Source organism: Kitasatospora papulosa (assembly GCF_000717245.1).
GTDB lineage: Bacteria > Actinomycetota > Actinomycetes > Streptomycetales > Streptomycetaceae > Streptomyces > Streptomyces papulosus.
Map to the genome: position 1 here is coordinate 1 of NZ_JNYQ01000021.1, position 56,558 is coordinate 56,558.

The following is a 56,558-nucleotide window of genomic DNA, read 5'->3' on the forward strand; positions in this document are numbered from 1 at the left end:
GGGCGTGTCGATCGTTCGGTGGGTGGGGTGGAGATCGATGCGGGGGAGGGGCTGACGGAGTCGTCGTCGGTGTTCTTCTCCAGTTGGTCGATCGACGCGTTGGCCAGGACGTTGTCGGCGGACGACCGCCTGATGGCCTGGATACCCCCACGCCGCATTCCCTACATCCGGGCCGACTCCGACGACGGACCGGTCCGCATTCCCGGCCGCACCCCGCAACAGGCGCTCTCGAGCGGGTGGGTGATCCGGAGCTGCGGCGGGGCGCGCTGGAGCCGTTGGAGGTTTTGGAGCGGGGCCGTGAGCGGGTGGAGGCGGCCGGCCGTGATGCCTCTGCTCTGTGCGAGGCGCTCGCCGCGCTGGAGGAGGACTTCACCCGCATCACCGACACCGCGTCCCAGCGCGCCAAGGGCACCCATACCGCGCCCAACCGCTCGCTGGTCTACTCCGACACCCGGCGCTCCGCCACCGCCCGCGTCGGCAGCGAGGTCCTGGACGCCATGGCACCCCTGGACCCGTTGATGACCAGTGCCGCCTGGCTGATGGCCCGGCTCGGCGCCCGGGTGGAGGAGCGGGCCACCGAGGTCTACGAGAAGCTGGCCGCCGCCTCCGGCGGGGACCGGGTCAATCTCGCCGACTTCTGGTTCGGCTGCATGCCGATCCTGCACGGGGCCGCCGTCACGGACGCCCAGGAGGTGCTGGAGGAGTTCCAGCGCCGCTGGGCGCGGATCATCCCCGTCCCGGACGGCGCGCGTCAGGTCCGGACGACGCACGCCGCGATCGCTTCCCAGGTGGCCGAGGCGTTCCCCCCGGCCCCCGCGGCCTGGACCGCCGCCCGCTATCTCAGCCCCGATGTGCTGATCGTCGCCCGCGACACCGAATCGGTCGGAAGGGGCGACTTCGAACTGGTCCTGGGCGAGCTGCATCTGGCCTCCAACACCGTGGGCGCCTCGCTCTTCGTCAGCCAGCACCCGGAGCCGGCGGAACTCCTGCGGATCACCGGGCAGGACCACCCCGGCCCCCGGCTGCTGCCGCTCCTGCCCAAGGAACACAAGTCGCGGCTGTCCGTCAGGGTGCGCAATGTGCTGGTACGGCCGGAGGACTACTACATAGCCCTGCTGGAACTCACCGCCGACCCGCACCGGGACCGCACCGTGCTCAGCGCCGACGCCCATGTCACCCGACGCGGGGACCGGCTGGTCGCACTGCTCCCGGACGGCGGCGAGTTCGCCGTCACCGACGTGTTCGGCCATGTGCTCACCACCCTGGCCATGGACATGTTCCGGCTGTTCCCCGACGCGGATCATGTGCCTCGGGTGGCGGTGGACAAGCTGGTGGTGAGCCGGGAGTCGTGGCGGTTCACGGGTGGGGATCTGGAGTTCGCGGAGGAGAACCACTGACAGCGCGACACCCTTCGACGGGGTGTCCGGCCGTACCGGCCGGGCACCCCGTCGTCGTCGTGCCCGCCCCGGCCCGCCTCGACGGCCGGTCCGGCCGGCCCCGGGTTCGTACGACGTGCGTGCTCCTCGCCGGACCGGCACGAGGTCCCCCGGCTCCTGCCCGCGGACAGCGCGAAGCCCGGCCGGAAGGGTCCGGCCGGGCTCCTGACTGTCCTTCCGCCCCGTTCAGTCCAGCAGTGCGGCCAAGGTCGCGGCCAGGGACGTCACATGGGGGAGACGCATGACTCCGAAGTGGTCGCCGGGGACCCGGTGGGCCTCGACGTCGGCGTTCAGCTCCCGCCAGCGGTTCAGATACTCCTCGTAGGTCTGGCCGAGAGCCACCTCGTGCTCACCACGCGCGAGTTCGTCGCTGATGATCAGATGCAACGTGCCGGGGAAGTAGCGGTGCCGGTAGGTGAGGGTCATCTCCATCACCTCGCGCCAGATCCGGGCCGACGGGAGCCAGACACCGGCCCCGTTCCGCTCGGGCAGCACGATCCCGGTCTCCGGGTCGGCGTCGTCCACCAGATGGTTCAGCAGGCGCAGGATCTCGTCGCGCAGCGCACCCGTGTCCTCCTCCGGACCCGCCGCGGCCAGCTCCTCCAGCTTGGCTGTGCAGCTCTCGATCAGCCTGAACTCCTCCCACAGCCCTTGCCGTTCGTGGCTGTCCAGACCCGGGTCGAGCAGGATGAACGTCACCTCCTCGCCGTCCCCCCGCAGCCGGTCCGCCATCTCGGCGGTGATCCCGCTGCCGCCGCACCACCCGAGCAGCCGGTAGGGGCCGTGCGGGCGGGCCCGGCGGATCTCGGTGACGTACCGCTGCGCCATCTCCGAGGCCGTGGGCACCGGCCGGCCGGGACCGGACTGGAGGCCGGGCCACTCGAGGGCGGCGACCGGCAGATCCTCCGCCAGGTGGGGGACCAGCCGCTGGTACCAGTGGGCGCTGCCGCCACCGGGGTGGACACAGAAGAGCGGTGCCTGGCCGCCCTCCTTGCGCAGCCACATCAGGGCGCTGCGCGAGGCGTCCCCGGTCTCGCCGCGTTCGGCCGCGGCCGCGATGGCGTCCAGGGTGTGGTGCTCCACGAAGGCCCGCACCGTCAGCTCCAGGCCGTGGCGTTCACGGAGCAGCGCGATGGCCCGCAGAATCAGCAGGGAGTGCCCGCCGAGCAGGAAGAAGTCGTCGTGCGCACCGACCTGCTCGAGGTTCAGGACCTCCGCCCACACCTCGGCCATGGCGCGTTCGGCGGCGGTGCGCGGAGCCACCGTCTCACCGCCGGTGTCGACGCCACCCGGCTCCGGGAGCGCGGTGCGCTCCAGTTTGCCGTTGGCGTTCAGCGGCAGCTCGTCCAGCCGGACCCAGGCGCTGGGCACGAGGAACCCCGGCACCCGCTGACGGAGGGCGGCCCGCAGCGCCGAAGGGTCGAAGGCGGTGTGCTCCGCCGGGACGACATAACCGACCAGCTGCTTGTCACCGTCCGGGCCCGGACGTACGGCCGCCGCGGCCTCGTGCACGCCGGGAAGACGGTTCAGCCCGGCCTCCACCTCGCCCAGCTCGATGCGGTGGCCACGGACCTTGACCTGGTGGTCGCGACGGCCCAGGAAGTGCAGGACTCCGTCCGGGTCCTGGCGGACCAGGTCGCCGGTCCGGTAGAGGCGTCCGCCGGGCCGGGCGCCGGTGGGGTCGGGTACGAAACGGTCGGCCGTCAGATCCGGCCGGCCCAGGTAGCCGCGGGCCACCCCCGGTCCGCCGAGCAGTAGTTCGCCGGTGACCCCGTACGGAACGGGGTTGAGGTCCTCGTCGGTGACCAGCGTGGTGGTGTGCGCGATCGGCGTGCCGATGGGGAGGGGCCGGTCCGTCTGCTCCACGGTGAGAGCGTGCTGCCCGGTGGCGAAGGTGGTGCACTCGGTCGGCCCGTACATGTTGCTCACCCGCAACCCGTGACCGAGCGCGGTCCGCACCCGGTCCGGGGAGAGCACGTCCCCGCCGGCCAGCAGCGCGCGCAGACCGGTCAGCGCCTCCGGGCAGCTCTCCACCATGAGGTGGAAGAGGCTGGTCGTCAGGAACGCCACGGTCACGCGTCGTTCCCGCAGCACCTCGGCGATGCCCGCCGTGGTGGGCGTGCCGGGCGGGGCGAACGCCAGCCGGCCGCCGTTGGCCAGCGTGCCCCACAACTCGAAGGCGGAGGCGTCGAAGGCCAGCGGGGAGACCACCAGGACGGTGTCCCTCGGCCCGATCTCCGCGTGGTTCTCGCCGTGCACCAGGCGTACGACGTTGCGGTGGGTGATCTGGACGCCCTTGGGGCGCCCGGTGGATCCCGAGGTGTAGATGAGGTATGCGGTGTTGTCCGGGGAGGTGCCCGCTTCCGGAGCGGTGTGCGGGTGCGTCTCCAGCTCGCCTCGTCCGGCGTCCAGCAGTACGGTCCGGATGCCGCCCGTGAGCAGGCCGGAGAGACGGTCGGCCAGCGCGGCATGGGTGACCAGCAGCCCGGCGCCGGAATCGGCGAGCATGTAGCCGATCCGCTCCTCGGGATACTCCGGGTCGACCGGTACGTAGCAGCCGCCCGCCTTGACCACGCCGAGCAGGGCGATCACCGTCTCCGGGCCGCGCTCCAGGCAGACCGCGACGGGGTCCTCGGCGCGCACCCCACGGGCCCGCAGCAGGTGGGCGAACTGATTCGCCCGGGCCTCCAGTTCGCCGTAGGTCACGGTCGAGTCGCCGTCGATCAGCGCCACGTCCCCGGGCCGGGAGTGGCGGGCGATCAGCTCCGCCAGGGTCACCTCGGGCGGCGGCGGAACGTGCGCGGGGGCGACGGTGGGCCTGGCCAGCGCAGCGGCGCTGAAGGCGCCGGGGGCGGACTCCGGCCGCTCGGCCATGGCCCGCAGCACCTCCACGAAAGCGGTGGCCATCGCCTCCAGCCGGTCCCGGCCGGCCCAGCCCGGACGGCAGGTCATCCGCAGTTCGCCCGGGAAGGTCCACACGTCGAAGGTGAACTCGTTGGGGCTGCTGTCGGTGACTGCCTCCGGGGCGGAGCCGGACTGGTCCAGCACGTGGAAGTCGAGATAGCCGAAGACCACGTCGACCAGCGGGGTCCCCGTACCCCACTCGCGCTGCATGGCGGGCAGCGGATAGCGGCGGTGCGGCCAGACGGCGGCCTCCTCGGCGAAGACCGCGCGCAGCAGTTCCTCCCAGCTGGGTGCGTCCAGGTCCACCGCGAACGGCACGGTGTTGAGGTACATGCCGCGCACCTCGTCGCCGTCCGGCAGCTCGGGGCGGCCGTTGCAGACGGCGCCCGCGAAGAAGCGGCGCTGCCCTGAGATCAGCCCCAGCAGGGTCAGATGGGCGGTGTAGAGCACCGTCTTCAGCGAGGTGCCGGTACGGGCGGCGAGTCCGCGCAGCGCCGGGTCCAGCCCGGCCCAGGAGACCCGGACCTCGTGGGCGGGTCCGCCGGATTCCGCGAGCGCGGTGGGCGCGGGCAGCTCCAGGCGGGGGAAACCGCTGATCCTGCCCTGCCAGAACGCCCGGTCCTCCGCCGAGCCGAGCGCCTGCCGCTCCAGCGCGATGAAGTCGGCGTACCGGGCTTGCGGCGGCGGGGTGACGGCGCAGTCGGCGTCCTCACGGATGCGGTCGTAGTCCGCGCGGATCTCCTGGATCACCGAATGGTGGCTCCAGCCGTCCAGGATGGCGTGACACTCCGTGTGTGTGAGGGTCCAGGTGCCCTCGCCGGTCCGGTGCACGTGGTAGCGCAGCAGGGGGGCGCGTTCCAGATCGAACGGTTCGCGCTGTTCGGCGGTACGGAACTTCGCCATCGCGGCGCGCTGTTCGGCGGGAGCCAGCCCTCGCAGATCGGTGAACCCGACCTCCGCCTCGGCCTGCCGGTGCACCAGCTGGAGCGGTGCGGAGAAGCCGGAGAGCCGAAAGGAGGTGCGCAGGATCTCGTGCCGGTCGACGAGCCGCCGGATCGACTCGCGCAACGCGGGCAGGGAGAACGGCCCGTCGTCGGTGAAGTGGAAACTGCTGACGTTCTGGTAGGTGTTGGCCTCCGGGTCGGCCAGCAGCTCGTAGACCATCCCCGCCTGGACCTCGCCCAGCGGATAGGCGTCGGCCAGCCCGTCCGGCAGCCGCTCCCGGTCGGCCGGGTCCAGCTGGACGAAGGGTGCGACCAGCTGGTGGCCCTGCCCGGTGCCGGCGGTCTCGGTGGCGACGGTGGCCAGTCCGGCGACGGTGGGGTGGGTGAACAGATGCTGCACGGACAGCTCCAGGCCCCGGCCCCGGAGAGCGCCCACCGCACGGATCGCCCGGATGGAGTCGCCGCCGAGGTCGAAGAACCGGTCGTGGACACCGACCTGGTCGAGGTCCAGTGCGACGGCCAGCTCCTCGGCTATCGCCCGTTCCACCGGACCACGGGGAGCCGTGTACTCCCCGGCCCGGCTGTCGCGGCTGCGGTCCGGGGCGGGCAGTGCCTTGCGGTCGGTCTTGCCGCTGGCGGTCAGCGGCAGGGCGTCCAGAACCATCCAGTGTCCGGGCACCATGGCGTCCGGCAGCCGCTCGCGCAGCCAGACCCGGATCGCGCCGGAGTCGGGCGAGGCCTCTCCGGGGCGGCCGGTGAGATAGGCCACCAGGCTCTGCTCGTGCACCGTGACGGCTGCGGCGGCCACCGCGGGATGCTCGTGGAGCACCTCCTCGATCTCGCCCAGCTCGACGCGCTGGCCACGGACCTTGACCTGGTGGTCCAGGCGGCCCAGATAGTCGATGGAGCCGTCCGGCAGGTAGCGGGCCAGATCCCCGGTGCGGTACAGCCGTCCGCCCTCCGCCCCGCCGAAGGGGTCGGGGACGAAACGGTCGGCGGTCAGCGCCGCCCTGCTCAGATAGCCGCGAGCCAACTGGACCCCTCCGAGCAGCAGTTCACCCGGGACCCCGACCGGAACCGGCCGCAGCGCCGCGTCCACGATGTAGGCACGTGTGTTGGCGATCGGCTTGCCGATGGTGACCCGCTGCCCGGGGACGCACGGGGTGCTGGTGACGTCCACGGCGGCCTCGGTCGGGCCGTAGAGGTTGTGCGGGGCGATCCCGAGACGGTTCACGGACGCGGTGACGAGGTCCCCCGGCAGTGCCTCCCCGCTGCACACGACACGCCGGAGCGACGGCAGAGCGGGGACCGGGCCGGCGAGGAAGGCCCGGAGCATCGACGGCACGAAGTGCAGGGTGGTGACGGACTCCTCGGCGATGGTCCGCGCCAGATAGACCGGGTCCCGATGGCCGCCGGGGCGGGCCATGACCAGGGTGGCGCCGGTGGCCACCGGCCAGAAGAACTCCCAGACCGAGACGTCGAAGCCCATCGGGGTCTTCTGGAGCACCCGGTCGGTGGCGTCGAGGCCGAACTCCCTCTGCATCCAGTGCAGGCGGTTGACGATCGCCCGGTGCTCGACCAGGACCCCCTTGGGGCGGCCCGTGGAGCCGGAGGTGTAGATCACGTACGCGGCGTCGCCCGGTCCGGGAGCGGCCCCGTCCCGGCCGGGAACCCCCTCGGGCAGGAGCCCGCCGCGTGCCAGCGGCAGGACCGTGACGTCTTCCGGTACGCCGGCGGGTCCGGCCCCGGTGTCGGTGAGCAGGATCCGGGCCCCCGAGTCCGCCAGCATGTACTGCCGTCGCTCCAGGGGGAGTTCCGGTTCCAGGGGCAGATAGGCGCTGCCCGCCTTGAGTACGCCGAGGAGCGCCACCAAGAGGCCCCGGGAGCGTTCCAGGCACACCCCGGTGACCGTGCCGGGCCCCGCGCCGCGGGCCCGGAGCGCGGCGGCCACGGCGTCCGCGCGGTGGTTCAGCTCCGCGTAACCGAGCGTGCCGTCCTCGTCGGTGACGGCGACGGCGTCCGGGGTGGCCGCCGCCTGGGCCTCGAACAGCCCGTGCAGCGTTCCGGCGGGGAACGGGACGGCGGTGTCGTTCCAGCGGTGCACCACCTCGTGCAGCTCCGGTCCGGACATCAGCTCCAGCCCGCCCACCGGGGCCTCCGGGTCGGCGACCGCGGCGTCCAGCAGCCGGGTGAAGTGGCCGGCCATGCGGGCCGCCGTGGCCGCGTCGAACAGGGCGGTGGCGTAGTTGAGCCCGCCGGAGAGCGAGCCGTCGGGCTGCTCGGTGACGCTGAGCGTCAGATCGAACTTGGCGGTCCTCTCGCCGACCGCGAGCCGCTCCACCGCCAGCCTCCCCGCACCACCGCCGTCGGTCTCCCGGGAGTCCTGTCCGTCGGCACCCTCCCAGAGGAACATCGCGCTGAAGAGCGGTGTGCGGGAGGGGTCGCGCTCCGGGGCGAGGGCGTTCACCAGCCGCTCGAAGGGCACCTCCTGGTGGCCGTAGTCGTCGAGCGCGCCTTCCCGCAGCCGGGTCAGCACCTCGCCGAAGCCGGGGTCACCGGAGAGATCGGTGCGCAGGACCAGGGTGTTCAGGAAGAGCCCGAGCATCTGCTGCGCCTCGGCCCTGTCCCGGCCGGAGACCGGGGTGCCCACCGCGATGTCGGTGCTGCCGGTGTACCGGCTCAGCAGCACCTTGAACGCGGCGAGCGTGGCCATGAACGGCGTGGCGCCCCGCTCACGCGCCAGCCGGGAGAGACGGGCGGCGACCTCGGCGGGCACGGTGAACGGGGCGACCGCCCCGGTGTCGTCCCGGACCGCCGGACGCGGCCGGTCGGTGGGCAGTTCCAGCGGTGCGACCCCCGCCAGCCGTCGGCGCCAGTAGCCGAGGCCGTCCTCCAGCCGATCCTCGCCGAGGCGTGCGCGCTGCCAGACGGCGAAGTCCGCGTACTGGAGGGCCGGCGCCGAGGGCTCCGGGCCGGCCGGCTGCCGCAGCCGTTCGGTCAGCTCGCGCACCAGCAGGTCTTCCGACCAGCCGTCCGCCGCGATGTGGTGCACGGTCACGAAGAGCGTGTGCTCCTCGGCCGCGCACCGGGCCAGTACCGCACGGACCACGGGCCCGTCGGCCAGGTCCACCGGCTGCCGCCCCGAGGTGCCCAGAGCGGCCAGGCGGCCGGCGCGGTCCTGAGGGTCCAGCCCGGTCAGGTCCTCCTCCGCGAGGTCCACCGGCGCGGGCGCGTCGATGACCTGGACCGGGTCGCCCCCGACGACCGGGTAGCGGGTACGCAGCACCTCGTGCCGCGCGACCAGCGCGTCCAGCGCGCCACGCAGCGCCCCGGTGTCGAGGGGACCGCTCAGCCGCAGCGCGGCCGTCATGAGATAGGCGGTGGAGCCCGGGCTCAGCTGGTCCAGCACCCACAGCCGCTGCTGTGCGAAGGAGAGCGGCAGCGGGCCGCCGCGCGGCGCGCGGGTGATGCCGTCGGACGGGGCGGTGGCGGCCGCCCCGCGCAGCCGCTGCCTGAGCAGCCGTGCGCGGAGTGCCGCGGGGTCGAGCGTCTGGTGCGTCATCGTGCGCCTTCCGGGCTCAGCAGTTCTGCGACCTCTGCGTCGGAGAGCTGGGCGATAGCGGCCTCGACGGCCTCGGTGACGGCCGCCGCGAGGGTGGCGACGGTGGTGTATTCGAAGAGCCGGCGCAGCGGGATGTCCACCGCGAAGGACTCCTGGATCCGGGCGAGCACCCGGGTGGCCAGCAGGGAGTGGCCGCCCAGGGCGAAGAAGTCGTCCTCGGCCCCGACCTGTTCGAGGCCGAGGGCCTCCGCCCATATCGCGGCGACCGTCTCCTCGGCCGGGTCCCGGGGCGACACGAAGGCGCGTTCGGTGCGGGTGGCCGGTGCGGGCAGCGACTTGCGGTCGATCTTCTGGCTCGACGTCATCGGCAGGGTGTCCAGGGCGGTCCACAGGGCGGGGACCATGTAGTCGGGCAGCCGCTCGCGCAGATATTCGCGCAGGACATCCGGATCCGGGGCGGGGGAGTCGTCCCGGCCGGTCACATAGGCGGCCAGCTGCCGATCGCCCGGCGTGATCTCGGGTGCGGTCACGGCCGCCGCGCCGACGCCGGGATGTCCGGTCAGGGCGGCCTCGATCTCGCCGAGCTCGATGCGCAGCCCGCGGACCTTCACCTGCTGGTCGATCCGGCCCAGGAACTCCAGGGTGCCGTCCGGCCGGTACCGCACCAGGTCGCCGGTCCGGTACAGCCGCTCGCCCGCCCCGCCGAACGGGTCGGGCACGAACTGTTCGGCGGTCAGCTCGGGGCGCCCGTGGTAACCGCGGGCCAGCCGGACGCCGCCGACGCAGAGTTCGCCGGGGACGCCGACCGGGACGGGACGCAGACGGGCGTCCAGGACGTAGGCCCCGGTGCCGGCGAACGGGCGGCCCAGCGGCATGGACGCGGTGCCCCGCTCCCCGTCGTGACCGGCCGCCCCGGTGTGCAGCAGGCAGGTGACAGTGGCCTCGGTGGGGCCGTAGCAGCAGACGAACCGGCCGGGCAGCCCGCTCGCGGACCACTGCCGCGCGTCGGCGACGGTGACCACGTCGCTGCTGAGGTTGATCAGTTTCAGCCCGGTGAGCACGCTCGTGTCGTAGGCCATCACCTCCCGGTAGTAGGCCGGGGTGGTCTCCATGACCGTGACGCCGTGTTCGGCGAGGCGGGCGGGGAGTTCGGCCGGGCTCCAGAAGAGCGGATCGGCGATCACCACGGCGGCACCGGTCAGCAACGGAGCCGCGATCTGCTCCATCGAGACGTCGAAGGTCAGCGAGGAGAGCTGCACCACCCGTTCGCCGGGGCCGATGCCGTAGGCGTCGGCAGCGATCCGGCAGTGGTGGGCGTAGGCGCGGTGGTCGATCATCACGCCCTTGGGGCGCCCGGTGGAGCCCGAGGTGTAGATCATGTAGGCCAGGTTGTCCGGGGCCGCCGGGACGTCCGGCAGCGCTTCCGCGGTGTCCGCGGCGCCGTCGAGGCCGTCCACCGTGAGCACCTGGTGGCCGTCGCCGGTGAGGGAGTCCGCGTGCTCGGTGGTGGTGACCACGAACCGCGCTCCGGAGTCCTCGACGGTCCGGGAGAGACGCCGTCGCGGATGCCGGGGGTCGAGCGGTACGTAGACGGCGCCCGCCCGCAGCACACCGAGCAGGGTCACCACGGCGTCGATGCCGCGTTCCTGGCACGAGGCGACCACGGTTTCGGGACCGGCGCCCAGCGCCCGCAGCCGCCGGGCGAACCGTGCGGACCGCGCCTCCAGAGCGGCGTAGTCCAGCTGCTCCGCACCGAAGACGAGGGCGGTGGCGTCCGGGGTGCGGGCGGCCTGCCGGACGAACAGCTCCGGCACGGTCAGGTCGCGTTCGGCCTCAGGGACGATCTCCGGCAGCCGGGCGGCGTACGGGTCGGGCCAGCTGCCGAGCAGCTGCCTCCGTTCGGCTTCGGGCATCAGCTCCAGAGCCGCCACAGCGGTGTCCGGCGCGGCTGTCACGGACTCCAGCAGCCGCAGGTAGTGGGCGGACATCCGCTCCACCGTGGCACGGTCGAACAGCGCGCTGGCGTACTCGAACCAGCAGTGCATCCGCCCGTCCGGGCGCTCCTTCACGGTCAAGGTGAGGTCGAACTTGGCCGTCTGGGGGCCCGCCTTGAGCGGCTCGGCACGCAGTCCGCCCAGGGTGGTGGTCAGCCCGCCCATGTGCTGGTGTTCGAACATCACCTGGAACAGCGGGTTGCGCGAGAGATCGCGTTCCGTTCCCAGCTCTTCCACGAGCTGCTCGAACGGCACGTCCTGGTGCGCGAACGCCTCCAGGCAGACCTCCTTCACCCGCGCCAGCAGCCCGGAGAAGGCGGGGTCGCCGCCCAGATCGGTGCGGATCACCAGGCTGTTGACGAAGAGGCCGAGCAGCCCCTCCGTCTCCTCCCGGGTACGGGCGGCCACCGGGACGCCCACCGCGATGTCGGTGCGCCCGGTGTAGCGGTGCAGCAGCATCTGGAACGCGCCGAGCAGGGTCATGAACGGGGTCGCGCCGTGCCGGTTGGCCAGCTCGGTGACCGCCCGGGCGACGGACTCGGGCACATCGACGACGACGGTGTCACCGGCGGCGTCGCGGGTCGCTGTGCGGGGCCGGTCGGAGGGCAGCTCGACCGGGGTGAGACCGCCCAGGCGCTCCAGCCAGTGCTCGAGGTGGCGGCCGTTCTCCGGGCCGTCCTCCCGGCCCCGCTGCCAGGCGGCGAAGTCCGCGTACTGGACCGGGCCGGGGCGCAGCGGCGTCGGCCGGCCGGCGGCGAGGGCGGTGTAGGCGGTGTCCAGGTCACGCAGGAACACCTTGGTGGACCAGGCGTCGAAGGCGATGTGATGGGCGGCCAGCGCCACCCAGTGGTCCTCGGGGGCGGCGCGGATCACGCTGACCCGCAACGGGTGTTCGGCCGAGAGGTCGAAGGGGGCGCACAGCGCCTCCTCCAGCAGCTCCCGAGCGCGGGCGGCCAGGTCCTTCGTACCGTCGCCCGTGCCGGTGAGGTCCACCAGCCGGAACGCCACCGGCCCCGGCGGGTCGACGAGCTGCACCGGGTCGCCGTCCCGGTCGGCGTACCGGGTGCGCAGCACCTCGTGCACCCGGGCCACCTCGTCCAGCGCGCCTCTGAGGGCGGCGGTGTCCAGCGGCCCGCGCAGCCGCAGTGCCAGCGGGATCAGGTACTCCTCGCTGCCCGGCTCCAGCCGGTCCAGGAACCACATGCGCCGCTGGCCGAAGGAGAGCGGCAGCTCGCCGTCCCGGGACACGGGGACGATGCCGGCGCCGTCACGGTCCTGAGCGGCCTCCGCCGCCCCGACGGCCCGGTCGATGCGGGCGGCGAGGGCGGCGGGGGTGCGGTCGGCGAAGAGCTCGGCCACCGTCATCTCGATGCCGAAGGCACGGCGCAGCCCGAGGACCAGCCGGATGGCGAGCAGCGAGTGGCCGCCGAGCGCGAAGAAGTCGTCGTCCGGTCCCGGCTCGGGGACCTCCAGGACCGCGGCCATGGCCTCGGTGACGGCACGCTCGGTCGCCGTACGCGGTGCGGTACGGTCCGTCGCCGTCGCGGCCGGCGGCTGCGCGGCCTCCTCGGGCCCGGGCAGCGCACGCCGGTCCACCTTGCCGCTCGCGGTCAGCGGCAGGGCGTCCAGGAGCACCAGCCGGGACGGCACGACCGCGGCGGGCAGCCGTGCGGCGAGGTGCGCCAGCAGTTCCGCCCGCAACCGCGCGTCGGCGCCCCCGGGGGCGGAGGGGACCGCGTAGGCGGTCAGCTCCCGTTCACCGTGGGCACCGACCCGGGCGACGACCGCTGACGCGGCGGCCCCGGGGTGCGTCAGCAGCAGGGCTTCGATCTCGGCCGGTTCGACCCGGACACCATGGATCTTCACCTGGTCGTCGGTCCGGCCCAGGAACTCCAGGGTGCCGTCGGTCCGCCAGCGCGCCAGGTCACCCGTGCGGTACCAGCGTCCGCCGGGAACGGCGGCGTACGGATCCACGCCGAAACGCTCGGCGGTCTGTCCGGGGCGGCCCCGGTAGCCGCGTGCCAGCCCCGCACCCCGTACGCACAGCTCCCCCGGCACACCGACCGGTACCAGCACGTCGGCCCGGTCCACCACGGAGACGCCGACGCCGGGCAGCGGAGCGCCGATGGACACCGTGCCGGAACCGGGCAGTCCCTCGCCCGTCCAGCGGTGGGCGGTCGAGTCTATGGAGCACTCGGTGGGGCCGTAGGTGTTGGAGATCTCCACCCCGGGCACCACGGCCCGCAGCCGCTCGCACAGTTCGGTGGTCAGCGGCTCGCCGGCCGAACTGACCAGCCGCAGCGCCGTGCAATCGGAGAGTGCCGGCTCCTGGACCAGCAGGCGCAGCACGGAGGGCACCAACTGGAGCAGGGTGACGCGGTGGCGGGCCATGGCGGCGGCCATCACGGACGGGTCCCGGTGCGCGTCCGCCGGGGCCATCACCACGGTGCCGCCGGAGACCAACGGGGAGAGGAACTCCCACAGGGACGCATCGAAGCCGATGGTCGTCTTCTGAAGCAGCCGGTCGGCGGCGGTCATCGCGTACGCCTCCACCGACCACAGCACCCGGTTGCGCAGCCCGCCGTGCGTGACCACCACTCCCTTGGGGGTGCCGGTGGAACCGGAGGTGTACACGAGGCAGGCCGCGTCGTCCGGGCCCGCCGGGTAGGGGAGGGTTTCCGGCGGCCCGCCCGGGGCCGTCCTGGCGGCGGACCACTCACCGTCCAGCGCCCGTACCCGGGGGCTGTCCCGGAAGAGGTCGCGCAGCGCCTCCTCCGTGAGCACCAGTTCCGCCCCGGAGTCCGTCAGGAGGAAGTCCCGCCGGACGTCCGGGAGATCCGGCGCCAGCGGTACATGGACGCCGCCGACGGCCAGCACGGCCAGGATCGCGGTCACCAGCTCAGGGCCGCGGTGCAGGCTGACCGCGACAGGGTCGCCGGGGCGTACGCCCTCGGTGTGCAGCCGTCCTGCCAGCTGTGTCACGCGCTCGGCCAGCCCGGCGTAGTCCAGGTGGCCGCCGTCGTCGGCGACGGCCGTCGCCCGAGGAGTGGCGGCCGCCCGGTCGAGCACCAGCCGGACCAGGCCGTGGCCGGATCTGTCCTCCCCGGCCGGGCGGGGCGTGCCCTGACCCCACGTGGTGAGCGTGGCGCGCTCCGCCGGGGCCGTGAGCTCCAGCCGCTCCACCGGGGTGCCGGGCGTGGTGACCGCCTGATCGAGCAGATACAGGAAGTTCTCCGCCATCCGCTCGATCCGGTCCCGGTCGAAGAGCGCGGTGGGGTAGATGAACTCCCCTCCCATGGAACCGTCCGGACGCTCCGTCAGATGCAGGGAGAGGTCGAAGGCGGAGCTGCGCGTTCCGCCGTCCACCCGGGTGACCCGCATGCCCGGCAGTGCGAACGGGCGGCGGTGCGCGTTGTGCAGGGCGAACCCCGCCTGGAAGACCGGGTTGCGGCCCGCGTCCCGTTCGGGGGCGAGGGCCGCGACCACCCGCTCGAAGGGCACCTCCTGATGGCTGTAGGCGTCCAGGGTGGTGTGCTTCACCCGGGACAGCAGCTCCCGGAAGTCCGGTGCGCCACCCAGATCCGTACGCAGCACGACCGTGTTCAGGAACAGACCGATCAGCCGCTCGAGCCGGGCGTCGTCCCGGTTGGCGAGGGAGACCCCGACCGCGATGTCCTCCGCGCCGGAATAGCGGGCGAGAAGCAGCTGGTAGGCGGCCAGCCCGGCCATGAAGACGGTGGTTCCCTGCTCCTTGGCGAGCGCGGAGAAACGGGTCGCCAGCGATGCCGGCACGGTGAACGCCACCGTGTCCCCCGAGGCGTCCCAACGCGGCGGACGCGGACGGTCGGTGGGCAGCTCCAGAGGCACCGCTCCCGACAGCTGCTGCCTCCAGTAACGGAGTTGTTGATCCATCAGTTCCGGCTGCGCCGACCACCACTCGCGCTGCCATTCCGCGTAGTCGGCGTACTGGAGCTCCACGGGCTCCAGGGGTTCCGGCGTCGGATCGCGGTCGGAGGCGAACACGCCGTACAGCTCGCGCAGTTCGTCGGCGAGAAGGCCCCAGGACCAGCCGTCGAAGGCGATGTGGTGAAAGGTGAGCAGCAGGGCCCAGTCCTCCGGTGCCAGACGGACCACGGCCACCCGCCAGGAATGGTCCCGGCGCAGGTCGATCGGCGTGCCGGCCCAGCTCGCGCCGAACTCCCGCAGGCTCTGCTCGCGCCGGTCGGCGGGGACATCACCGAGATCGGCGAACTCAGGTTTCACCGGCTCGGGTTCGTCGATGACCTGGACGGCGACGCCGTCCTCGTCGGCGTACCGGGTGCGCAGTACCTCGTGCCGGGCGGCTGTCTCCGTGAGCGCGGCGGTCAGCGCCCCCGTGTCCAGCGGTCCCCGGATTCTGAAGGTCTCGTGCATCAGGTACTCGGCGGCGTCACCCGACCTGAGCTGGTCGAGCAACCAGAGCTGTTCCTGTGCGAAGGACAGCGGATATCCGCCGTCGACGGGTGCCATCGGTCGTGTCTCCCTGGGCATGTGGTGATGGGGCGGTAGGTATACGGGAACGGACGGAGGGTCAGCCCCGCTCGACCGGTCCGCTGGAGGGCTCGGCCATGGCGACGGCGATCTTCCGAGGGCCGGTGAACGGCTCCCGGGCGTGCGCGGCGAGCATGTTGTCCACGACCAGCACGTCTCCCTGCTGCCAGTCGAAGCGCCGCTGTTCGGCGCGGTAGCAGTCCCTCAGATGGCTCACCACCTCGTCCGGGACCGGGGCGCCGTCGCCGTAGTACGTGTTGGTCGGCAGGTCCGGCTCGTCGTACATCTCCCGCAGCGCGGCGCAGAGATCGGGCCCCAGCGTGGTGACATGGAAGAACGTCAGGTGGTTGAACCACACCCGCTCCCCGGTCACCGGGTGGTGATGCACCGCCTCGCGGCGGGCGCGCGTCCGCAGGCCTCCGGCGGTCCACTCGGCGACGACCCCGTTGCGCGCGCAGTAGGCCTCCACCTGGGCCCGGTCCTCGGTGTTGAAGGCGTGCTGCCACGGGACGCCGAATCCGTCCGTGAAGTTGCGCACCACCATCCAGCCGCGGGCGGCGAACTCCTCCCGGACCTCCGGGGCGATGGCGGCCAGCACCCGCCGGGTGTCGGCGAGCGGGGTGGAGCCGAGAGTGTCGGGCGGGGTCACGCAGGAGAAGAACAGGGTCAGCGGCCAGGTGGCCTGGTAGGAGTTCTCGTTGTGCAGGAAGATCTCCTCCGAAGGCGGATAGTCGGTCGAGGTGTACACCTGGCCCTTGATGGTGGACCGGGGAGAGGAGCGCTCGGCGTACGTCAGCGGCTCGCCACCGATGGTGCGGACCGTCTGCTCGAAGCCGTCCACCCCGTCGTGGCCGAAGCCGCGCAGCAGGACGGCGCCGTGCTCGCGCAGCCGGGCGCGGATCTCCTGGCGGGCGGCGGTCAGCTGGTCGGCCGGGGAGTCCTTGCCGGTTGCGGCGGTCATCAGATGGGGCAGCGTCTGTCCGGACGCCCGAGGCCCGCCGGCCGCCGGCGCGAACAGCGCTGAAGGGTTCGCAGTCATACCCGTCAGGGTCGGCGCACCACTCCCCGTCGGGCAGAGAACATCCGGCGGAGTCGTCGGCACGGCAGGTGCGCGCCTTTCTGCGCGTCCTTCCCTGGGCCGCCCGTCGCTCGCCGGGCACGCTGGCGGCACCGTGCGCTCGGCCGTCCAACCGGTGTGCCGGGCATCGTGTGCGGTTGTCGAAAGGATTCCCCATGTCTGAGTGGAGAGCATGTCCATGAGCAGGGTCGCCGAGGACGCGGGTGTCGTTCCCGCGCCGCCGCCACTGCGGCGCAACCGGGATTTCATGTTGTTGTGGAGCGGTTCGGCGGTGGCGATCATCGGCTCCACGGCCTCCACGGTGGCCTATCCGCTGCTGGTGCTCGCGGTGACGGGCTCGCCTTCCGCCGCCGGGGTGGTCGGCTTCGTCGTCCTGCTGCCCGCCCTGCTCTTCCAGCTTCCGGCCGGGGTCCTGGTCGACAGCTGGAACCGCAGACGGGTGATGATCTGGTGCGACGGGCTGCGGGCGGCCGGCGCGGCCACGGTGGTGCTGGCGCTGCTCGCCGGTGAACTGCGGCTGGCGCACGTGATGGTGGTCGGCTTCGTGGAGGGCACCCTCACGGTGCTCAACGGCCTCGCCTCCACCGCGGCGGTGCCCAACGTGGTGCACCGCAGCCAGCTGTCGGCGGCACTCGCGGGGAACGAGGCGCGCGGCCGGGCCGCCACCATGATCGGGACCCCGTTGGGCGGCATCCTGTTCGGCCTCGGCCGGGCGGTGCCGTTCGTGCTGGAGACCTTGGCCTATCTGGTGTCGCTGGCGACGCTGCTGGGCATCCGGAAGGAATTCCAGGCGGCACGTCCCGGCGAACCCGCGCCGGCCGGGAACGGCCCGGGCGGCGACGCCGCGACGGGCAGCCGTCGTGACCGCGCCCTGCGGCAGGCGGGCCGGATGGCCGAAGGGCTCACCTGGCTGTGGCGGCGGCCCCTGCTGCGGACCACCGCGCTCCTGGTGGCCGGCAGCAACCTGCTCTTCCGCGCCCTCTTCCTGGTGATGATCGTGCTGCTCGCCGAGGAGGGCGCCGGCCCGGCCGCGATCGGCCTGCTCATCGGCGTGGCCGGCGGCTGCGGCATGCTCGGTTCCCTGGTCGCAGGCTGGTTCGGACGCACCCTGAGGCTGAACGCCCTGGTCATCGGCGCCAACTGGGTCTGGGCGCTGCTGATGTGCGTGCTGGCCTTCAGCGGCGGGCTCTGGCCTGCAGCGATCGCCTACACCGCCATGTGGTTCGTCGGACCCATCTGGAACGTGGCGGTGGGCAGCTACCAGCTGACCGTCACCCCCGACGATCTGCGAGGCCGGGTGCTCAGCGCATCCAGCCTGCTGGCCAACGGCGCCCTGCCGCTGGGCGCCCTCGTCGGCGGCCTGCTCCTGGACGCCTTCGGGGTACGGGCCGCGGCGACGGTCCTGGCCGGGTGGATGGTGCTGATGGCGCTGGCCGCCACCCTTGCCCGCCCGGTACGCCGGGCGACCATGACCGCGATCAACGACCCGGCAGGTCCGGCCCCCGCCGAGTCCCGGGCGGTCCCCACGACCGCCGCCGACTCACACTGAGACGACCGCCCCCATCCCCGCCCCCGCCCGACACACGCAGGAGACCACGCCATGTTCCGCACCATGTTCAAGTCCAAGATCCACCGTGCCACCGTCACCCAGGCCGATCTGCACTACGTCGGATCGCTGACGATCGACGAGGACCTGATGGACGCCGCCGACCTGCTCCCCGGCGAGCAGGTCCAGATCGTCGACATCACGAACGGCGCCCGGCTGGAGACCTATGTGATCTCCGGGGAACGCGGCAGCGGCGTCATCGGGATCAACGGAGCGGCGGCCCGCCTGGTGCAGCCGGGCGATCTCGTCATCATCATCTCGTACGCCTCCGTGGCGGACGCCGAGGCCAAGGCGCTCGTGCCCTGCGTGGTCCATGTGGACCAGCACAACCGGCAGGTGTCGCTGACCGGTTCGGACCTTGCCGAGCCGGTACCGGGCAGCGGCACCGTCCGGGGCGACCTCCTCCGTCCCGGGAACTGAGAACCGGCCCGAGGACCCGGGAAGGGCGCCGGCCCGGCGCCCTTCCTCAGGCCACCGGGCGGAGGCGCGGGCCGGTCAGATGAGACCGGCCCGCACGGCGCGTGCCACCGCGTGAGCGCGGTTGCGCACCTGGAGCCGGGCCATCAGCTCGTAGATGACGTTCTTGACGGTGTGCTCCGAGCAGGACAGCGCTCGGGCGATCACCGCGTTGCCATGGCCCTCGGCGACCAGGGTGAGTACCACGGTCTGGCGCGGCGTGAGCGGAGCAACCGCCTGCTGCGCACGGGGGACGCCGGGGGCCGGCGCCACGGGCCGCTGTGCGGTGCCCAGCAGACGTACCAGGACGCCGTAGGGCACCCGGCCGTCACCGTGGTGCGCGGAGTGCACGGCGGCCACCAGCTGCTCCGGGTGGGCGTCGGCGGTGCGCAGGATGGTCCGGGCCCCCACCCGCACGGCGCGCAGCACGCTGTCGGGGGAGACCAACTGGGCTGCCACCAGAAACCCTCGGCGGTCCGGGTCGTCCGGAGGCGAGCAGGAATCCACCGCCTCGTCCACGGTGCGGCCGGCGGCCAGCAGCACGACCCCGGGGCCCGGCTGCGAGTCCTCCGCGAGCGGGATACCGGCCCTGGTGAGCCGCTGGTGCCAGGACCGGCGCAGGCCGTCGTTGGCGGCGCGCACATGGACGCGTACCGGTGCGGGGCCGTAGGACGCGGGGATCCCCGGGACGTGGTGGCCGGGCAGTCTCGCGGGGCTCACAGCAGACCCGCCCGCAGCACGTAGGCGACCGCGTGGGCGCGGTTCTTCAGCCGGAACCGCTGCGTCACGTTGTGCAGGACCGTGGTCACCGTCCGCACCGAATAGCAGAGTTCGTCCGCTATCGCGCTGGTCTCATGTCCGTCGGCGACCAGCCGCAACACCGCGCGCTCCCTTTCGCTGAGCCCCGCGGCACCCCAGGAGTCGGCGACGCCCGGGTCGGCGCCCTCCGCGCGCTGCTCCAGGAGCCCGTCCAGCAGATCGGGCGGCACCGCGCAGTCACCGCCGGCCGCGGCCAGGACGGCGTGGGCCAGGCGCGGACCACTGGTCTCACGGCGGCGCAGCAGGCCCCGGGCCCCTGTGGCGATGGCGTGCAGTGCCTCCACCGGGCCCAGTTCGGTGGCGACCAGGACGACCTCCGGACGGTGCTCGGCGGCCCGGGTGCGACGCAGCAGGTCCAAGACCGGTTCGGCCACCCGGTCGACCACGACCACCGTCACATCGGGCCGTTGCTCCCCGACGACAGGCCGTACCTCCGCGAAGCCGTCCAGCGCGCTCAGAGTGCCGGCCTCCAGCACCGGGTCCAGAGCGATGACGCTCACCCGCACCGGATTCCTCATGGATCCTCCTCGGTTCGTGCCGGCTCTCGCCGGCACCACCGAGCATCGTGGCCGCGGCCACGCGGGACATCGGTGCGCGGCACCCAGATTTGTGCCGTACCCCGCCCCCTGCCCGTCCACCGGAGTCTTCGCCGCCCTACGCCCGGGCGGACGCGTCGGGCAGAACCGGTTGTTCCCCTTCCAGGCCGCTCTCGTCCGACCGGTCCTCCAACCCCGTGCTGACCTGCCCGGGAGCGGTTTTCGGACCGAGGTGGGGACGCGCAGGCGAAATATGGGGGGCCGTTCCCCATAGATCTTCTCGTCCGGCGCCCCACCTGGGGCACCGGACGAGAAGGGCTGCCCGCTCAGCCGGAACCGGTCGCCCGGGGCTCCGGCAGGAAGCCGGTGATCTCGGTGCCCACACCCGCTGCACGGGCCCGGCGGAGCACCAGCCCGGCCAGCGCCAGGTCCAGCACACCGAGTCCGAACGGCGAGAACAGCGTGATGCGTCGCGGGTCGCGGTGGCCCGCGTCCGTCTTCCGCAGGAGCTCCCCGAGGGTGCTGTCGATGAAGGACCGGCTGCCCGACCGGGTCTCCGCCAGGTGCACGGAGGTGGCGGCCCGGCAGACGTGGTCGGGGTCGTCCACCACGTTCACCGCGTCCAGCACGCCTTCCACCGTGACGTCCCGCAGCGAGACGTGCAGTACCAGGGTGCCGGGACGACACGCGCGCAGGTCCAGGTGCGGCACGGTGGCCGTGGTCGCCAGGCTCACCAGCCGGTGCGTGCCCAGCGCTTCCTCGGCGCTGTCCGCCACACGCACGACTCGTCCGGCCCCGCCGAACTCCGAGGCGCAGCGCTCCCGGAACTCCTCTGCCCGGCCGGCGTCCAGATCGAAGACGGTGACGTCGGTCAGCTCGGGCCGTACCACCAACAGGAAGCGAAGAACCTCGAAGTTGATCACACCGCAGCCGATCAGCGCGACACCGGTCTCCTGACCGCCCTCGGCCGGGAGGCTGGCGGCGGCGAGCGCGGCGCTCGCCGCAGTGCGCCGGGCTGAGATGGTGGAGCCCTCGACCAGAGCCACCGGCTGTCCGGTACGCGTGGAGTTGACGATGATCGCGGCGGAGGCGCGCTCCAGGCCGTCGGCGACATTGCCGGGGAAGGAGGCGATCCACTTCATTCCGGCCAGGGGCTCCGGCCCGCCCAGATAGGCCGGCAGCCCGATGATCCGGTTGCGGGTGTCGTCCGGGAAGCGGAGGAACACCGAGTGGGGCAGCGACGTCTCCTCGTCGGCATGGCGCAGATACGCCTCCCGTACAGCGTCCAGCACCTCCCGCTCCCTGCCGTCCAGAAGCCGCCGGACGTCTCCGTTGCCGAGCGTCAGCACGGTGCCACCTCGGTCATCTCGCTGGTGTCGGCCACGTCGGCCACCTCGTCCTTCCACAGGTGGGTGACCTCGCCGAACTGAGCCTTCACCCACCCGTCGTCGTAGATCGTGTTCAGATAGCGTTCGCCGCGGTCCGGCATCAGCAGCACGCACGAGGAGCCGTCCGGAATGCGTCCGCTCAGCCGTTCCAGGGCCGTGGCCACCGCGCCTGACGAGCCGCCCAGCAGCAGCCCCTCGCGTAGCGCCAGGCGGCGGCAGCCCACCAGGCTGTCCAGATCGCTGACGTGCACCACCTCGTCGGCGAGACCGCCCCGGTAGAGCGGTGGGCGCACTGCCGCACCATGACCGGGGATCAGCCGGCGAGCGGTCGGCGGCCGGAAGATCGCACTGCCCTCGGCGTCCACGGTGATCACCCGGGTGGGAAGCCGGTGGTCGCGGATCAGGTCACCGCAGCCACGCAGGGTGCCGGAGGAGCTGATCGTGCAGAACAGGTAGTCGGGTGCCTGGCCCAGGTCCTCCACGATCTCCGTCATGGTGATCCGGTGTGCCCAGGCGTTGCGGGGGTTGGCGTACTGGTTGGGCCAGTACGCCCCGGGCACCGCCGCGACCAGCTCCCGCACCCGCGCGATCCGCACCGGCTGGAACTCACCGGTGACGGGGTCGCCTTCGTCGACGGTGTGCACCTCGGCACCGAGCGCTCGCATGATCGCGATGTTCTGCGGATTGGTCCGCGGGTCCACCACACAGATGAACCTGAGATCCATGGCACGGCACATCTGCGCCATGCCGACACCGAGGTTTCCGGAGCTGGACTCGACCACGGTGCCGGTGCCGGGCACCACCGCGCCGGTGGCGACCGCGTGGCTCAGCATGGTGTAGGCGGACCGGTCCTTGATGCTGCCGCCGGGACTGACCGACTCCAGCTTGGCCCAGACCCGGAACCGGGCACCGGGCAGCAGCCGGGTCAATTTCACCAGAGGTGTCCCGCCGACGGCGGACAGTGCCCCGGTGCGGTCAGCGCCGTACGCGGTGGGCGCGGGTCCGGACGGATCGGTGGCGTCGGGTGGTATGGCTTCCTGGTCCGCCCGCGCTACGGGCGCCGGCCTGTATCTCGGCTGGGAGACGGAGTTCATCGCCGGGTTTCCCCTCGGTGTCGGTAGGCGGATCAGACCGGGATGCTCTGTCGTCCGCCCTGACCGCCCGCCGCCCCGGCGGCATCGCTCTCCATCCGGCGGCGCAGACTGGCGGGACGCATGTCCGTCCACACCCGGCCGATGTGCTCCAGGCACTCCTGCTTGGTGCCCTCGGTCCCTTCGGCCCGCCAGCCCGCGGGCAGTTCGCGGTCGGCCTGCCAGATCGAGTACTGCTCCTCGTCGTTGAGCACGACGCGGTAGACGCTTTCGGTGTGGTCGGACATCGCCGTCCCTCTTCGGTAGGTGGGGGCGCAGGGATCGATACCGCGCCAGAGCGAGCGTCCCTTTTGACGACGGCCGGACGTAGAGACAAAAGGGCAGCGGTGACGGCGACGGCGGGCCGCTGTTCCTTCCCCTGCCAAAACGATCGGCGTGTACCGCTCGACTTCTCGGAGGGACGTTCGTCGGTCGATGTCTGTTCCTGCTGCCGTTGATGCCGGCTGATCCGAGGTTGCCGTGCCGCACGGCCGTGCAGCAGGATCGGGTCATGTCCCGATCAGTAGGACCGCACACCGCTGACCCATGTCCCCGGTGCCTCGTCGAAGCGGTCCGTCCGGGCTCCCCGATGACGGTCGAGGGGCGCGATGTGGTCGGCTACCTCTGCGAGCAGTGCACGCACATGTGGAACCGGCCGGTCGAGGGCGATCTGGAGGTCCACGACGTCGTCAGGGTGGATCTCCCCGGCGCCACGCTCTACGGCACCGTTCGGCAGGTGGAAGAAGACCGTGTCCAGGTACGCGTCCAGGACGGTCAGCGGCTGCTGTGGGCCGAGCGTTGGCGACTCATCCTCCACTGACCGACAGCCGACGCCATGAGCCGGGTATGCCGGGGCAGGGCTGCCGGTCGCAGACCGACTGCCTGCTCCATGGTGGAACTGCCGCTGTCCGCGATGTCACCCTTCCCGGCGCAGCGTCAGCATCCTGCTCGCGTAACCGCCCCGCGGGAGCTGAGCCGACAGTCCGTGCGCCATCAGCGCGGCACCGCTGCGCACGGTGCCCGCACGCGTGATCTCGCTGTCGTCGTCGACGCGGTACACGGCCTCGGGAACAAGGCCGCGCAGCCGCAGGCGGGGCAACGCCGCGCGTTCCTCGGGCCCTGCCCGCCACTGGAAGACCACGGACTCGTCGCCGTCGCGCGCCACGTACTGCACGGCGTGGGAACTGTCCGCCGGGGAGCCCAGCCTGTACTGCCGGCCGGTCTGGACGGTGGACCGCACCGTCTTGTACAGGGCTACGTACGCCGCCGTCTCGTCCAGTTCCGCCTCCGGCCAGCGCGTCAGGTCGCCGCCGATACCGAGCGCCCCGGCCATCGCGCTGTGCAGGCGGAAGCGGAGGGGCACGGTCCGCAGGGTGATCGGGTTCGGGCTGTCCGTCACCCAGGCGCCCATCACCTGCGCGGGATAGAGCTGCGAGAAGCCGTACTGGATGCCCAGCCGGTCGACCGCGTCCGTGTTGTCCGACGTCCACGCCTGATCGGTGCGGGCCAGGCTCGCCAGGTCGACGCGTCCGCCGCCGCCCGAGCAGGTCTCGATCCGCAGCGCCGGCCGCGCGGCCCGCAGCCGGTCCATGACCTCGTGCGCCCCGAGGGCGTGCCCGACGAACACCCTGCGTCCGTCGGGGTGGCGACCGGCGGAACCCGCCTCCGTGAACGACCGGTTGAAGTCCCACTTGAGGAAGTCCACAGCGAACGCGTCGACGGTGCGCAGCAGCCAGGTGAGCGCCCAGTCCGTCACCTCGGGCCGCGAGAAGTCGAGCACCAGCTGGTTGCGCAGGGTGTGGGCGGTGCGGTCGGGCAGGTGCAGCACCCACTCCGGGTGCGCGCGGAACAGATCGCTGTCGGGATTGACCATCTCCGGCTCCACCCACAGCCCGAACCGCATGCCCAGCCCGTGGACGTGGTCGGCGAGCGGGCGCAGCCCGTCGGGGAAGGCGCCCGGCCGAGGGGTCCAGTCGCCGAGACCCGCGCGGTCGCTGTCGCGGGCCCCGAACCATCCGTCGTCGACCACGAACAGCTCGGCCCCGACGCGCGCGGCCAGGTCCGCCAGTTCCCGCTGCCCGTCGAAGGTGACGTCGAAGGCCGTCGCCTCCCAGGAGTTGTAGAGCACGGGGCGTGGTTCGTCGGGGGCGGGCAGCACGTATCGCCGTACGTAGGAGTGGTACGCCCGGGACGCTCCGCCGAACCCCCCTGGCGCGTACAGGCCGGTGCTCACGGGAGTGGTCCAGCTCGCGCCGGGCGCGAGGGTGATCTCCACGCCCTCGTGACCGCTGCCGCCCAGCACCCCGCACCGGCCCTCCGCGGACCGCACCGCCGTCATCCGCCAGCTTCCCGCGGTGGCGAGGGCGACCGTCCAGACCTCGCCCGTCTCCTCGGTGGCGTCCCCGGCGTCGAGGGCGAGCCAGGGGTTGCTCTGGTGACCCGTGTGACCACGCCGGCTGCTGACCGTCGTCTCGCCTACGGCGAGCGGGGTCCGCCGCAGCTGGAACTCGCCCGCCCACTGCCCGTGCACGGAACTCATCCGGTACGCGGGCAGGACCGGCAGATTCCACTGGGCGGCCGAATGCCGTACGAGCGAGAGCGCCGGCTCCTCGCCGGGCTCCGCCGGCCCGGGGCCCGTGTGCCGGAACACGGTCCAGCGTTCGATCACCGGGCAGTCCTGCCGGACGCGGTAGTGCAGCGTCCACGCGAGCGGGCGGCCGTGGTCGCGGAGCCTGACGGACAGCTCCGAGCTGTCGCCGTCCCGCCGGACGTCGTAGCCGTCCACGACGGGCTCGACCGCGCTGGTCCCGTCCCCGTACCGCACATCGAGTGCGGGCGGGGCGAACCGCACCTGTCCGTCGACCGCCAGTTCCTCCGTGCCGTCCAGGGGGCTGCGGAAACTGTCCGTAGCGGGGTCCGGCTCCAGCAGCGAGCGGGCGTCGTCGAGGGAGAGGGAGGCCCCCCAGTGGAGCGTGCGCACGGTCCCGGTCGCCGTGTCGACCCGCAGGACGTAGCTGGTGTCGGAGGCGCGGAGCAGCACGGTCCCCGACGGGCGGTCGATCTCGATGTGGGGCATCAGCGGTCTTCCTCGCGGTGTGGACGGGCGGGTTGCTCTGCGGTGCCGCCTTCCCGCAGGACGACGACATCTCCTGCCGGGACGACCACGGGCCCCGGCGGCACCGAGCCGTCGAGTCGTGTACGGCCGTCGAGAGGCACGCTCACATCCTCACCCGTGTGGTTGATGAGGAAGAGGTACGAGCGGTCGTCAGCCGCTCGGCGTACCGCTTCGACCCCGGCGGGTACGGACGCCGCGGGGGCCGCTCCGGCTTCCCGGCACACGGCGTCGATAAGGTCGCGCAGGGCGGGCGCCGGCAGCGTGGCGGCCGCGTACCAGCCGGCGCCGTCACCGTAGGAGTTCCGGGTCACCGCGGGACCGCCGGGGACGGGGCCGCCGTCGGGGCCGTCCGCGAACCGCAGCCGGACGGTGCAGCCGCGCGACTCGACACGCTCGGTCCACAGCCGTGCGCGGGAGCCGTCGGACAGCAGCACCGACTCGTCCTCCCGCAGGGGGATGTACTCGTCGACGACGAGGCCCAGGAGGTCGCGGAACGCGCCGGGGTGGGCCCCGGGGTGCATCCGGTCGTAGGCGTCCACGGCGCCGCTGAACGGGCCGAACACGGCGTGACCGCCGCCGCGCACGTAGGTGTGCAGTGCCTCGGCGTCCGCGGCGGAGACCAGATAGAGGCTGGGGGCGACGACGGCCGCGTAGGACGTCAGATCGGCGTCGGGTGCCACGAGGTCGCAGGTGACGCCGAGGTCCCACAGCGCCACGTACCACTGCCGGACCGTGTCCAGATAGCGCAGGCGCTCGGAGGGGCGGGCCTCCAGCTCCAGTGCCCACCAGGCATGCCAGTCGAAGAGCAGCGCCACGCTCGCCCGCACCCGGGTGCCCCGGACCTCGGCCAGGCCGGCGATCTCCGCGCCGAGGCCGGTGACCTCGCCCCAGGTGCGGGCCGCCGTGCCGCCGTGCGGAAGCATCGCGGAGTGCCACTTCTCCGCTCCGGCACGGGACTGCCGCCACTGGAAGAACATGATGCCGTCGGCGCCGCGCGCCAGGTGGGTGAGGCTGTTGCGGCGCATCTCGCCCGGGCCCTTGGGAACGTTGACGGGCTGCCAGTTGACCGCGGAGGTGGAGTGCTCCATCAGCAGCCAGGGGCGGCCGCCGGCCATGCCGCGGGCGAGGTCGGCGTTGAGCGCCAGATCGATGTGGTTGGAGGGGTCCGCGGCGACGAGGTAGTGGTCGATGGAGACGATGTCGGAGTGCCGGGCGAAGGAGTGCCCGTCCACCTTCTTCTCCAGTGTGCCGAGGAGGTTGGTCGTGACCGGGATGCCGGGCGCCAGCTCCCGCAGCAGAGCGGTTTCCGCACGGTGCCGGGCGAGCAGGGCGTCGGAGGAGAAACGGCGGTAGTCCAGCTCCTGGCCCGGGTTACGGAAGGCGGTGGTCTCGCGCGGCGGGTCGATCTCCTCCCAGTCGCCGTACCGCTGGCCCCAGAAGTCGGTGCCCCAGAGCTCGTTGAGCTCGTCGAGGGTCCCGTACCGGTCGCGCAGCCAGGTGCGGAAGGCGGCGGCGCTGGCGTCGCAGTAGCAGAGGGCGTTGTGATTGCCCCACTCGTTGTGGACGTGCCACATGACGACGGCCGGGTGGCAGGCGTACCGGGTCGCCAGCGCGGTGACGACGGCGTCGGCTGCGCGGGCATAGTCCGGGCTGCTGGGGCAGAACGCCTGCCGGCTGCCGTGGGTGAGCCGGGTGCCCGAGGCGGTCCGGGGCAGCGAGGTCGGGTGGGCCTTGCTGAACCACGGCGGGGGAGCGGCGGTGGGGGTGGCGAGGTCGACCGCGATGCCGTGGGTGTGCAACAGGTCGAGGACCGTGTCGAGGAGGGTCCAGTCGTACGTGCCGGGGCGGGGTTCGAACCGGGACCAGGAGAACACCCCGACGGTGACGAGGTTGACGCCGGCCTCGCGCATGAGGCGTACGTCCTCGTGCCACACGTCCTGCGGCCACTGCTCCGGGTTGTAGTCGCCCCCGTAGGCGATCCCGCCGAGACGTTCCGCGAGCGCGTTCCAGGGGTCGGTCATGACTTCACCGCACCGGCGGCGAGACCCGCGCGCCAGTAGCGCTGGAGCAGCAGGAAGGTGATCACGATGGGGACGACGGAGACGAGCGCGCCGACCAGGGTCAGCGTCTGGAGCTCCGGTGCCCGGCTGGTCTGCGACTGCCAGGTGAACAGGCCCAGGGTGACGGGGTACAGCCGCTCGTCCTGGAGCATGATCAGCGGGAGCAGGAAGTTGTTCCAGATGACGACGAACTGGAAGAGGAGGACCGTCACCAGCGCCGGCGACATCATGCGCAGGGCGATGCTCCGGAAGATCGTCCACTCCCCGGCCCCGTCGATACGGGCCGCCTCGACGACCTCCCCGGGTATGGAGGCCGCGGCGAAGATACGGGACAGATAGACCCCGAACGGGCTGACGATGCTGGGCAGGAACACCGACCAGAACGTGTTGGTGGCGTCCACCTCCGCGAACAGCAGGAACAGCGGCAGCGCGAGCGCGGTGGCGGGGACCAGGACTCCGCCGAGAATGACCGAGAAGACCGCCTCCCGCCCCTTGAACTCGTAGACGGCCAGGGCGTATCCGGCCATGGCGGCGAGCAGTGTGCCGACCGCCGCCCCGGCGCCGGCGTACGCCAGGCTGTTGACGAGCCAGCGCACGTACACGCCGTCCTGCTGGGTGAGGAGCGCGCTGAGGTTGTCGCCCAGATGCCACTCGGCGGGGAGCAGACCGGGCGTGTCGACGAGGTCGCTCTGGCTCTTGGTCGCCGAGACGAGCAGCCAGTAGACGGGCAGCAGCATGTAACCGGCGACCAGGACCATGAACACGAACACCGGCACGGTCGACAGGCGCGGCGCGCGGCGAGGGCGTACCGGCGAGGGGGCGTGCGCGCCCTCGGTACGGGTGAGGAGGGTCATCCCTGCCTCCTGGCAGTGAAACGGAGGAACAGGAAGGACAGCGCGAAGGTGGCCACGGCGAGCAGCACCGACAGCGCGGCGGCCTCGCTGTAGTGGTCGCCCGCCGCGAGCGAGTACGCGGCCAGATTCGGCGTGTACGTGCTGGTGACGCTGGTCGAGATGGCGCGGAAGACCTGCGGTTCGGTGAACAGCTGGAACGTGCCGATGAGCGAGAACACCCCGGTCAGCACGAGGGCCGGCCGGATGACCGGCACCTTGATACGCAGGGCGATCGTCCACGGCCCGGCCCCGTCCACCCGCGCGGCCTCGCTGAGATCGGCGGGCACGGCCTGCAGCGCCGCGTACATGATCAGCATGTTGTAGCCGGTGTACGTCCAGGTGACGACGTTCCCGATCGACCAGAGGATGGCGTCGGGGCCGAGAAGATCGACGTCGAGGTGCACCGAGCGGAGCACGTCGACAACGGGGGACAGACGCGGGTCGTAGAGGAACGCCCACATCAGCGCGGCGACGACGCCGGGAATGCCGTACGGCACGAAGTACACCAGCCGGAAGAACCGCTTGAGGCGGGCGACCGCCGAGTCGAGCAGCAGGGCCAGGGTGAGGGCGAGCGCGATCATCACGGGGATCTGCACCAGCGCGAAGAGCGCCACGCGGAGCAGGCTTTCCATGAAGAACGGCTCGGACATGACGTCGGCGTACTGCTGGAACCCGGCGAAGACCGTCTCGGTGCGGCCGAAGGTGCCACCCGTGCGCTCGGTCTTGTGCAGGCTCTGCCAGAAGGCGTAGCCGACGGGGACGAGGGTGAACAGTACGAACGGGATCAGGAAGGGGGCGAGGAACGCGAGCGGAGCGGTGTGACGGCGGCGGGGCGCCGCCGTCACCGGGGTCCGGCTGCTCGCCACTGTGCGGGTGGGCGTCACGGGTGACCTTCGGGTTGGGCCGTACCGGCGGAGCGGGGTGGCGGCAAGGAGAGCGGCGGCAGGGTCAGTCGGTGACCTTGAGGGACTGCTTGCGCAGCGAATCCGCGCTCTGGGCGTCCGTGTCCTTCAGTACGTCCCCGAGGGTGCTCCCGCCTCCGGTGGCCTTCGCGGTGCCGTCGCTGAGGAAGCGGTAGGTGTCGGTCATGGTCGGCCCCCAGGTGAACTCGGTGTCTACGTCGGCCGATGCCTCCGCGAAGACGTCGAAGATCTCCTGCTTGCCGTAGAAGTCGACGGGCTGCTGGAGGGCCGGCATCGTCAGCCCGTCCTTCGCCGCCGGGTAGAGACCGCCCTCGCGGTTGAGGATCTCCAGCGCCTTCGCGTCGGAGTTCAGCCACAGCGCGAACTTCGCGGCTTCGGCCGGGTGCTTGCTGCCGGCCAGGACCGCGGTGGTCGAACCGCCCCAGTTGCCCGCCTGCTTCCGGCCCTTCTCCCACTGCGGCATCGGGGCGACGGCCCACTTGCCCGCAGTCGACTTCGCGTTGTCGCGGATGGTGCTGTAACCCCAGGCGGCACTGATCCAGGTGACGACCTCGTCGTCGTTCCACGCCTTGTACAGCGCGGGGGAGAAGCCCTGGAGGTCGGTGGCGACGAGCTTCTCGTCGATGAGCTTCTGCCAGTAGTCGGCCACCTGGCGGCTCTCGGGCCGGTCGACGCTCACCTTCCAGTTCTCGCCGTCGCGCTCGAACATGGTGGCCTTGTTCTGCCACAGCAGTCCGGTGAACCAGTTCGGGTCGGTCTGCGAGAAGTGGGTGATGTACTGCCCCTTCTTCGCCGCCTTGATCTTCCGGGCGTCGGCGGCGTACTCCTCCCAGGTCGTGGGCGCGGTCAGACCGAGCTTGTCGAAGATGTCCTTGCGGTAGAACAGGGCCATCGGACCGGTGTCCTGAGGCACCGCCCAGACACCGTCCTTGCCGTCGGCCCCGAAGTCGACCTGGGACCAGGTCCAGTCGACGAACTTCGGCTCGGCTTCCGTGACACCGGCACACTTCGCGATGTCAGCCAGCCCGCCCTTGAGCCGGAAGCTGGCCAGCGAGTCGTACTCGATCTGGCCGAGGTCGGGAGCCTTGTCGGCCTTCAGCGCGTTCGACAGGTTCTGGTACGTGCCCGCGTTTCCGGACGGCGTGGTCTTGAGCGTGACCTGGATGTCGGGGTTCTCGCCGTTCCAGACGTCGACGGCCTTCTGCATGCCGGGCACCCAGGACCAGTAGTCGAGCGTGACCTTTCCCGAGGACGGCTCACAGGCTGCGCCCGCAGCCGAGCCGGACCCGTCCTCGGAGCCGCCACCACCGCAGGCGGTCAGCGCCGTGAGGGTGAGAGCCATGCCACCGATCAGGCCACGCCTGACGATCGAAACGCGCTTGTGAACTGCCATGAGGGTGCTCCCTGAGCCGAGGGACGTGACGCCCGAGTGAGGCGAACGCGTCACCTTCACAACAGGGGTCAACAGAAGTCAACAGTTCTGGCGAACTTCGGTGCGTAAAGCGACCGTTCCGTGATGTGACGGGAGGTGGCCGAGGCGAGAGAAATGCGGCTCTGACCTGCATGTATGGACGATCTTCCGTGGCGCGTCACGTGTTCGCATCGGGAGACGTAATCGATTACGCATCAGGCGGTGCGCAGCGGCGCCACTTCTTCGTGTCGCCATCCGGAGCCGGAGGGGAATCGGAGCACCGCGACCACCGCCCGAGCCCGGGCGGCACACGGCTCACGGCTCACGGTCCTGTTCGGACGGTTCCGCGCGAGATGAACTCCGCCTTGACGTGCACGGTCCTTCTCACGGACCGACCGTCGAGGCGCTCGATGAGGAGCCGCGCCGCGGCCTTTCCCACGTCGGCGGCCGGGTATCTGACCGTCGTGAGCCGAGGACGAACCAGCGACGCGAACGAGGCGTCGTCGTGGCCGATCAAGGCCACGTCACCCGGGATGTCGATGCCCAGTTCCTCCGCCTTGTCCATCGCGCCGATCGCCACGACGTCGTTCGCGCAGAAGACGGCGTCGGGGCGGGGTCTGATGCGCATGAGGCGCTCGAAACCCACCGCTCCGGCCTCCCGGGTGTGCTCACCGCGCACGACCAGCCGACCTGGCAGCGCGGTCCCGAACTGGGCGGCCAGGGACCGCAGCAGATTGAGCCGAGGATCGCCGCCGGTCGCGTCCCGCGGGCCGGCGACCATGGCGATGTGTCGCCGGCCGGCCTCCGTCACCTCGGTCAGCGCCGCGCGTATGGCGGCCCGCGCGTCCGGCGTCACCAGGTCGTTGTCCCCGAAGGGAAGGTCAGCGCTGACGACCGCGGGAATGCCCGCCTCGGACAGGACGAGGAAGTCCTTCGCCACCAGCCGGAACGGCGTGATCACGACCCCCGCGAACCTCTGCTGGACGGCCTCCCGCAGGAACGCGCGTTCCTCCTCCCGGTCGGCCTTCGTGTCGCAGACCATGACGTGCAGGCCGAGAACACGCAGTTCCTCCTGCAGGGAGGCTGCCAACTGAGCGAAGAAGGGATTGGAGAGATCAGGCACGACCAATGCCACGATGCTCGAACGCCCGGTGCGCAGACTTCGCGCCACCGTGTTCACGCTGAAGCCCAGATCGGCGATCGCCTTCTCGACCACGCGCCTGGTGTGCTCGGCGACCGGCCGCTTCCCCGAGATGACGTAGGAGACGGTTGCGGAGGACACTCCGGCCGCCTGGGCAACATCTGCCATGGTGACCCGACCTAGCAACGCACACGCTCCCTCCGTACGGCTCGTCACCCTACTTCACGCCATGGTGGGGAGGGGGCCGGCGATGGTGCGGACAGGTGCGAGCGCTGTACGCGGCACGGCGCGACGCCGTACAGACCTCTTCAGTTCGTAAGTCCATGTCCGTTTCCGGTGCTTCCTGGCTGACGGCGTGATCACTTGGCGCTGCTCGGCCGGGTCGCCTTGTCAGTGCCGCTGCATAGGGTGCACCCGACGATCACTTGCTTCTGGGGAGGGGCGAAGACGTGCGCGACGGGATTCGGTGGCTGGTCGATCTGGAGCACTGGATGTCCAGCGTGGTGTTCGCACGCAAGATATCCGCGCAGGAGCTGGCGGTGCGCATGGGAGGCGATCGGGACGCCGCGACCGAGCCGATCACCGACGCCGAAGCCTGGGGCCTCGGTGAGTGGTACCGACCAGGCGAGGACGGTGACGGTGTCGTACGCGTCGGAGAGCAGGAGGGCTGGGCGTTCGCTCTGGAGTACGGGGACTCTACCGGCGGAGACCGTTTGGCAGAGATCTCCCAAAAGGGCATCGAGGCTGTCCACTACGTGCCGATGCAAGAGCACCCGCCGGCCACAGTTTTCTATGCTCGGGACGGCGTGGAAGTGTGTGGCTTCGGGCTGCGCGAGGAAGTATGGCGCTGGGGCCGGGAGCCTGACCTCCTGCTTCCTGACCTCATCAGCGGGCACGTGCTGCAGCCCGATGGGAAGACGCGCGGCGCCCCCGAAACCGAGCACTACACGGATGCCTACCGGCGCACCCTCGGCGTCATCGAGCAGCGCTTCGGGCTCTCGCTCTCCCCGGCCTACCTGAAGGAAGCCCGCCTGCCGGCGTATGCAGTTCGCGGCACACCGGACATGCATGTCTGAGCGATCGCAACCGTCGCCAACCCATATCTGCTCACCCGCCAACTCGGCAGCGAACTCGGAGGCGCCGTGCTGAACGGCCTGTCCTGGCCGTCCATCACGGGCCGGAAGCCGGGCGACAACGCCGTCGCCGCGGTGGGAGACGAGGACGTCCGCAGTGGCGAGCCGACGGCGACGGTGAAAAGCGCTGTCCCATCACCGGAGCACGGTGGTAGAACAACCGGCGTGGAAAAGAATCTTGACTTCCCCGACCTGTTGCGACTGATCGATGAACGGTCGACCGCCTTCCGCGCCGTGGTCGCCGCCGCGCCCGACCTCGACGCGCAGGTGCCGACCTGTCCTGGGTGGACGCTGTTCGATCTGGTGAAGCACCTGGGCGGGGGAGACCGCTTCTGGGCCGCCATCGTCGGGGCGGGGTCCGCCGACGCACCCCCGGCCGAAGCCGTCGCCGCGCGCGCGGCGACGGAGGTGCCGCGGGAGCGCGAGGCCCTGATCGCCTGGCTGGACGCGTCGACGCAGCTTCTGCTGGGGGCCCTGCGCGCGGCGGGACCGGAGAGCGGTTGCTGGACGTGGTGGCCCGCGTCGCAGTCACCGCAGACCGCTGGCGGCACCGCCCGGCACCGGGTCCAGGAGACCGCGGTGCACACCTACGACGCCCAGCTTGCCGGGGGCGTCCCGCAGCCGCTGCCGGTAGAGCTGGCACTCGACGGTGTGGAGGAGTTCCTGTTCACCGTGTGCGCAACGCCGAGTGCCTGGCCGCACAAGCCGACGGCCTTCGACTTCCACTCCGCCGAGGGCCGCTCCTGGCGCCTCACCGTCGACGGCGACGGCGCACGTATCACCCGTATCCCCGCGCCCGCCGCCGCGACCGGCGAGGACTCGGACGTAGCCGGCGCCTCTGTCCATGGCACGGCCAGTGAGCTGGTCCTCTACCTGTACGACCGGATCCAGGCCGACTCCTTGCACGTGGACGGAGACGTGGGGCTTCTCGACCTGCTCCGTGCCTGGGAGCCGGAGGAGAAGTAGCACGTAGCGTGGGCGGTTGGCCGCCTCTCAAGCCGGTAGCACACGACTCTTCGCCACATCCCTGCGGGCAATGACAAGGTCACCGATGCACTCGGCCGGCGCTACCAGGACGTCGCGCCCTTCAAGGCTGCGGCAGCCGTTCAGATCGATCATCCCTCGTTTCCCGTGGACCAATGAAGGCAAGCCCTACATGCTCACCCGTCGGGTTCGGAACCGCGATCGCCTGCTCCAAGGCAGAGGACCGCGAGATTCTCTGCACCGACATCAAGCCGGCCGAGGACGCACTGCCCGGCCTGGTGAAGAAGCGGTGACCCGCGCACTGCGCTGCGCCGGGATCACATTTGCCGCCCTGGCTACGCTCACTGCGTGCGGCGGGCGTCCGGAACCCTGCCCAGCGCTCGATCTCATCCCGCGGGTCGGCGTGTCCTGGCGGGCCGAATCCCTGCCCTACGACGCGGCCACCACGTACCGGTTGTGCGCCGCACAAGTCTGCACGACGGGTGCATTGCAGGCGTACGGCGACCAGGCGCATGTCTCGCTGGATCTTCCGGAGAGCTTTGACGACCGGACACCGCAGGTGACACTTCGGCTGTCGGACGATTCGGGCACGCCGGTCCTGAACGCCGCACGAACAGTCACTCTGCAACAGGCGGAAGACGGCTGTGAACAGGCCCTGACCGGGACGTTGCAACTCACCGCGGACGGTGAGTTGAAGGACGTGCGCTGAACCATGCCGGGCGGGGACCGAGGGCGAGGACGGCACACCACCAGGTCGTCATCGACGCCCACATCCGCATGGTCGGCGTCGGCCGGCCGCGCACCGGGAACCGAAACGACTGCAAGGCGTGGGAGGAATCCGGCGCCACGGCCGCAGCCGGCAGGACCCTGACGATCGCCGACGGCGGCCCCGCGGGCACCGGTCGTGTCATCCCGCACCGCCGCAAGCGCGGCCAGAGCCAACTCCCGGACCGGAAGGAGGAGCACAACACGTTCCACAAGCAGGTCCGGCCCCGGGTCGAGCACGCCTTTGCGCACATGAAGACGTGGGAGATCGTTCGTGACTGCCGCCTGGGGGCGACGACTCCACCACGCCGTGCCCGGCCTCGCCCGCACGCTTAACCTCACCCTCGCCGGATTGGCGAGGGTGGCCGTGCCGCCGACCTGCCCCGCCCGAGGCGACCCACGGATTCTTCAGGGGACAGCCCTATCAGTCACCGGCCGGGGCGGTCAGTGTCCAGGCCCGGCCGGATTCGGCGGGCCTCCAGTGGTCGGTGTATTCGGCGTCGTCGTCGATGGGCCCTGAGACACGGAACACCGGGTGGACGACATCGGGGTCCTCGTTCACCTGGAGCGACTGTTTCTTCCCCTTGCCGTCGATGTAGTCCACCCGAAGTTGGTACTCGACGTACTCCTTGCTCAGGAGCTTCGACTCCACGGCCATGACGAAGCCGTCGCCCGGTTCGAGCACCTGCGACTTCCCGGTGAAGTAGGGCTTGCCCTCCTGGGTGAACCTGGGGTTCCGCTCGCCGAGGTCCAGCTCCGCCGGGATCGTGTCCTCGGCCACGCCTCCCAGCGGTTCGATCATCGTGGCGTCGAGCGCCGGGGTACGCCGCGTGATCACGGGGACGATGTCCACCACGGTGACGGGTGAGGACGATGTGTTGGTCACGGACAGCTTGTAGGCGGTCTTGATCAGGGAGACCGCGCCGGCCTTCCGGAACAGACGGCCCAGCGCCGCCTGATCGTACGGTCCCGTCAGCACCGCACGGTCCGCTTCGCTGACCCGTTGCCCCGAGACCAGGAACGCGCTGCTTTCCCCGGGCAGGACCGCCACGGCGACGGCCGACGAGGCCTTCGACACCGGCCGGGCCGTCGCGGCGGGCTTGTCCTCACCGAACAGGGTGTCGGCGACCAGCCCTTGCAGCGACGAGCCCAGGCCGGTGATGAGGCTGACGACGACGGCGGACACCCCGGTCAGGACCGCGGCCATGAGGACCGTGCGGGCCGAGGTCCTCTGGACCTCCGGCTCGGAAAAGACCGGCCGACGACGCTCCGACACCCTCCGAAGGTGTTCCCGCCCGCCCGTGCGCCTCACCATGCTGCCCCCGCCCGCGTCGCTATGGGTGCGCGAAGAGCACATGCGCACCCCACGACCGGCGATCAGCCGATCCCCACCCGCGACCGGCCGATGGTCGCGACGTCGTCAAGTGGTGCCCCCGCACAATGACTTGTCGATCCTAGTCCTGGATCGGACCGACGGGCCATCGGTTACCGTGCGGACCGTGACTGGACCGCAACGGTCAACGGACTTGGAATCGCGGCGTCGCCTGAGCGCTCTCACCCGAGCGCCTGGCACCCCGCCCCGCCCCGCCCAGAGCTACGCCGCCGCGTACGTGTACGCCCGCCCCGCCCCTGCCACTCCACCCAGTGCGCCTGGTCGAGCAGCCGTCCCGCATCCAGGTGACCGGCGGCCCGTGCCCCTCACCGGGCCCTTAAGTCGGCCCTGCCTGCCTCCTGGTCCGTCTCCAGGGCCGCGACGGCTTTCCGTGTCCGCTCCCGTACGCGCGGCCGGAAAGCGCCAGGTGGGGGCGAGACGGTGCAGGTGGGTCGCGCGGAGTACCATCCCTGCGAGGTCTGCCGGTCGGCGCTCGCCCACAGATGGCTTTTCCACCCACGGGCTTCGGGACTTCAGCGACCGGCACCGACGCTTCGAGCGGTCTCACCCGCGGTGGCGCAGTCGCGGGGACATCCGAGCAGGGAGGGCAGAGGAGAATGACTGTCGAGGAGAGCTGGTCCCGGGTGATGGGGCTGCTTGAGCAGCATGCCCCCGGTGATCACGCGGATCTTCCCGGGCCGGCTACGGAGAACATGCTCGTGGCCGCCGAGGAGCGCATGGGCGTCGTCCTCCCGCAGGACCTGCGGGCGTGGCTGCTGCAGAACAATCTGGATCTTCCTGAGGAAGACGTGGACGAGGACGTCGAATGCTCTGGCTACGCCGGATTCCCGGACGAGGGCAGCTTCTTCCTGGGTATCCGATCCATCGAGAGCCTCTACACGAACCGCTCCAGGCCGGGTGGGTTCGACCCGCCGGACCAGCCGGACAATCCGTTCTGGCGTAATGAGTGGATCCCCTTCCTGTCCGACCAGGACGGCTGGGCCGGGAAGTTCATCGACACGCGGGACGGGCGGATCGGCAGGTGGTTCGTCGGGGAGATCACCGTCACGGGTGAGTACGAATCACTGGCCCAGTATTTCGACTCCCTGGCAGAGATGCTGACGAAGATCGCCGACGGAGACCACCCGGTCTGCAAGGTCGACGAAGGGCGACTCCTCTGGTTGTGACGTGAGGCACCCCGGTCGGTCGTCGGGGCACTTCACCCTGAGCGTCCCGGCGTCGCCGGAGCATCACCCAGGAGGTCATGACGCAGTCGTGCGGGAGGCGCGTCCTTGGCACGTCGCCGCCGCCGCGAGGGTTCGGGAGACAGAACAGGAATGCCCCCCACGGTCAGCCGTGGGGGGCATTCTCACTTCAGTTCACTTCGCTGCTACGGCGTCGGTGCGGTGAATCCGTCGAGGTCCAGCCAGTAGTCGTCGTCCTCCATCAGACGCTCATTGCTGATGAAGGTCCCGAAGGGCTGCATCGACTGGGTGTTGACCCAGTTCGACATCGACGACCGGCCGCAGGGCTCCTTCCAGGTGGGTGCCGGTGCGTCCGGGCGCAGATTCAGGCTCATACTGTCATCGGGATTGCGCCTGAGATAGGTCTGCACGCATTCTGCGCCGCTGTACGAGACGGGGTTGGGGCCGTTGACGTTTCCGCCGCTCTGCAGGGAGTTGGCGAACGTGAACTCGTCGCAGCTCTTCTTGTCGGTGATCGGCTTTCCTGCGTCCGCGGACCACATGTCGCTGAACAGGCCGGTGTCCTTGTACGTCTTCCACCGTCGCTCACAGATGAGCTGCCGGTTGCGGGCCTGCTGCGTCTTGGTGGGGTCGTCGGTCGCCATCTTGTTACCGAGGTAGGTGAGCGGCTTGCCCCCGTTGTGATTGCCCCAGTTGATTTTGGTCTTCCGCCACATCAGGTCGATGTGGGCGGCGGCGCCTGGGAACTTCTTGGAGTTCATCACATAGGTCGGCGTGTAACCGGGGAACACGCAGCCGGTTCCGGCATTTGTGATCGAGTTGTCGCAGCGAATGTCCAGCTTCGACTTTTCGACTTCGGTCGGAACGGGCATCGGAACGCCGTTGCCCGACCCCCCGAAGGTCCAGTAGGGAGTGATCACGTTCTTCGTGGTGCCGGCGCTCGGTGTCCACTTGAACCGGGTGGTGATGGTCCTGACCACGGTGTCACCCTTGGCGAACACCTTGGAACCCGACCAGTTGACGCTCGTGACGGTGCAGTATCCGCGGCACTTGGCCTGGTAGTCCATGGTGACCGTGTTCAGCGCGCCTGTCATCGACTTCAACACCATCGTCGTGACCTGAGAGAATTCATCACTCCGGGCATCGAGATAGATGGTGTTGTAGTAGTCGAAATATGACCTGCCCGATGGTGCGCCGTCCGTGAAGAATGTGGTCGTCACCTCGTCGTGAATGCATGCATTGGTGCGCTTGCGGGTGATCGAAACCGACACGATGGAGCACGATGCGCTGCTTCTGGCTGCCTTCGGGGTGGGCGAGGCGGCCCCGGAGGAAAGCAGGGCCACTCCGGGATAGAAGTCCTCGGCGATCTCGTCACCGGGCTCGACCGGAGCCGGGTCAGGGGCAGTCAGGTCGACCGTCATGTTGCCGGTCATCTTCTGGCCGTTGTACGTACCGGGGACGAACGCCACCGCGTCGAAGGCGATGTCGGCCGAACCGTCGCCGCCGTTGAAGTTGTCGAGCCGAACCTCGGGGGCTTGGTCACCGAAGTCGTAGGCACCCAGGTCGACCCATTTGTTGGACTCGTTGGCGGTCTGCGAGACACTCACCTCCTCCTCGCCGTCGACGGTCTGTATGCGGTAGACCGCATTGCTCGTCTGGGCGCCGTGGTCCGGAACGTGCGCGAAGACCTTGGCCTGACGCGTGGTGTTGGTGAGCGGCGCGTTCAGCTTCCACGCGCCGGTGACCTTCATCCTGTTCGCGTTGGCCGGGTAGGACTCGGGGGACCGGGTGTGGGCGAACCAGAAGTGATTGCCGTATCCCGCACCGATCTGGTGTGTGTCGATCTTGCCCGGATAGGTCGTGACGGTGGTCGGGTTGTCCGTGTCGTCGTCCGTGAGGTCCATCTTGGTGTCCCACGGGACGAACGTGAAGTTGAACGTGCCGCTGGATTTCACCGCGCCGCATCCGCGAGCGGTGTCGACTCCCGCCGGTGTGACGCCGTCGGGCAGATCATCGACCACCAGGGCGTTGGTGGGCAGGGATCCGATGGAACAGTTCGGCGGGTAGGAACCTGCGTCGGCCTGCTCACCGTAGGAGGTGCTGAAACGGTGCACCCCGTTGCCGCACTCGGCGAGTCGCTCGCAGTCCTTCCACTGCTCCTTGGTGATCTCCTCGTGCCACCAGCAGTGCAGCCAGTGCGGATTGGTGTCGCTGTTGCCCGCGTCGAGCGAGCAGGCACCCATGCCAGGATCGTTGGAGTCGTTGTCGCCGATCTTGGAGGAGACGCAGCTGTTCGACGAGTCGCAGAACAGATCGACAGGAGGCTTGGCGTTGGCTCGGTCCCCATTGGTGGTCCACCACGCGGGACGGTAGCCCGCCTGGAAGTCACCCGGGGCGAACATCGCCGATATCGGGCGGGCTGCCCAGCCGATCACCTTCTCCTGGTACGGCCAGTCCTGCGGATGCGCGGCATGGCTGTAGTCGTCCCCGGCGTTGTTGGTGGCACTCTGCAGGAACGGAACCCGGTTGGCCTTCCACAACGGGTTCGCCGGGTTGTTCGTCCAGCCGACGCCCCAGTGACCCGCCGAGTCGACGGAATCGTAGAAGCCGGAGTTGTAGGCCCACAGGGCGAAGAACCAGTTCTCGATCCACTTCGGGTGGCCGCCGTTGATTTTCATGCCGGCGCTGTAGGTCTGATTCCACTTCTCGGACAGGATCCGCACGCCGGCCGCGACGTTGGCCGTGTAGTCGAGGGCAACGGCCTCCTGCGCGAGCGTGGACAACGCGGTCTCGCCCGGCTTGGTCTTGCCTGCGAGACGCATGCCGTCGGTCGCCTGGGTGATGCCGTAGCCACAGTCGGCGTCAGCCCAGTTGATCTTCCAGGGGTCGAGCTGCTCGCCGTCGGGAGCGTAGTCGACGCCGTAGTAGTTGCCGATCAGGGAGTTGGATGTGACGCCGGGTACGGCGAAACGGGTCGCCTGCCACATGTTGGACTCCTGCGCGGTGATGCCGAGCATCACCTGCGCGGGAATGTGCCACTTGTCGGTGACATCGGGGTCCTCGTTGTCGAGGGTGCCGTTGGGATCACCGGCGAGTACGGTGGCGGGGAACAGGCCCTGGGGCTGATAACCGCCCGTGCCGGTGTTCTTCCAGTTGCTCGAACGGTAGAAGTTCAGTTCGCCGACGACGGCCTGATTCACCGCCCACTCGACCTGGCGGGGTGTGGGCTGGAACGCCTGCTTCTTCGCGTCGTTGCGGGCTACCGCACAGTAGCGTTCCCCGGTGCCCTCGCTGGGGCTGTCGGACTGTGCGGTGAGCGCCTGGGTGCGGAAGCTCTGCGTGGAGATGCCCTCGCCGGCCTTGTCCTCACCGGCCTGGCCCGTCGCTTCCGACCCGTAAGGACCGGAGGCGAGCGGGCCGCCGCCGGGCAGAGCGGGGGAGAGCGCGTGGCCCTCAGTCACCTTGCTGACACGGTTGACGCCGGGACGCAGGTCGAGCGTCACCGACGTGCCCGAGTCCAGCATGCGCAGAGTGGTGCGAGCCGGGCGGGGCTTGGCCGCGTCCTCCGGGTTGACCAAGGTGGTCTTCCCGTCGGACCACGTGGTGGTCAGCGCGGCCTGGGCGTTGCTGGAGATGGCCGCGCCCGTGGGGAGCTTGCCGGGGTTGTGTATGCGTGCGGGCAGTGTCTTGGACGTGGCATTCCCGGTCACGAAGACCTCGCCGCGCGCCGAACGGGTCAGATCCCAGGCGTTCAGCCGGCCGGTGGCCACCGTGACGGGTTCCGCCTCCTTGCCCCGCGCGACCGCGGTGGGGGCCAGGTGCTCGGCCCAGCTGGTCGGCGTCCTGGAGGCGTCCTTGTCGAGCTCGCGGTCGATGTAGGTGATGCCGCCCTCGGCATCGGCGGTGATCTGAAAGGGCACCGCCCTCGTGGTGGCCAGGGGCTTCTCGGTCCTGCCGTTGATCCGCACCACCTTGTTGCCGTGTGCGGCAACGATCCCTTCGGCCGTGGGGATCGCGGAGGTGACCTGCCCGGCGAGCGTGACCGGCTGCCGCTGCTTGCCGGTCGCAGCGTCGACGGATATGAGGCGGGTCTGCTGCTTTTCGTCGCCGTCGTGCGTGAGCTGTGTGAACACGGCCTGATCACCCTGGCCGCAGCCGGGCGAGAAGTAGGCCAGCGACGACTGGAACGGCAGCTTGGTCACCTTGCCCGATTCCAGGTCCACCACCGCCGTGAAGGCGCCGCGAACCATGAGTTCCGGCTTGTTGGTGAACATGCGCGGGGCGTACGAGACGGCTGCGTACCTGCCGGACCCGGTCACACAGTGGTTGCCGATCCATGTGTCCGAGGCGAAGCCGTCCTCGAACAGGCTGGCGACGGTTCGAAGCTGGTAGCCGTCCTCCTCCTTACCCGCGAGCACGTGGAAGCCGGTCCCGTCGCCGCTCGTGGTGACCGCGGTGTCGGAGGACTTCTCGTAGTCCTCGCCGAGTATTCGGACTCGGTCCTTCACCGGGATCGCGGACGGCTCCGGAGAGAACTTCTCCTGGCTGCGGGTGGCATCACTCCACCCCTGCGCCGCGTCTGCCGGCGGTTTCGGTTCCTCGGCCTGCGCGGGCAGACCCAGCGGTATCGCCAGTGCCGTGGCCACCATGAGGGTGACCGGCGTGCGCAGACGGATACGTCTCTTTCTCAACTTTCTCTTCTCCTCGGGTTACCTACTTGACAGCCTTGGCGGCTGTGAGGACGTCCCTCGTGCGCGTCTTGACGACGTCGAGCTGGTCCTTGTTCTCCTTGATCAGCCGCTTCTGGACCGCCGACTCCTCCTTGAACCAGACCTCGATCAGGCGGGTCTGCTCCTTGCAGTCGATGTCGTCCAGTGCGAGCGCGATCGAGTCCTGGGTGTCGGTCTCGACGAGGCCCTGTTCCATGGCCCGGTACGGATCGGAGGCCTTCCGGCCCTTGTCCTTCATGCACGCCGACCACCTCTTGACGGCCTGCTCGACCGACTTGTGGGGGCGGGTCTCGGAAAGGCCTGTCGACGCGAGCTGAGTGACGAAGCCCGCATCGGACTCATTCAGCTCGAGCTGTCGCTTCGACCACCCGGCACAGCCGTCCTTGTGCAGCTTCCTGCCCTTGTACTCGGCACGAGCAGGCTTGGTGTTCTCGCCCACCCCGGAGTAGCCGACGTCGCTGCCGGCGGGAGCCTCGACCGGTTCCGGCCTGGTGTGCCCGGTGAGAACCTCGACCTGGATTCCTGGCAGGTCGGGAGTCTGCTGCGCGGTGTACTTCTGCTGCTCGGGCGAAAGCAGGTAGCCGTACTTCTCCGCCTCGGCGCGATCGGTGATGCCGTATCGACGCTCGATGTTCATACTGTTGCTGCTCGCCGGCGGATGCACGCCCGGGCGCGGCAGATTGACGGTGAATCCGTACGTGGACATGCACTCCGTCTGGAGATCGCGAAGAGCGGAGTCGATGACGACCTGATCCGAGTACGGGACCATGTAGCTTTCGAGCGGCAGTGCCAGACCCTTGGTCAGGCCGGAGTCGGGAACATCCTTCGGCCACCTGCTCTTGTCGACGTGTGCCTCCCCGGTGGTCATGCCAGGAGACGACGGTCCGGACGGTGAACATGAACCGAGGGTCAGTGCTGCAAGCGTGGCGGCCGCGGCAGCAGACGCCTTCCTGAGGACGTGCACAAGTTCTCTCTCTAGGTGAAGTGATGGAACGCGGACATACGCGCATATCTGCTTCCGCTCGACCCGGCTGCTTTCCTCCGGGGTGAGTGGCCTGAAGTCCGGACCAGCCTCTTGGGCGACGGTCTTCCAGGGGATCGAGCGGCAGCTCCGGACCAATGAGGAGTCGGTGAAGGTCGGCAGCGGGCGCCGGCTCGGACGATGTCCTCGAGGAAGGCCGCCAACCACCGACGGGCCGCAAGCCCGCTGCGCTGCGCGACGGCCCCCGCCATCGCCCCGGATCCTGCGAGCGAATGTGCCGCCGTACCCACCACGTCGGCGGCTACGGAACGCCGACCGCTCGACAGCGCCGCTCTGCACGGAAGCAGTGGTGGAGGCTGGGCCGGGAACATCGGGACGTTCTCCACGGACGACCGCTGCTGCGGCTCTGCCCGCGCCGACGGGCTCCGCGAATGCTCCGTCGGACGGCGGCGTGACGCCGGCCGACCGGTCCAAGCCGTGGCGGGAGACGTCCTTCGCCCGTCTATGCGGCGATCGACGATCGCCTCTGCCCTCCAGGAGGCCGCCGGGGCACCTGCTGGAGGGCACTTCAAAGCTGGTTTCCAACTTCAACTCTGCTAAGACGCAAGAGGTGTTGCTCTCACGGCCACCGGGCTGCGGAGCGATGTGTACTCCAGCGGCCGTGATGCCTACCTTCCGGGCGTACCGCTCCTTCAGGTGGTCCAAGACCTGCAGTCGGTCCAAGACCCGTGAAGGTCCTTGAGGGTTCCACTTGTTCGGCGAAGAGGTCTTGCGGACGCAAGTGACCGTCATCGGCGCCGTGGCCAGGGCTCCCAGGGTGCGGTCCTCGTAGTCAGCCGACCGCGGCCGGATGGCCGATGGTGCCCACACGACGCTTCCCCCCGTCCTGCCTCGGCGCTGATGTCGAGTCTCGATGCGTACGTCCAACTGGGCGCGCTGTCCTGGATGGAGAAGCCTGCAGGCACGGTGGACGGGACGCGTGCGGGCCGTACGCGACGAGTGACCGGAGCCCCTGGACACGCGCCCAGTTGGCCCCTTCCGCCGTTCCCCCCCCGCCTGGCCCAGATCCCCCCGTGTCAACGCAGCTTCCCCGTGCGCGCGTCATTCGGAAGCCGAAAGCAGAGTGCGCAATGGAGACCGTCTGCGTGCCCTGGCCATCGACTTGGGCATTAGATCATCAACGCTTCTTCGCGAAGTGGGCATTCCGTGACCTAGTCGACTGTCACGAATTAATCTCTTTCTCACTTGCGAGATCGAGTTCGTGTGCCGTATGTGCGGATGGTGGGCGGGTGAATCTTTCGTCGGAACTCGGTTATAAACGGGCCCAACTGACCGACGGTCCGGGGAGTGGGGCGTTCGTGAATGAGGCGGCGATCTCGAGGGATCTGCGAGGGGGGATGCCCCGATCGCTGCGGCGACGGAGACGGTGACGGTGACGGCGGCAGGCGATGGACGTGGGGCGAGATCAGCGTCTGTGGCGGAGACGAGGTCCGCGTGCTCCCGGTGCGCCGTGTGCGCGGAGACAGCGCCATTTCGTCGGCGGACTGTCGGCCCTGCTTCTGCAGTCTCCCCACCCCGAGGCCATAGTCGCGGTGTCCGCCCATCCGGGCTCCGGGGCGACCTCAGGGGGCAGCTCCAGCGCACCAGCACCTTCCTCACAACCACGATGCGCGGCACAGCCGACAGCGCGTGGTCAGCCCGTGAGCGAGTCAGAGCTGGGCATGTCCGGAACCACGGTGTGACCGACGAGGGCGTGCCCTACCGGCTGACGCCCCCTTGCGCTCACCGAGTACCTCCTAGCGGTCGTCGGTGTCACGACGAGGCTCCCCTTCTTTCCCGTGGGCCTCCTCGACGACGGCCCACGTTCATCCCGCCCATCCGATCGCTGAGCCGACCGCCCCGACCGATCAGCTGGGAACGCGACTCGTGTCTGGACGGTGACGTCATCCAGCCGCCGCGCGGTCGGCCAGGACGTGGTACGTCGGCCGACCGGCGTGCGAGGGGAAGCTACGACGCTCTGGCGGCAAAGGCTGGCCCAGCATCGGTTCCGGGGGTGTGGCGGTCATGGTGCGATGACGATGCGGCAAAGCCTGGCCGGACATGAGTCGACACGGCCCGTCGGACTTGGCGGGCGCCCCAGGACGATCTTGATCAGCCCAGGAAACTCAGCCGCACCTGCCGGTCCCTGTTGTCGACGTTGGTGTCCACAAGACAGACCGATTGCCACGTCCCGAGTTCCAGCCTCCCCCTGATCACCGGCAAGGTGGCGTGCGGCGGGACCAGGGCGGGGAGTACGTGGTCGCGCCCGTGGCCCGGCGTGCCGTGGCGGTGACGCCAGCGGTCGTCGGCGGGGAGCAGGGTCTGCAGGGCGGTGAGGAGGTCGTCGTCACTACCGGCCCCGGTCTCCAGGATGGCGATTCCGGCCGTCGCGTGGGGTACGAAGATGTTGAGCAGGCCGTCCCTGTCGTGGGAGGCGCGGGCGAGGAACTGCGTGCAGTCGTCGGTCAGGTCCAGGACCGTCTCGGTCCGTCCTGTGGTGACGTTCAGTACGTGCGTGGTGAAGGTATCGGGCATGACTCTATTGTGTCGTCGGCCCGTGCTGTCGGCCCGGTGGATAGGGCCCGGGAAGATTCGGAGCCTTTCACGGGTTGGTAGAACAGTGAACTATTCCAGGACGCGCGAGCTCGACGTGGTGGTCATCGGTGCCGGGCAGGCGGGGCTGTCCGCCGCCTACCATCTGCGGCGCATCGGGCTCCTGCCCGGCGAGAACTTCGTGGTCCTGGACCACGCGCCCCGGCCGGGTGGAGCCTGGCAGTTCCGGTGGCCCTCGCTCACGTACGGCAAGGTGCACGGTATGCACTCCCTGCCCGGTATGGAGCTGACGGGCGCTGACGACGACCGCCCCTCCTCCGAGGTGATCGGTGCGTACTTCGAGGCGTACGAGCGCCGCTTCGACCTCCAGGTGCACCGTCCCGTAGAGGTGAGCGCCGTGCGCGAGGGCCAAGAGGGCAGGCTGCTCGTCGAGACCTCCGAGGGCACCTACGCCTCCCGCGCGCTGATCAGCGCCACCGGCACCTGGGACCGGCCGTTCTGGCCCCGCTATCCGGGCCAGGAGACCTTCAAGGGCCGGCAACTGCACACGGCTGACTACCCCGGGCCCGAGGAGTTCGCCGGCCTGAAGGTGGTGGTGGTCGGCGGGGGCGCATCGGGCACTCAGCACTTGATGGAGATCGCCGAGGTGGCGGCGGAGACGTACTGGGTGACACGGCGTCCTCCGGTGTTCCGCGAGGGACCGTTCGGCATGGAGCAGGGACGCGCCGCCGTGGCCATGGTGGAGGAGCGGGTACGCCGTGGACTCCCGCCACAGAGCGTGGTGAGTGTGACCGGACTGCCACTCAACGACGCCGTCCGGCGCGCCCGCGAACAGGGGGTACTCGACCGGCTCCCGATGTTCGAGCGGATCACCCCGGGCGGGGTGGCCTGGGCCGACGGCCGGTCGGTGGAGGCCGACGTGATCCTGTGGGCGACCGGCTTCCGGGCCGCCGTCGACCACCTGGCGCCACTGCGACTCCGCGAGCCCGGCGGGGGCATACGCGTCGAGGACACGAGGGCCGTACGCGACGGGCGCGTGCACCTCGTCGGCTACGGACCGTCCGCCAGCACCATCGGAGCCAACCGTGCCGGACGGGCGGCCGCGCGTTCGGTGAGCCGGCTGCTGGAATCGCACGGCGTGCCGGCCTGACCGGCAGCCGGGTCCAGCGACCCAGGCAACAGAGCCGGGCGGCCCACGTGCTTGGCCGCCCGGCCGAGCAGCACCAGGTACCACCGCATCACCGGAACACGGGAGCGGATGCTCGCCCGAAGATGTCCGCGTTCCAACTTTTGGTTGCCCGTCCCCCTTCCGGCGGCTGATGCTTACTGAGGGCGTACGGGCGGCTATAGAACGTTACGGCGCATGTCTCACAGATGCACCACGCAGCAGGTTTATCGATCACGAGCGTTGTTGACACGAGGGCCTTGATCAAAGGCGAAGACCTCAGGTGTGGTGGAGCCGTCTAGGAGGGGACACCGCCGGCAGCAGCCGGGGCAGCGGCAAAGCCCATCGTGAGCAGGGCGTGGCAGCTCGCCGGCGTACCTCCGTTTCACGCACCGAGTACCCACAAGACCGCTGTACCCCATGTGATGAACTGTGTTCCGGTTTCGAGGCTTTGAGCCCGTACCGAACAAGAGAATGGGAGGGACCGTGGACCTTGGTAGGGGGACGTGGCGGCGGCTGACCGCCGTGGCGCTCGTCATGGCAGTGGCGGCCGGGTGTACGAGGCAGGGCGAAAGCGCGGGTGGCGGAAACGACGAAGACCTGCTGCGGAACCACGACTGGACGCAGATGCCGGGCACCATCGCGCGGAACGACATCCTGCGGATCAGCGCATTGGATCGGCACATCGTGGAGCAAGACTCCTCCGGCGGCCAGCCCAACCCCCCGCTGAACCTGGCCGGCCCGCATCTCAGATCCGACGGCGACTTCACCGTCACCGCGCGCATGTCCGGTGTGGGCGACGGCGGCGGCGACTCATGGCTGCGGCTGTACGGACAAGTACCCGTCATCTACGACGAGTGGCGGCAGGAACGGCCCTCACTCCGCGTCGGCGTGACCGCCGGTGGACGAGTGAAGGTACAGATATGGGACGGCGAGGGCGATGAGCCGGCCACCTCCAAGGAATTCGACTGCGGTTGCTCCGGGACGGTCACGGTCGCCGTGTCGAGCATCGGTGACACCTTCCGCGTGAAAGCCGACGGGCGGCGGCTGGGAACCGTGCAGGACCCGGGAGTGTTCGCCGAGGGCACTGTCTGGTTCGGCCTGGAGGCAGACGCGAGCACACACGAACGCCGCGAGGGATGGCGTCTGACGCAGCTGATCGCACGGGCAGAGAGCGGTGACTCGCTCCGCGTGATCAAGGCGCCGCAGCTACGCCAGGAGCAGTCCGACGACTCGCTGCGTGCGCGGGCCGCAGAAGTAGGGCGGCCGTTCGACGTCGGCACCGCGCTGGCCGAGAACCCGCTGCTCACCGACTCGCGCTACCGGTCGCTCGCGGGCAGTCAGTTCTCCATGCTTACTCCGGAGAACGCGTTCAAGCCACAGTTCCTCCACCCACGCCGGGGCGTCTACGACTTCCGTGACGCGGACCTACTCGTTCGCTTCGCCCGCGCAAACGACATGAAGGTGCATGCGCACACCCTCGTCTGGCACGAGGCTCTGCCCGACTGGATGCGGGAGAACGACGACCCCGAGGAGGTGCGCCGGACCATGCTCCGGCACATCGCCACGGTTGCGGGGCACTTCAAGGGAAAGGTCGCGGAATGGGATGTGGTCAACGAGCCCATGTCCGACGACGAGAAGAGCTACACCAACGGGGATCTAGGTCTGCGCTCCGAGCAGAGCCCGTGGTTCGAGGCCATGGGGGAGGAGTACATCGACGAGGCGTTCAGGGCCGCCCACCGGGCCGATCCGCAGGCACGGCTGTTCCTCAACGAGTACGGGGTCGAGGAGGAAGGCGAGCGGTGGGACGCTCTCTACGATCTGGTCACGCGGCTCAAGGAACGCGGCGTACCGATCGACGGCGTGGGTTTCCAGAACCACGAGTACGCACCTGGCGACCGCATCGACCCGGAGACCTTCCGCAGCCATGTACGGGATCTGGCGGAGCTCGGGGTTCAGGCGCGGGTGTCGGAGATGGACGTCCCCGTAGGCGAGGACGAGGAGGACGGGCGGCAGATCCAGGCTGATGAGATGGCGGGCAAGCTGCGGGTCTGCCTGGAGGAGCCGAACTGCACATCGTTCTCCACATGGGGATTCACCGACCGGTACGGTTCCACCGCCGACACCAAGATCTACCCTCCGCGCACGGCCGATTCCCTGCCGTGGGACGCGGCCCTGCGGCCGAAGCCGGCGTACGAACGCCTGCTCGATGCCTTTGACGAGGCGTGAGGAACCAGATACTCGGGGCCTCGACCCGCCCCCACTCTCAGCCCGCGTCACGAAAACGGTCCACCGGCACTGCTGCCGGCGGGCCTCACCAAACTTCGAGGTGAAAAGTTCCGCGTCAAGGGCGGTGGCACCCTGGCGGGTGCTGCTGCTCGGTGTGGCAGGAGTCCGCCTTGTCGGCCAGGACCACCTTTGGCTTTGTGCGGGGCCGTCCTCGCCGTCGAGGGATGCGGAGGAGGGCTAGACGTGAATGGAGGCGGGTTCGTCACCGACCTGTCCGGCGGTGAGCACGAAAGCCAGTAGCCGGCATTGAGCGTCGGAGGCGAGTTGGATCTTTGTGGTCAGTCCGCCGCAGGACCTGCCGATGGCGTGGTCTGCCGGTTCGACTGGTCGGGCCCGGCGGACATCGCGTGGCGGGTCATCACCCGGATCGGGCAAGGTGCCGGGTGATGAACTACGAGTACGAGATGTCATATGCCCTCCCTGACTCCGTCGAGGGTCTGCTGCAACGCGGGCGTGGCCTGGGTGTGGTGCGAGCGCTCCGGGCCCCGCGGGAGTCTGCCGCGTTCGTGTACGACGGGATCCGCCGTGACTGGCTGTGGGACCAGTCCGACGAGCGGTCCGTGTATCTGGCGCGGCTGGTCTGTGATCTGGACCTGTCTCCCATGCCGGTCGTGAACATGCTGGCGGGGGACGAGGAGGCCTGCCTGCGGGCCTGCGGGGTGTTGGAACTGCTGGCTCTCGCCGGATCGGTCGAAGCCAAGGACGGCTTGCGGGCGTATGTCCGCAAAGGTGAGCACTGGGTGCGTGTACTGGAGCGGATGTCAGTCGGCTGGCCACCGGAGTGGTGGGAAGACCTCGGTGACGTCGCACGCGTCCGGATGAGCGCTGAAGCCCAACTTCCGTGGCACTCCGAGCCCTGGACGCGGTTCGGTATCGCGGTCCAGAGCCAGCCGCTCGTTCCGCGGCCGTCACTGAACGGGCTCAGCACCGCAGAACTCCTTCGTCTGCTCTCCGGCAGCCACACGGGAGACCACACGAAGATCGACGCGCTGCGCGCCCTGAATGCCCGAAAGCCTGCTGAGGAGCTGATCCCGCTGGTGCCCTGGTTGGGCATGTCCAACGGCCTGCGCCCCTTGCCCATGCTCGGCCGGGCCGTCCGGCGCTTGGGCACGCTCGCCGTACCGGCGGCGCACGGCTGGGCCCAGGCGGAGCGCCCCTGGCTGGCTCTGCTCGGTACGGAGATCCTGGCCGACCATCCCGGGCCGGAGGCCTTGCCCGGCCTGGTGAACGAGCTCGCCGAACAGTGGGCGGCGCAAGACTGGTGCGGACCGGGCCAGACGGCCCGGCGCCTGGCCCGGTTCGGACCTGACGCCGCCGGGGCCGTCCCCTACCTCCGGCGCTTCTGGCTCCACACCCCGCATTCGTACGAGCGGACCGCCTACCTGCAGGCCCTGGCTGCCATCAGCGGGGACGACGGCTTGGAGCACATCTATACCGAGTCCCTCTGGGACTGCCAGAAAACAACGCGACTGCTGGGGATCACCTCGGCACCCACGATCCCGGAGACACTGGACCGGCTCGCCGTACTGCGCGATGACCCGATGGAGACGACCGAGGTGAGAGCCGCGGCCGGAACGAGGCTGGCTGCCCCGGACGGCCGACTGTCTTGACCCTGTTCGAACGAGCAAGCCCGACCATCCAGGGCGCCTCCCGTTTTCGGGCTCTGGCTCACTTTCCGTGGAGCATGCACGCTGAGTGGCGGGCTTGAGGCGAGCGGGCCCTGGGGAAGCGACCCTGAACAGGCCGGTACCGCGGGCGGTGTAGCTGACACGCGACCCGTGAAGGACGTCACTACGGGACCGTCCTGGTCGACGTCGAAAGCCGGTGTCCACTGGATCTGCTGCCCGATCGGGCTTCCTCTTCGCCGAAGGCGCCACGGCCCGGGCACCACAAGCGCTTCGGGTCGCGGACAGGTGGCAACTTCGGCACAACCTGAGGGAGGCCGCCGAGCGGTGCCTTGCAGCCACTGCGGAGACGTCGGTCCATGACGGACGGCCACTGGTGGGCGGTACTGACACGGCTTCCGATCGGTCAGCGGTGGCGGAGCTTCTCCAGGGCGTCGGCGAGAGCGGCGCGGGTGACCGGGAGGGCGGGGTGGTCCAGGCCGAGCAGTTCCTCCTCGTCGGCCAGCAGCTCGGTGAGTTCGGTCGCGGCGCGGGCCGGTTCGCCGGCGGCCGTACGCCAACGGGCCAGGTCCATGCGGGTGCCCAGGGTGTGAGGATGCTCCGGGCCTATCACGCGCAGGCGGTCGACGAGGAGCGGCCCCAGTAGGGCGACGGCCTGAGCGGGGTCGCCCTCGCGTCCGGTCCAGTCGGCGATGCGGGCGCGGGTGGCGAAGGTGTCGAGACCTTCGGGGTCGTCGACCTGTTGGACTTCGAGGAGCTCCCGCAGGGCGGCGAGCGCGCTCGCCACGTCGCCGAGTTCTCCTCGGTGGTGCATGGCGGCCGAGCGGGCGCACAGGACGTCCGGATGGTCGGGGCCGAGGCGGGCCTCGGCCTCGCGCCAGGCGGCCTCGTGCAGGGCCAGGGCTCCGGCGTGGTCTCCGGAGGCCGAAAGGAAGTTGGCGAGGTGGTTGCGGTTGCTGATGGTGTCGCGGTCGGCGGCCCGTCCAAGGCTGATGCGCAGTTCGTACAGGTACTTCAGTTCGGTGACGGCCGCGTGAGGGGCACCGGCCGCGCCCTGCCAGACGGCGGCGCTCTGGCGGGTCTGGAGCAGGCTGCGGTGGTCGGACGGGTACAGGCGGTCCTGGTCCGCGTAGAGAGAGGCGTAGGCGCGGGCCGCGCCGGCGGGGTCGCCCGCCTTGGCCTGCCACCAGGCGAGGTGTCCCCGGGTGTCAAGGCTGATCTCGTCGTCCGGTGCGAAGCGGGCGTCGACGACTTCGTGCAGGCGGCGGAAGTGGCGCAGCGCCGCGCTCGCCTGGCCGGAGTCGCCGAGGCTGTGGCCCACGCGGTAGAGGACGGGGTGGGGCACGGGGGTGAGTAGCTCGTCCTGGGCGTGGCCTGCGAGGGCGAAGGCGTTGGCGCGCAGGGCTCGGTCGAGGCGGGCGGGGAGTTGCGGGGCCCGCCAGCCTTCGACGAGGGCCTGGGCGGCGGAGCCCGCGGCGGCACGGCGTTCGGGTGGGTCCAGTAGGTCACGGGTTGCGTGTTGGGTCAGGGAGTGGATGCGTATTGCCTTGCCGGCGAGCGCGCCGACCGGGTCGGCGCCGGAGTCTGGCTCCGTGCGGGGGGTGGTGGTGGCGGTGGTGTCGACGGAGAGCAGGCTCAGGCGTCGCAGATTGTGCACCGCGTCGTGGACCTCGTCGCGGGCTGCGGCCTCGGAGGGGTGAGGGGGGAGTGGGCCATGGCAGCCGACATCACGGCGGAAATGTTCCTGAAGGCCTTCAACAGTGTGGGTGGCGACAGCAGCGCTGCGGCGCGGGCGGTGACGAACTACAAGACCCTGTCGGGTTGGCGAGCGTCCCAGATCGCACAGGTGGCGGCCGCCAGCGCGGCCGCGATGGCGATACCGGTCGCCCACATCGCCACGCTGGCCGCCGACTTCGCCGTCCTGCTGCGCAAGATGGCCGTCTGTGCCTGGGGCATCGGCTACAAACTGGGCGCCGTGGTGGAGGCCGAGGAAGACCTGGCGATCATCCTGGGACTGTGGTCGGGGGCGGTGGAACGGGACGCCCTGAGCGTCACGGCGGCCGCCTTGGGCGGCGCGGCGGGCCTGATCGCCCTCAACGCGGCCTACCCGACGTTCGCGCAGGCCGTGATGACGCAGGTCCTGACGCAGGGCGGGCACACGGTGGTGACCGCGGTGGCTGGGAAGGTGGCCGGAAAGGGTGGGGGCAAGATGGCGGCGAAGCTGACCAAGCCGCTCCTTCAAATGAAGGCGCACGCGATAGCGCTGAAGTTCTCGCTGATGCTCGGCTCGAAGGCGGTCACGGGCATCGTGCCGTTCCTCGGAGCGGTGGCCGGGGGCGCGATCAACGCCCACTTCGTCAACAAGTTCGCCGACGCCGCCGAGACGTACAACCGGGCCAAGCTCGCATACCCCGGCGGGCCGGCCGGGGACGTTCGCGTCCCGGTGTAGACGGCGTGCTGCCGCCCGCGCGAGCTTGGCGACGGAAAGGGGCGCCCCACCCGTGACCGCGCCCGCAGTTGATCGTTGCCCAGCCGTAATGGCGGCCGTAGCCGTGGAGGCCGACGAACGTGGACAGGACAGAGAAGCTGATGAATGTGGATAGGTCAGCCTGTCACGGGCAACCGCCCGTGCCCCCCGGCCCCGGAACGCTCGCCCACTCCCGCGCCTTGCGTTTCTGGCTCGACCCGGCCAACCTCGACCAGGCGGGCCCGGTCGTCCGGACCAGGACCGGCCCGGCGACCGCCTACCAGGTCAACGACCCGGCACTGCTGCGCAAGGTCGGTAGTGATGAGAGCACCTTCCGGTTCTGGGGCCCGGACCCGAGCCTGCGCGACTTCACAGAGAACGGGGTGGTCGGCATCGAGGGCGCCGCCCACAGGGAGCGGCGCACCGTGATGAGGCCCGCGTTCACCGCGTCCCGGCTCACCGCTCTCGGGCCCGAGGTCCAGGCTCGTACCCTGTCGCTTCTCGCTGACCTGCCTGCCGACCGACCGCTCGACATGCGGGTGGAGATGAGCCGGCTCGCCTGCGGGCTCCTCGTCAGCTGCATCCTCAACAGCGAGCTCGCTCCCGGCACCCTGTCCAAGATCGCGGCCGCCCGCTCCACACTGTCCGGCGGAATCTTCTGGCGCTACGCCCTCGCACCCTGGCCCTGGGTGCCTGTGCCTCGGCGCCGCGCCAGCAGCCGCGCGCTCACCGAACTGGACGAGGCCGTCCACGAGGTGCGAGACCGTCACCGGCCCGACCCGGACGGCCAGGACCTGGTGTCCTTGCTCGAAGCTGCCGCTCCCGGGAATCCCCACGTGGTGCTGCGCGACATTCGCGCTCTGCTGATCGCAGGTATGGAGACGAGCGCCTCCACCCTCTCCTGGGCCTGCTACGAACTAGGCCGCTACCCGCACTACCAGCAAGCGCTCCAGGACGAGGTCGACGCCGCGCCCGACACGAGCCGCCTCCAAGCAGACCAGCTACCGCTCGCCACAGCCTTCGTGCAGGAAGTCACCCGCCTCCACGGCATCCCGTTCCTGGTCCGCCGCACCCGCCACGAGACCTGCCAGGGCGGTGTACGGATCCCGGCCGGAGCCGTCGTCACCCTGCCGCTGGGAGCCCTCCGTCGTGACAGGAACCGCTACCCCGACCCGGACGTGTTCGACCCACAGCGCTGGCTCCCCAACGCCGAGCCGCCATCAGCCCCTGCCGCGCTGCTCGCCTACGGTCTGGGTCCGCGATACTGCCCCGGCGCGGCCGCGGCCGATGCCATGCTGCCTGTCGCCCTGGCGACCCTGGCCAGCTCGCGCACGCTGCGCCCGGCGCGGCCGGGCCGCAGGATCGGCGTGAGCCTGGAACTCACGCCGACGCCCAAAGGCCTGACCATGTACGCCACACCACGCGAACCCCGGACCGCCGACACCAGACCGACGCCCGGGGCGAACATCGATTCCCGTTCCGGGGTGGTTTCCACCACGGACGGACAGGCGTGACCCACGCCCTTCGCGCGGTCTCTCGCCGATCACCGGGCCACTGCGTCGACTCCGGCGCCCCGGGCATGCAGGGGTGCCTGCCGGACCCCCGGAGCCATTGACGCAGTTGGTCGTAGTCGTCCTCCGGCCGGTCCGCTCACCACTTCGCCGGCCGCGACGACGAGCCCGCGGCGGCGGAAGCGGACAGGCGGGATTCGGCGGATAAACGGTTCGAGCTCAAGGGCTGCCGCCGCTTACGGCGTGCCCGCTTGAGCGCGAGATCATCGGGCGGTCGCTCGGTTCCGTTGCCACCGCCAGGTCCACAGCGCACTGGCACGGTGGTCGTGCTCGAAGCCCGCACCGAGCTCTCCCACCCGGTCGATCGCCTCCGCGGTCCGGGGGTCGTCACGCAGAACGAGACCGTACGCCGCTTCGAGCCGGATCAGCTGATCCTCCTCGTCGAGCAGATCCGCCAGAGTGTCCGCGACGGTCGCCGAGCGATCCGACGAGAGGGCCAGCTGTTCGGCTACCGCAAGCCGTACCGAGGGGTCCGGATCCGTGGCCAGTGCAAGAAGGGACAGAGTGATGTCCGGCAACAGGCCGGAGTCCCTGCGGCCCACCCTGCACGCTGCCATGCGCACTTCGGGGACCGGGTCGTGAACAAGGGCGGCGAGAGCGGCTCGGGCGGCCGCCGATGCGACGACGAACTCCTCGACCAAGGCGTACGGCACCTGCTCACGCACGCGCGGGTCGGGGTGGGAGCAGAGCTGAAGACCGACGGACTCCAGCAAAGGGTGTTCGTGGTCGGTGTACGTGTCGAGGACTCGCGCGAGCACTGCGCCATCGGCCTCCTCCAGCGCCCAGACGGCCAGGAGGTCACCGGACTCCTGCGAGCGGAAGGGCGTCTCGCCGACGGCCCAGTTCAGGAGCTGGAGGTAGAGCGTGACGAAGCGACGGTGTGCCCGGTCGGGGTGGAACCGGTGAGCTACCACAGCTGACCATGTCTCCTGGTTGCGCTGCCGGCTGAGGGTCCAGCAGGCCGTCCACCAGTCCACATGGTCCTCGTCGGTCCGGACCGCCCGGTCGATGATCGCGTCCACCGGCGTCGGCACACGGAACGACCATTCCAGAGCGGTCAGGATCGAGCCGTGTCCCGCACGCACAGTGCGGCCACCCGACGACACCTGATCGACGTAGTTGTAGCCGTCGTCGAGCATACGCACGGACCCGACCGGGCCGCAGGCGCCCGTAAGGCGCCGCAGTTCCTCAACCACGCCGTTCGAATACCACCTGCGGGCCGAATCGAGCAGCCCGTCACGGGCCGCTGTCGAGAGCCGCAGCACCACGTCGTCAGACAACAACGCCATGACAGTCTCCGGGGAGCCGGCGTCAACAGCACGCTCCAGCGGCGTACTCCCGTCCGGCTGGACCAGACAGGGGTCGGCCCCGCCCTCCACCAGGGCGCTGACGACCTCCGTATCGAAAGCCGAGATCGCCGCGCACATGACCGAAAGTCCGTCCACGAACGCAGTGTTCGGATCGGCGCCGCACTCCAGCAGCCCTCGCACCGCGTCCGCGTCGCCACGCCCGACCGCTGCCGACAACCGGTCCCCAAGAGCGCCCTCGCTCATCCATCGCCCCCTCGATCACGTACCCAGGCGGTGGAGCCGCTCGTAGACACGCACTACCCACGGACAACCGCAGGCAGGCATCCTGCCACGCGTACCTGGAATGGTGGAGCAGCACGGTCACACGCCGCACGAGAAGGCGGACGCGGCCCGCGCGCTCGCGGCGCGCCGCGGCCGTCGCGGGGGACTGCTCCCCGCAGCC

General features: G+C 70.4%; 35 protein-coding genes and 2 pseudogenes. 17 read left to right on the forward strand and 20 right to left on the reverse strand.

Annotation, left to right across the window (positions count from 1 at the left end; translation table 11 throughout):
• Positions 1-236: 236 nt before the first annotated feature.
• The gene (locus IA22_RS34420) at positions 237-1,397 is read left to right on the forward strand and encodes a lantibiotic dehydratase (protein WP_245229634.1); all 1,161 of its coding nucleotides are present in this window, start codon (positions 237-239) and stop codon (positions 1,395-1,397) included.
• 225 nt (positions 1,398-1,622) lie between these two features.
• Here IA22_RS34420 and IA22_RS0131520 read toward each other — a convergent pair whose 3' ends face one another.
• The 3 genes from IA22_RS0131520 to IA22_RS0131530 form a co-directional block, all read right to left on the reverse strand.
• Complete coding sequence (locus IA22_RS0131520; protein ID WP_030125564.1) at positions 1,623-8,846, reverse strand: non-ribosomal peptide synthetase; 7,224 nt, start codon at positions 8,844-8,846, stop codon at positions 1,623-1,625.
• Positions 8,843-15,349 (reverse strand): non-ribosomal peptide synthetase, encoded by a 6,507-nt coding sequence (locus IA22_RS0131525; protein WP_030125565.1) that lies wholly within the window; start codon positions 15,347-15,349, stop codon positions 8,843-8,845. The genes IA22_RS0131520 and IA22_RS0131525 overlap by 4 nt, the downstream gene beginning before the upstream one ends.
• A 61-nt stretch (positions 15,350-15,410) precedes the next feature.
• A complete protein-coding gene (locus IA22_RS0131530) occupies positions 15,411-16,331 on the reverse strand; it encodes a TauD/TfdA family dioxygenase (RefSeq protein ID WP_030125566.1) in 921 nt (306 codons plus the stop codon).
• Positions 16,332-16,626: 295 nt separating this feature from the next.
• Here IA22_RS0131530 and IA22_RS0131535 point away from each other — a divergent pair, with 295 nt between their 5' ends.
• Complete coding sequence (locus IA22_RS0131535) at positions 16,627-17,997, forward strand: MFS transporter (RefSeq protein ID WP_030125567.1); 1,371 nt, start codon at positions 16,627-16,629, stop codon at positions 17,995-17,997.
• Positions 17,998-18,048: 51 nt separating this feature from the next.
• The gene (panD, locus tag IA22_RS0131540) at positions 18,049-18,474 is read left to right on the forward strand and encodes an aspartate 1-decarboxylase (protein WP_014152227.1); all 426 of its coding nucleotides are present in this window, start codon (positions 18,049-18,051) and stop codon (positions 18,472-18,474) included.
• Positions 18,475-18,549: 75 nt separating this feature from the next.
• Here the strand turns inward: panD and IA22_RS0131545 are convergent, their stop codons facing one another.
• The 5 genes from IA22_RS0131545 to IA22_RS0131565 all read right to left on the reverse strand — a co-directional run bounded on the left by IA22_RS0131545 (position 18,550) and on the right by IA22_RS0131565 (position 22,631).
• On the reverse strand, positions 18,550-19,230 hold the full coding sequence (locus IA22_RS0131545) for a response regulator transcription factor (protein ID WP_014152226.1): 681 nt from the start codon (positions 19,228-19,230) through the stop codon (positions 18,550-18,552).
• Positions 19,227-19,847, reverse strand: coding sequence for a helix-turn-helix transcriptional regulator (locus IA22_RS0131550; RefSeq protein ID WP_015580244.1), 621 nt, complete (start codon positions 19,845-19,847; stop codon positions 19,227-19,229). The genes IA22_RS0131545 and IA22_RS0131550 overlap by 4 nt, the downstream gene beginning before the upstream one ends.
• Before the next feature lie 344 nt (positions 19,848-20,191).
• Positions 20,192-21,214 carry a 2,3-diaminopropionate biosynthesis protein SbnB gene (gene sbnB / locus IA22_RS0131555; RefSeq protein WP_030125569.1) on the reverse strand — a complete coding sequence of 341 codons (1,023 nt, stop codon included), beginning with the start codon at positions 21,212-21,214 and terminating at the stop codon, positions 20,192-20,194.
• Complete coding sequence (sbnA, locus tag IA22_RS0131560) at positions 21,208-22,347, reverse strand: 2,3-diaminopropionate biosynthesis protein SbnA (RefSeq protein WP_038273205.1); 1,140 nt, start codon at positions 22,345-22,347, stop codon at positions 21,208-21,210. Before sbnA ends, sbnB begins: the two co-directional genes overlap by 7 nt.
• Positions 22,348-22,379: 32 nt before the next feature.
• On the reverse strand, positions 22,380-22,631 hold the full coding sequence (locus tag IA22_RS0131565; protein WP_014152222.1) for an MbtH family protein: 252 nt from the start codon (positions 22,629-22,631) through the stop codon (positions 22,380-22,382).
• Between the two features lie 263 nt (positions 22,632-22,894).
• Between IA22_RS0131565 and IA22_RS34425 the strand changes: the two genes are divergently transcribed.
• Positions 22,895-23,203, forward strand: coding sequence for a hypothetical protein (locus IA22_RS34425; protein ID WP_030125571.1), 309 nt, complete (start codon positions 22,895-22,897; stop codon positions 23,201-23,203).
• 96 nt (positions 23,204-23,299) lie between these two features.
• Here the strand turns inward: IA22_RS34425 and IA22_RS0131575 are convergent, their stop codons facing one another.
• From IA22_RS0131575 to IA22_RS0131600, 6 genes are all read right to left on the reverse strand, one after another.
• The gene (locus IA22_RS0131575) at positions 23,300-25,459 is read right to left on the reverse strand and encodes an alpha-galactosidase (RefSeq protein WP_030125572.1); all 2,160 of its coding nucleotides are present in this window, start codon (positions 25,457-25,459) and stop codon (positions 23,300-23,302) included.
• The gene (locus tag IA22_RS0131580; RefSeq protein ID WP_030125573.1) at positions 25,459-27,519 is read right to left on the reverse strand and encodes a beta-galactosidase; all 2,061 of its coding nucleotides are present in this window, start codon (positions 27,517-27,519) and stop codon (positions 25,459-25,461) included. The genes IA22_RS0131575 and IA22_RS0131580 overlap by 1 nt, the downstream gene beginning before the upstream one ends.
• The gene (locus IA22_RS0131585) at positions 27,516-28,412 is read right to left on the reverse strand and encodes a carbohydrate ABC transporter permease (protein WP_030125574.1); all 897 of its coding nucleotides are present in this window, start codon (positions 28,410-28,412) and stop codon (positions 27,516-27,518) included. The genes IA22_RS0131580 and IA22_RS0131585 overlap by 4 nt, the downstream gene beginning before the upstream one ends.
• Positions 28,409-29,335, reverse strand: a complete 927-nt coding sequence (locus IA22_RS0131590; RefSeq protein ID WP_014152217.1) for a carbohydrate ABC transporter permease — start codon at positions 29,333-29,335, stop codon at positions 28,409-28,411. Before IA22_RS0131590 ends, IA22_RS0131585 begins: the two co-directional genes overlap by 4 nt.
• Before the next feature lie 64 nt (positions 29,336-29,399).
• Positions 29,400-30,767 carry an ABC transporter substrate-binding protein gene (locus tag IA22_RS0131595; protein WP_030125575.1) on the reverse strand — a complete coding sequence of 456 codons (1,368 nt, stop codon included), beginning with the start codon at positions 30,765-30,767 and terminating at the stop codon, positions 29,400-29,402.
• Positions 30,768-31,107: 340 nt separating this feature from the next.
• Positions 31,108-32,094, reverse strand: a complete 987-nt coding sequence (locus IA22_RS0131600; protein ID WP_014152215.1) for a LacI family DNA-binding transcriptional regulator — start codon at positions 32,092-32,094, stop codon at positions 31,108-31,110.
• 281 nt (positions 32,095-32,375) lie between these two features.
• Between IA22_RS0131600 and IA22_RS0131605 the strand changes: the two genes are divergently transcribed.
• The 5 genes and pseudogenes from IA22_RS0131605 to IA22_RS34430 form a co-directional block, all read left to right on the forward strand.
• The gene (locus tag IA22_RS0131605; RefSeq protein ID WP_030125576.1) at positions 32,376-33,002 is read left to right on the forward strand and encodes a DUF6461 domain-containing protein; all 627 of its coding nucleotides are present in this window, start codon (positions 32,376-32,378) and stop codon (positions 33,000-33,002) included.
• Positions 33,003-33,224: 222 nt separating this feature from the next.
• Positions 33,225-34,025 carry a maleylpyruvate isomerase family mycothiol-dependent enzyme gene (locus IA22_RS0131610; protein WP_030125577.1) on the forward strand — a complete coding sequence of 267 codons (801 nt, stop codon included), beginning with the start codon at positions 33,225-33,227 and terminating at the stop codon, positions 34,023-34,025.
• A gap of 173 nt (positions 34,026-34,198) precedes the next feature.
• Positions 34,199-34,336, forward strand: a complete 138-nt coding sequence (locus IA22_RS36880; RefSeq protein WP_157840946.1) for a hypothetical protein — start codon at positions 34,199-34,201, stop codon at positions 34,334-34,336.
• Positions 34,333-34,752, forward strand: coding sequence for a hypothetical protein (locus IA22_RS0131620; protein WP_030125578.1), 420 nt, complete (start codon positions 34,333-34,335; stop codon positions 34,750-34,752). Before IA22_RS36880 ends, IA22_RS0131620 begins: the two co-directional genes overlap by 4 nt.
• 29 nt (positions 34,753-34,781) lie before the next feature.
• Positions 34,782-35,160, forward strand: a pseudogene (locus tag IA22_RS34430) (transposase family protein); the annotation flags it as partial.
• Positions 35,161-35,232: 72 nt separating this feature from the next.
• Here IA22_RS34430 and IA22_RS0131630 read toward each other — a convergent pair.
• A complete protein-coding gene (locus IA22_RS0131630; protein WP_030125579.1) occupies positions 35,233-36,084 on the reverse strand; it encodes a hypothetical protein in 852 nt (283 codons plus the stop codon).
• A 713-nt stretch (positions 36,085-36,797) separates the two neighbouring features.
• Here IA22_RS0131630 and IA22_RS0131635 point away from each other — a divergent pair.
• Positions 36,798-37,367, forward strand: a complete 570-nt coding sequence (locus tag IA22_RS0131635) for an SMI1/KNR4 family protein (RefSeq protein ID WP_030125580.1) — start codon at positions 36,798-36,800, stop codon at positions 37,365-37,367.
• 203 nt (positions 37,368-37,570) lie between these two features.
• Here IA22_RS0131635 and IA22_RS0131640 read toward each other — a convergent pair whose 3' ends face one another.
• Positions 37,571-42,034 carry a golvesin C-terminal-like domain-containing protein gene (locus IA22_RS0131640; RefSeq protein WP_030125581.1) on the reverse strand — a complete coding sequence of 1,488 codons (4,464 nt, stop codon included), beginning with the start codon at positions 42,032-42,034 and terminating at the stop codon, positions 37,571-37,573.
• A gap of 64 nt (positions 42,035-42,098) precedes the next feature.
• Positions 42,099-42,983 carry a hypothetical protein gene (locus IA22_RS0131645; protein WP_030125582.1) on the reverse strand — a complete coding sequence of 295 codons (885 nt, stop codon included), beginning with the start codon at positions 42,981-42,983 and terminating at the stop codon, positions 42,099-42,101.
• A gap of 1,624 nt (positions 42,984-44,607) precedes the next feature.
• On the opposite strand from IA22_RS0131645, the gene IA22_RS38365 reads away from it, so the two are divergent.
• The gene (locus IA22_RS38365; RefSeq protein ID WP_413251898.1) at positions 44,608-45,201 is read left to right on the forward strand and encodes an oxygenase MpaB family protein; all 594 of its coding nucleotides are present in this window, start codon (positions 44,608-44,610) and stop codon (positions 45,199-45,201) included.
• 47 nt (positions 45,202-45,248) lie between these two features.
• On the opposite strand, the gene IA22_RS0131650 is transcribed toward IA22_RS38365, so the two are convergent.
• The gene (locus IA22_RS0131650; RefSeq protein ID WP_030125583.1) at positions 45,249-45,671 is read right to left on the reverse strand and encodes a secondary thiamine-phosphate synthase enzyme YjbQ; all 423 of its coding nucleotides are present in this window, start codon (positions 45,669-45,671) and stop codon (positions 45,249-45,251) included.
• An 85-nt stretch (positions 45,672-45,756) separates the two neighbouring features.
• On the opposite strand from IA22_RS0131650, the gene IA22_RS0131655 reads away from it, so the two are divergent.
• From IA22_RS0131655 to IA22_RS37830, 4 genes and pseudogenes are all read left to right on the forward strand, one after another.
• Positions 45,757-46,839, forward strand: a complete 1,083-nt coding sequence (locus IA22_RS0131655) for an NAD(P)-binding domain-containing protein (RefSeq protein WP_030125584.1) — start codon at positions 45,757-45,759, stop codon at positions 46,837-46,839.
• Between the two features lie 501 nt (positions 46,840-47,340).
• Positions 47,341-49,083, forward strand: a complete 1,743-nt coding sequence (locus IA22_RS0131660; protein ID WP_030125585.1) for an endo-1,4-beta-xylanase — start codon at positions 47,341-47,343, stop codon at positions 49,081-49,083.
• A gap of 446 nt (positions 49,084-49,529) precedes the next feature.
• A complete protein-coding gene (locus IA22_RS0131670; protein WP_030125586.1) occupies positions 49,530-50,753 on the forward strand; it encodes a hypothetical protein in 1,224 nt (407 codons plus the stop codon).
• Positions 50,754-50,914: 161 nt separating this feature from the next.
• A pseudogene (locus IA22_RS37830) lies at positions 50,915-51,105 on the forward strand (ISL3 family transposase); the annotation flags it as partial.
• A 69-nt stretch (positions 51,106-51,174) separates the two neighbouring features.
• Here the strand turns inward: IA22_RS37830 and IA22_RS0131675 are convergent.
• On the reverse strand, positions 51,175-52,425 hold the full coding sequence (locus IA22_RS0131675; protein ID WP_051694866.1) for a tetratricopeptide repeat protein: 1,251 nt from the start codon (positions 52,423-52,425) through the stop codon (positions 51,175-51,177).
• Between the two features lie 57 nt (positions 52,426-52,482).
• On the opposite strand from IA22_RS0131675, the gene IA22_RS0131680 reads away from it, so the two are divergent.
• Together IA22_RS0131680 and IA22_RS0131685 are read left to right on the forward strand one after the other, a co-directional pair.
• On the forward strand, positions 52,483-53,217 hold the full coding sequence (locus IA22_RS0131680; RefSeq protein WP_157840947.1) for a hypothetical protein: 735 nt from the start codon (positions 52,483-52,485) through the stop codon (positions 53,215-53,217).
• A gap of 140 nt (positions 53,218-53,357) precedes the next feature.
• Positions 53,358-54,749, forward strand: coding sequence for a cytochrome P450 (locus IA22_RS0131685; protein ID WP_234434653.1), 1,392 nt, complete (start codon positions 53,358-53,360; stop codon positions 54,747-54,749).
• Positions 54,750-55,009: 260 nt separating this feature from the next.
• Here the strand turns inward: IA22_RS0131685 and IA22_RS0131690 are convergent, their stop codons facing one another.
• On the reverse strand, positions 55,010-56,359 hold the full coding sequence (locus tag IA22_RS0131690) for a HEAT repeat domain-containing protein (RefSeq protein WP_030125590.1): 1,350 nt from the start codon (positions 56,357-56,359) through the stop codon (positions 55,010-55,012).
• Positions 56,360-56,558: the final 199 nt, after the last annotated feature.

What these genes read in the sequence shown, in the direction of transcription:
- IA22_RS0131685 (WP_234434653.1), top strand. Translation starts at nt 53,358, where the DNA reads ATGAATGTGGATAGGTCAGCCTGTCACGGGCAACCGCCCGTGCCCCCC.
- IA22_RS0131525 (WP_030125565.1), bottom strand. Translation starts at nt 15,349, where the DNA reads ATGGCACCCGTCGACGGCGGATATCCGCTGTCCTTCGCACAGGAACAG.
- IA22_RS0131530 (WP_030125566.1), bottom strand. Translation starts at nt 16,331, where the DNA reads ATGACCGCCGCAACCGGCAAGGACTCCCCGGCCGACCAGCTGACCGCC.
- IA22_RS0131600 (WP_014152215.1), bottom strand. Translation starts at nt 32,094, where the DNA reads ATGGCAGATGTTGCCCAGGCGGCCGGAGTGTCCTCCGCAACCGTCTCC.
- IA22_RS0131585 (WP_030125574.1), bottom strand. Translation starts at nt 28,412, where the DNA reads ATGACCCTCCTCACCCGTACCGAGGGCGCGCACGCCCCCTCGCCGGTA.
- IA22_RS0131535 (WP_030125567.1), top strand. Translation starts at nt 16,627, where the DNA reads ATGAGCAGGGTCGCCGAGGACGCGGGTGTCGTTCCCGCGCCGCCGCCA.
- sbnA (WP_038273205.1), bottom strand. Translation starts at nt 22,347, where the DNA reads ATGAACTCCGTCTCCCAGCCGAGATACAGGCCGGCGCCCGTAGCGCGG.
- IA22_RS0131680 (WP_157840947.1), top strand. Translation starts at nt 52,483, where the DNA reads ATGGCAGCCGACATCACGGCGGAAATGTTCCTGAAGGCCTTCAACAGT.
- IA22_RS0131550 (WP_015580244.1), bottom strand. Translation starts at nt 19,847, where the DNA reads ATGAGGAATCCGGTGCGGGTGAGCGTCATCGCTCTGGACCCGGTGCTG.
- IA22_RS0131520 (WP_030125564.1), bottom strand. Translation starts at nt 8,846, where the DNA reads ATGACGCACCAGACGCTCGACCCCGCGGCACTCCGCGCACGGCTGCTC.
- IA22_RS0131690 (WP_030125590.1), bottom strand. Translation starts at nt 56,359, where the DNA reads ATGAGCGAGGGCGCTCTTGGGGACCGGTTGTCGGCAGCGGTCGGGCGT.
- IA22_RS0131640 (WP_030125581.1), bottom strand. Translation starts at nt 42,034, where the DNA reads ATGGTGGCCACGGCACTGGCGATACCGCTGGGTCTGCCCGCGCAGGCC.
- IA22_RS0131670 (WP_030125586.1), top strand. Translation starts at nt 49,530, where the DNA reads ATGAACTACGAGTACGAGATGTCATATGCCCTCCCTGACTCCGTCGAG.
- IA22_RS36880 (WP_157840946.1), top strand. Translation starts at nt 34,199, where the DNA reads ATGAAGGCAAGCCCTACATGCTCACCCGTCGGGTTCGGAACCGCGATC.
- IA22_RS0131580 (WP_030125573.1), bottom strand. Translation starts at nt 27,519, where the DNA reads ATGACCGACCCCTGGAACGCGCTCGCGGAACGTCTCGGCGGGATCGCC.
- IA22_RS0131575 (WP_030125572.1), bottom strand. Translation starts at nt 25,459, where the DNA reads ATGCCCCACATCGAGATCGACCGCCCGTCGGGGACCGTGCTGCTCCGC.
- IA22_RS0131565 (WP_014152222.1), bottom strand. Translation starts at nt 22,631, where the DNA reads ATGTCCGACCACACCGAAAGCGTCTACCGCGTCGTGCTCAACGACGAG.
- IA22_RS34425 (WP_030125571.1), top strand. Translation starts at nt 22,895, where the DNA reads ATGTCCCGATCAGTAGGACCGCACACCGCTGACCCATGTCCCCGGTGC.
- IA22_RS0131650 (WP_030125583.1), bottom strand. Translation starts at nt 45,671, where the DNA reads ATGCCCGATACCTTCACCACGCACGTACTGAACGTCACCACAGGACGG.
- IA22_RS0131595 (WP_030125575.1), bottom strand. Translation starts at nt 30,767, where the DNA reads ATGGCAGTTCACAAGCGCGTTTCGATCGTCAGGCGTGGCCTGATCGGT.
- panD (WP_014152227.1), top strand. Translation starts at nt 18,049, where the DNA reads ATGTTCCGCACCATGTTCAAGTCCAAGATCCACCGTGCCACCGTCACC.
- IA22_RS0131645 (WP_030125582.1), bottom strand. Translation starts at nt 42,983, where the DNA reads ATGACCACCGGGGAGGCACACGTCGACAAGAGCAGGTGGCCGAAGGAT.
- IA22_RS0131635 (WP_030125580.1), top strand. Translation starts at nt 36,798, where the DNA reads ATGACTGTCGAGGAGAGCTGGTCCCGGGTGATGGGGCTGCTTGAGCAG.